We start from the raw sequence: 47237 nt of genomic DNA, 5'->3' as shown, positions 1-47237 counted from the left end.
CGAATTTCGGGGTGGATTATCTCGAAAAACATTCACTCTTCAGCGCTGCATAAGGATGCATAAAAAAGGATGCCTTGCCTAGTCCGCCGAGATTGCGCTCGTTCAGACGCTCCCTCTCGGCATTCCAGCATTCGCTCTCGGCGTTCAGACGCTCCCTCTCAGCGTTCCAGCATTCACTCTCGACGTTCAAACGCTCCCTCTCGGCGTTCTAGCATTCGCTCTCGACGTTCAGGGGCTCTCTTTCACTCCGCTCGAGTTCCGCCCTCCACCCTAACCCTCACCAGCCTTTAGCTCCTCAGCCTAAAAAAGCACCTGTCCCCAAGGAACAAGCGCTACTCTTAATCGACCGTTACCCATTTAACCCTCGCGACTGCCGAACAACCTCCCGCAACTTCTCATCGCTGAGTTGACTTTTCCCTTCTAGACCACTGCCTTTAGACAAGTACATCAAAAATTCAATATTTCCCTCTCCCCCCGTAATGGGAGAGAAGTCGAGTCCGTGGACGTCAAAACCTATGCTTTGTGCAAAGGCACTAATGTCCGTAACGACTTGAAAATGAACCTTTTCATCGCGAACGATGCCCTTTTTTCCGACCTGCTCACGCCCTGCTTCAAACTGGGGCTTGATCAGAGCAACGACCTCCCCGTCTTCTGCGAGGATTTCCCGGAGCGCAGGCAGGATCAGCCGAAGCGAGATAAACGAAACGTCGATCGTCGCAAAACTCGGGGAGCCCTTATGAAAATCAGCAGAGGTAGAATGGCGGAAATTGGTGCGCTCCATGACCGTTACTCGCTCGTCCTGGCGAATTTTCCAAGCAAGCTGGTTGTAGCCTACGTCTACGGCATAGACATGGGCCGCCCCATTTTGCAGGGCGCAGTCGGTAAAACCACCCGTGGAGGCGCCGATGTCGAGCACCGTCTTGCCCTCGACGGAAAGCGGAAAGACGGCTAATGCTTTTTCAAGCTTCAGGCCACCACGGCTAACGTATTTTAACATGCTTCCCTTGACACGTAGTGGCGCGTCGATTGCCAGCTTAAGACCTGGTTTATCCACTCGCTCGCTGTCTGTATACACCAGACCTGCCATAATGGTCCGCTTCGCTTGTTCTCGCGTCTCAATCAAGCCACGTTCCACAAGCAGCACATCTACGCGCTCTTTTTTCGACATTCTTGTTACGCCCTTTGCTTTTTCATTGGTATCATGCTTTGCAACGTATCCGCAATGCGTTCAGAGGTGAGACCAATTTCTTGATGGAGTTCTTTGACGGAACCATGCTCAATGAAACAATCCGGGATGCCAAGGCGCTTCACTTCCACGCCATGATAGCCCGCATCATGGAAGAATTCAAGAATGGCGCTTCCGAACCCGCCTTGAAGCGCTGCTTCTTCAATGGTTAGAACCGGGATCTGACTCTGGGCAATTTCATGAAGTAGCTTTTCATCCAACGGTTTTACGGAGTTCGCGTTCACGAGACGCACCGAGTTTCCTTTCTTCTGCAATTCGTTCACGGCCGCTTCGGCGACGGGCAGCATTGTTCCAAACGTCAGCACACACGCCTCCGAGCCTTCCTGAATCGTCTCCCATTTGCCAATCGGCAGCTGCTGAAGCTCTTTGTCCATTGACACACCGAGACCGTTCCCCCGTGGGTACCGGACGGCGATCGGCCCGTGCTCTACCGCCAATGCTGTGTAGAGCATATGCTGCAGTTCATTTTCGTCCTTAGGATTGAGGATGATCATATTGGGGAGCGCACGCAGGAACGCAATATCAAACACGCCCTGATGCGTCTCTCCGTCTGCACCGACGAGTCCCGCACGATCAATCGCAATCAACACATTCAGATTCTGGCGTGAGATGTCATGGATCACTTGATCGTAGCCCCGCTGTAAGAATGTGGAGTAAACCGCGTAGACCGGCTTCATTCCTTGCGTCGCCATCCCAGCAGCCATGGTCGCCGCATGCTGCTCGGCAATGCCGACATCAATCATGCGATCAGGAAACTCTTCCGCAAAGAGATCCAGTTTCGACCCGCCCGGCATCGCAGGAGTAATCGCGACCACCCGCTCATCCTTGCGAGCGATTTTTTTCAACGTATTCGCAAAAACAACGGGATAGGCCGGGGGTTGTCCAGCTTTTTTGACTACTTCTCCAGTTTCAATTTTATAAGGTCCAATGCCGTGCCAAGCGCCCTTTGCATCTTCCTCCGCTGGCTTGTACCCCTTGCCTTTCTTTGTGACAACATGCACGAGTACAGGACCTGAAGTTTTCTTAGCATACCGCAAATTATCCCGAAGATCGTCTAAATCGTGGCCATCTACAGGACCAAGGTACGTAAAGCCCATTTCTTCAAAGAAGACACCAGAGACAAGGAGGTACTTCATGCTATCTTTCAGTCTCTCCGCTGTGTCAGCGAGCTTTCCACCAAACGCAGGGATTTTGCGAACAAGCTGTTCGAGATCCTCTTTCGCTCGATTGTACTTGCCGGCTGTACGCAGGCGACCCAGCATACTATGCAAGGCACCGACATTTGGCGCAATCGACATTTCGTTATCGTTTAAGATCACGGTCAAGTCGCGCTGCTCGTCGCCAATGTGGTTCATAGCTTCAAGCGCCATTCCCCCAGTTAACGCCCCGTCACCAATAATGGCAACAACACTGTTGTCTTCTCCCTTTAAGTCACGGGCGGTCGCCATCCCCATCGCGGCTGACAAAGACGTTGAGCTGTGCCCCGTCTCCCAGACATCGTGCTCGCTTTCGTTGCGCTTAGGGAACCCGCACAATCCCTTGTACTGACGAATAGTGTCAAACTGGGTTGCACGCCCAGTGAGAATCTTGTGGACATAAGACTGATGACCGACATCCCAAATGAACTTGTCTTTTGGACTATCATAGAGTTGGTGCAGCATCAGCGTTAACTCGACCACTCCTAAGTTTGGTCCGATATGCCCGCCACTTACCGATAACTTCTCAATTAAAAAACGTCTAATATCAGCAGCGAGCTCCTTGAGCTGCTTTTTCGAGTAATGTCGCAAGAACTCGGGGCTCTGAATTTCTTCAAGGTTCATTGTCGAACCCTCCATTTTTAGATTCAAATTCGCTATACGCTCTCCTCACGTATAACTTGTCTCGATTTCATTAGACCAAGTATAGCAAAAAGTGTAGGGCAAAGAACAGCGATATCTTAGAAAAGTGGTCATGACTGCTCAAATAAGGGGGAATATGTAAATAATGAGATGTAAAAAGAAAGCGCAGGCGGATTGCCTAGAAGCACGGATTTTGGAAGACTTGCCACAGAAATCCCGGTCTTGGATTTCATTGTCAGGGCAAAAAATCTCAAAGCCCCTACCCCGCCGCAGCTAGACAATACGAAATGCGCAGGCGGGTTGCTTAGAAGCACGGATTTTGGAGGGCCTGCACTCGAAATCCCGGTCTTGGATTTCAGGGCAGGACCGAAAAATCCCGAGCTTCTACCCGCCGCAGCTAGACAAAAAGCCGTCCCAATGCCGAACGGCTCCTCTCTTAGCAATATTTCATTTAACGATCACGAAAAGTCACGTAATCCAAAAGCGACGCTAACAGCGTTTCTTCTAGTCCCAGCTCACGCAAATACGCTTTCGCTTCCTGATAATGGGTCTCAAGCATTTCTTTCGCTCCTCCAAGGCCCAAAAGGCTTGGATAGGTGCTTTTGTTGTTGGTTAAATCGCTGCCTACTGGCTTGCCAATCACCGAAGCATCGCCTTCGACATCTAAAATGTCGTCTTTAATTTGAAAAAGGAGACCGAGCTCCTGACCAAATAAGCGCAGCCGCTCCTGATCGACTTCCGAGACCCCCCCAATCAATGCACCCGCAAGAATGGCGAAGGAGAGCAGATCTCCGGTTTTGCGATGATGAATACTGGCAAGCTCATGAGCAGTAACCTGACGATTCTCCGCCTCCATATCGGCCATTTGTCCACCAACCATGCCCTCTGCCCCGGCGGCCTTGGAGAGCCCTTGAATGAGCTTTAGCTTGGTCTCTGCGCTAACGTCCTCATCTGCTACATCGGCAATGACGCCAAAGCTACGCGTTAACAGTGCGTCGCCAGCGAGGATGGCCGTTGCCTCACCAAACACCTTATGATTGGTTGGCTTGCCTCGTCGAAGATCATCATTGTCCATGGCTGGCAGATCGTCATGAACCAGTGAGTATGTATGGACCATCTCGATCGCACAAGCCACATCAACACCAGTGTCAAGCGGAAGGTTGTAGGCATCGAGTACAGCGAGCACCAATACAGGTCGAACTCGCTTTCCCCCTGCTTCAAGTGAATAGATCATCGACTTCTTTAGCTGATCTTCTGTTGCCATGGAGGCGATGTGCAGGGGCAGCTTGCGCTCAACCATTGTCCTTGCTTCATTCAAAAATTCTTGAAAAGACGCGCTCACTCCTGTTCCTCCTTGCTAAGATCGGTTTCGACAAGCTCACCGTCCTCGTGCATGATTTGATCGAGTTGATGTTCCACTTTCTCGAGCTTCTCATGACACGTCTTTGAAAGTTCCATTCCTTTTTGAAACATCGCAATCGCTTCCTCTAGCGGAACGTCCCCTTGCTCAAGTTTTTCAACAACGTTTTCAAGCTCCTCCATGGACTCCTCAAACGTCTGACTTGGCTTTGTTTCATTCACGTGTATTCCTCCTTTTCGGCTTGGCTTTTCCTCACGGAGTGCACCTGACAATCTATGCTTCCGTCGCTAACGTTAATCGTGAGCGAATCTCCTTGCTGCACTTGAGCGACCGATTTCAGCAGCTCCTCTTCCTTGTAGGCAAGCGAATATCCACGCTCCATGACATTTAGCGGACTAAGCAAATTTAAGCTGTGCAGCAAGGCAGAGAAATGCTGTTTCTTCTCTTTCACTCGCTCCGATGCTGCGCGTGTAAGGAGCGCCTCCTGCTGAGTAAGCTTTTCCCTTAACTGCGCGAGACGCGTGCTCGGGTGCTGCCGAGTGATGGCTTTGTTTACCTCTTTGTACCTTCTTCGTTTATCGATTAAGTGCCGCGTCGCACTCCCTTTTAATCTGTCGAACAGTCCGTCCAGTTGCTGCTCCTTTTGGCGCACAAGCTGCTCTGGGTAGCGAAACGCATAGGAGCGCTGCAGACGCTCCAGAACCTTTCGTTCCCCAACGACCCGCTCCACCGTCGCTCGCTGCATTCTCCGCCTTAAGTTACCCACTTGATCAATGAGTTCTCTGTAATCCGGCACAGCAAGCTCCGCCGCAGCCGTTGGCGTTGGTGCTCGCACGTCGGCGACAAAGTCGCTTATTGTAAAGTCCGTTTCGTGACCGACGGCTGAAATAACAGGAATGCGTGAATCTGCGATCGCCCGAGCGACGATTTCTTCATTAAACGCCCATAACTCCTCAATTGAACCGCCACCACGGCCGAGAATCAGTACATCAAACACGCCGGCTAGACTTGCCCTCTCGATCGCCTGGGTGACGGAAACAGGGGCTCCGTCTCCTTGAACAAGTGCAGGGAGGAGCGTAACTCTCGCCTGTGGAAAACGCCGTTTTAATGTAGTGCGGATGTCTCTAATCGCCGCACCTGTGGGTGAAGTAATGATGGCAATATGCTGCGGGAGACTTGGAATTCTCCGTTTTCTCTCGACAGCAAACAAGCCTTCTTCTTCCAGCTGACTTTTCAGCTTCTCGAAAGCGACATGCAAACTGCCAATGCCGTCTGGCTGCATTTCCTTTGCGTAAAACTGGTACTGGCCGTAGGGCTCATAAACATTGACTTCCCCGCGCAGGAGCACGTTCATACCATTTTCCGGTTTAAAGCGTAAAAATCGATTATGACCAGCAAACATCACCGCTTGAATGCGCGAATTCTCATCCTTTACGGAAAAGTACATATGGCCACGAGAATGTCGCTTGAAGTTGGAGAGCTCGCCACGAATCCAAACGTCCGGCAACACGAAGTCATCCTCCATCAGCTGTTTAACATAGCGCGTCACCTCAGTGACGGTCCACATTTCCGTCATGCCTACCTCCTATGAGCGTTTCCGTGCAGAATGGATGGTGTTGTCAAGTAGCATAGTAATCGTCATCGGCCCGACGCCACCCGGCACAGGAGTAATAAGGGAGGCCTTCTCTTTCGCTGATTCAAACTCAACATCTCCACGCAGCTTGCCTTCGACGCGATTCATGCCAACGTCAATCACTACTGCTCCTTCTTTAATGTCCTCGCCTCCCACAACCCCATAGCGCCCAACGGCAACAACGAGAATGTCCGCTTGACGTGTCATCTCGCGTAAATTGGGGGTGCGCGAGTGGCAGTACGTCACCGTCGCATGCTCATTGAGGAGAAGTTGGCCAACCGGCTTGCCGACAATGTTGCTTCGACCGATGATGACGGCGTGTTTTCCGGCAATATCAACGCCTGACTCCTTGAGCATGACAAGAATGCCGTGCGGGGTGCAAGGAAGAAAGCCCTCTTCCCCAATCATCATTTTCCCAACATTCGTCGGGTGAAAGCAGTCGACATCTTTGCTTGGAGCAATCGCTTCAATCACCGATTGCTCAGAAATGTGCGAAGGCAACGGCAGCTGCACGAGAATGCCATCAATGGATTCATCGCGATTCAACTCTTCAATCCTGGAAAGCAGTTCATTTTCCGGTGTTGTCTCTGGAAGCTCGATGAGCTCTGAGTGAATCCCTGTGTTCTCACACGCTTTTTGCTTATTTCGCACATAGGTTTGGCTGGCAGGGTCCTCCCCCACCAAAATGACTGCTAGACCGGGAGTAACACCTTTCTCTTTCAGTGCTTGAACCGAGGCCTTCATGTCTTCACGCTTTTCGCTTGCTAGCTGTTTTCCACTTAGTACTTGTGCTGACATCCCGCATTACTCCTTTTCTGTCTCGTCTGTCTTTTGCTTCATTGCTGTATCAAATGAATTGGACAACACTCCGTTCATGAATCTGCCGGCGTCTTCGCCACCAAAGGCTTTGGCAAGCTCAATAGCCTCATTCAAGGTGACATTCATCGGAATATCATCAATATAAAGCATCTCATACAGGGCCATCCGTGCAATCGACCGGTCCACATAGCCTAAACGGTCAAGCGTGTAGCCTTTTAAGTTTTGCGCTAGTACGTGATCAACCGCTTCTTGCTTTTCTTGCGTTCCGTAGATGAGTTCCTCAAAAAAAGGGGAGGCCTCTTCTTCCGCGGACACTGTGTTTTCAATCGCTTGCTCCGCTTCCAGGCCTATTAAATTCATTTGGTAGAGCGCCTGCACTGCTCGTAACCGTGCTACCCTTCGGTTCATAGTCGACTCCTTTAATCGTTCTAGCTTATTGATTCATCTTACCCAGTATAGCGCATATTCTACTTTCGTAAAAGCAATGAAAAAAACCGGCATTCGCCGGTTTCAACACCCCTTCTTCTATGCTTCATACGGAGACTCTGTAGGAGGTTCTTGTGTTTCAAAAAAGACGCCGACTACGTGCACATTGATCGCCTTAAGCTCGATCGCCGTCATTGTCTCAAGTGCTTGTTGAATGTTGTGCTGGATTAAGTTCGCTACTTCTGGCACCGCCGCCCCGTAAAGGATACTGATGGAAACATCGACAACAATGCCGTCTTCCCGCAGTTCAACCTTGACTCCTTTGCCATGATTCTTTTTCCCAAGGCGCTCAGCCACGTCTGCTGCGAAGTTTCCACGTAAGGAAGCAACGCCCTCGACTTCCTGAGCAGCGATTCCGGCAATGACCTCAATGACTTCAGGGGAAATTTCCACTTTCCCAAGTCCGCTTTTTTGTTCTTCTAGTTCTAAAAGCTGATGCTCATCCATGCTTTCATCTCCTTTGCTTGCAATTATTTTTCCACGGGCATGACGTCATAGGTTTCAATAAACTTCGTATTAAAATCACCGGAGACAAACACTTCATGGTCAAGCAAGTTCAAGTGAAACGGGATGGTTGTATCAACGCCTTCAATTTCAAATTCCTCGAGCGCTCGCTTCATTCGTGCAATTGCTTCTTCCCTAGTTGCCCCATGCGTAATCACTTTTGCTACCATTGAATCATAAAATGGCGAAATCGTATAGCCTGGATAAACCGCCGAATCAATTCGTACACCAAACCCGCCAGGAGCTAAGTAATCGGTGATTTTCCCTGGAGATGGCATGAAGTTCTTTTCCGGATTCTCAGCATTGATACGGCATTCAATCGCCCAGCCGCTGAAGGTAATGTCTTCTTGGCGAAAAGACAGGCGCTCCCCGTTTGCCACGCGGATTTGCTCCTTGACTAAATCAATGCCCGTCACCATTTCCGTCACCGGGTGCTCCACTTGAATACGCGTGTTCATTTCCATGAAATAAAAGGCTCCGGTTTGGTGGTCGTAAATAAATTCAACAGTTCCCGCTCCTGAATAATTCACTGCTTTTGCTGCCGCTACGGCTGCTTCTCCCATTTCACAGCGTTTCTTTGCTGTAATTGCTGGGGACGGCGTCTCCTCAACGAGCTTCTGAAGCCTGCGTTGGATCGAGCAATCACGCTCGCCAAGATGAACGACGTTGCCATGATTGTCCGCCATCACTTGAATTTCCACATGCCTGAAGTCCTCAATGTATTTTTCAAGGTAGACACCTGGATTCCCAAAAGCCGTCTCCGCTTCTTGCTGCGTCACCTGAATGCCTGACTCCAGCTCTTTAGCATTGCGGGCGACACGAATGCCTTTCCCGCCACCGCCAGCGGTTGCTTTGATAATGACTGGATAGGCGATTTGCTCAGCAACTGCTAGCCCATGCTCGACTGAATCAATAATGCCATCCGACCCAGGGACAATCGGTACGCCTGCTTGGTCCATCGTCTCCCGCGCTACGTCCTTCGCTCCCATACGAGAGATCGCCGTCGGACTTGGACCAATAAAGGTAATGTTACATGCGGCACAGATCTCCGCGAAATCAGCATTTTCCGCCAGGAAGCCGTACCCTGGGTGAATCGCATCCGTTTCTGTCAGTGTAGCGACGCTCATGAGGTTGGTGAAATTTAAATAGCTCTTTGCCGATGGCGTTGGTCCAATGCAAAAGGCTTCATCCGCAAGTTGTACATGGAGTGCATCCATATCTGCCTCTGAATACACTGCCACCGTTTCTATGTCAAGCTCCTTACAGGCGCGAATGATACGCACGGCAATTTCGCCTCGGTTTGCGATCAGTATACGTTTCATCATCAATAACCCAGCTCCCACACTTCTTTACAATTTAACGACCATTAGAGGCTGTCCGTATTCTACAAGCTCGCCGTTTTGCGCCACGATCTCAACAATTTCTCCTTGCACATCTGCAACAATTGGATTCATTAGCTTCATCGCTTCAACAATACAAACAACCGTTTCTTCTTCAACCTTCGCCCCTTCAGAGACATAGGGATCAGTGTCTGGGGAAGGGGCCGCATAAAACGTCCCTACCATTGGCGAGGTTACCGTGTACAAGTTGCTCGAATCCGCTGGCTCTTCAACAAGTACCTCTTCCTGCGCGGCAGGGGCTGCCGGCGCTTCTTTCTGTACCTGTGGCTGAACAGTTGAGTTAGACTCCTGAACGACCGACACGGGGGTCTGACTTTGTATCTGATGCTTTCGTAACGTAATTTTTGTTTTGTCTTCCTCGTATTCTAGTTCATCAACGGAAGATTGATCCAGTGCCTCAATGAGACTCTTAATTTCTTCGACGTTCAACACTCTCGACCGCTCCTTTTCGCTTCATTTCCTCGCAGTGGTCCTACCGCCTTGAGGAAACGCACCCATCTTGATATTTATTTCGCTATCGGTTCAAGATATCCTTTAATATGTAGAAAAACCACGTGGGCACCTCACTCCTACAAACAAGACGCCACGCTTTGGTCGTTATTCTTGATTTTCTTCTACATCCGTTTTCTGCTCCTCTTCTTTTAGAAGGGCTTCTTTCTTATATTGACGGAACACAGGGAACTCTGAAAGATTATCCGGAACCTTGCCGTTCTCAAGCAGAATGATCTTCACGATGTCCTTATTGCGGGCCATATGATACGTCTCGCCGTATTCATTTTCCTGAGTATAGCGCTTTAAGTTCTTATAATCGTCTTCTTGAATGGAGACGGTCACTTGATCCCCATCCACGTCTTCAACGGCCTCTTCAAACCCTACTTCAAACTCTACAATTTGAATATTGTCGTTCTTAATGTTGCGCGTTTGTTCAAGGACGGCCTTCGCGCCTTCTGTTAAATCGGACCATTCCATACGTATCTCTCCTCAACTTCAGTGTACATTGCTGTATTATATCATGAGGAGAAAGGGAATGCATTCTCTTTTAAAACAAGGCCCTATGTAAGAGGGACAGCTTTGCTTTCGGAAGTAACTCCGAAAAGCGCAGGCGAGTCGCTCAGAAGCGAAAAGCCCTGAGTTCCTGTCACTAAAAATGGCTCAAAAGAAATTCTTTTGAGCCATTTTTCCTCTTATTTAACGGTGGATTCGATTTGCACCGACACATCCGATTGTGATCCAAGTCGATCCTCTGCCATTGCCATGATCTGGGCCGCTTGAGATTTTGTTAGTTCATCTGCTTGCACTAAAATTTGTACCTGATCCTCATGCGTCATGACAAGTGCGTCCTGATAGCCTTCCGCTTTAATTAATGACTCAAGCACTTCCTCGTCATGGCTCACGGCCAAAATCTCCATGGATTTGTCGTGCGCTTCTACTTGCTCTTCCGCTGTTGCGTCTTCAGAGGCCGCTGCGCGCGTAAATTCTTCGGCTCTCTTTGAACGCGTTTCCTCTAGCTGCATTCTAGCTTCAGTGAAACTAACACTACCGGAAATCTCAGAGAGAGCTCCCTCTTCATCGCCCTCTACTTCCCCTTCTTCATTTACCTCTAGGGACGTCTCCAACTCATCTTCACCTACAGCTGATTCTTCGTTCGCTTCCTCTGACTCATCAAAAGCAACACTATCGCCAGGATTTGTATCAGGTGTGAAATAGTAGACACTTAGCACAATCATTAAGCTTAGCATTGTGAGTAACCAAACGGTTTGTTTTTTTAGGACCATTTTTTATTCCTCCCCAGATTTCTTTGGCATCACAGACACACGGTGTGGGGGAACGTCAAGCACCCGGCTTACCGATTCAACGACCCACGCTTTCACCTGCGCGTTCTCCACCCCATTTGCGACAACAAGCACGCCTGAAATGCTTGGTTTCTCTGTTGCAATCACAAGAGGCTCTTCCTTGTCACCGTTTCGAACGATGACCACATCCTCTTCTTCCGTGACATCTTCAACCTCTCTTGACCCGCCTTCTCTATCTGTCTCCTTGGTATCTTGACGGCTTCTAGACACATTTTTCTCATAGACGCTACGCTCGGTGTCGGCTAAGTTGACCATAATGGAGACATCTTCAACGCCAATGATTTCCTCCAGGCTATCCCTGAGTTGGTTTTCATAGCGCATTTCATAGTCAGCCATCGAATTGTCCTCCACCTTCCTGCCAAATACTGGTGTGTCCTCTTCGTCTTCCACCGCTTCGTCCTCGTAGTCGGAGACCACCGGCTCGGCTACTTCCTCTGGTGAGGACCCAAAAAGCTGGCTGATGACCATAAGCAAAACCCCGATACAGCCTAGGATGAGTACATACTTGGGTGAAAAGGGCTTTTTCTTTTGCTTCGGCTGTTTCGGAAGCCATTTCTTTAGCCAGTCTTCATTAGTTTCTTGGTCATTCATCCACCCGTTCTCCCCCTTCCCATGAAAGCGTAATGGTTGTCTCTGGAATGTCCCATGCCTCTGCAAGAAGTTGAATTACCTCTGCTTCTTCCTCTCCAAGCTCCGCCTCGACCTGTTCCTCCTCATTCGAAGACGCTGCATCAATCTCGATGGAAACAGGTTGAATAGTCTCCGCTACTTGCTCCTGCGTTGCTTCTGTCACCCCAACCTCACCGACGACGGCATGAATGGTTACTTCTCCTTCTCCCTGGCCTTGCCATTCATTTACGTCGAGGTGACGGATTTCCATCTTAAACTGAACTTCGAGTTCCTCGGCAACCAGATCTTCCAAATCGACAGCCACTTGTTTAGAGATATATGCATCTTGTCCCGATTCTATTTCTCTTTTTTGCTCATTTATTTCATTTGTTACCTGCTTTTCTTCTGTGCGCGTGTCCGGGATCAATGAATTCAGCCATTCATCAGCATCGCTGGTTAAAATAGAGATTACCGGCTGAAGCATCATGACCAGCAACATTAAACTCACGACCATCTTCACATAGCCCTTTAAAACGGAGCTTGGAAGAAGCATTTCAAGAACAATGGCTAGAAGAATGAGAAGGATAATGGATGTCACCCAGTCGGATAGAAATCCCATAAGTGCCCCCTTTCTATCGCATCATAAAGGCAATGTTACTAGCCGCAATCATCAATGTGATCGCCAGAAAGAACATCAGACCTACGAGCGCAAGCGCAGCAAATACATAGAGAACTGATTTCCCTATAATTTCTAGACAGTCGATAATAGGCCCCCCTCCTAGCGGTTGAAGAACAGCAGCGGAGATGTTGAAAATGAGGGCGATGGAAAGAACCTTGATGGCCGGAAACGCACAAATCGCGAGTAATAGGATCAGCCCTGTCATCCCTACTGTATTTTTCAGTATAAGAGAAGCACTCATCACCGTATCTGTCGCATCAGTGAACATCCGCCCGATCACCGGAACAAAATTTCCGGCGATAAATTTCGCTGTGCGAATCGTCAGCCCGTCACTTGCCGCCGCCGTCGCCCCTTGAACAGAGACCACGCCAAGAAAAACAGTCATGAAGACCCCGAGAAGACCAACCGCCGCTTTTCGGAAGAGAGCGGAGAGCCGCGTGACCTTGTAGTTGTCGCTCAGCGTACTCACGATGCCGAGCACCGCTGAAAAAAACAGGAGTGGCAGTACAAGATTATTTATCAACAGCCCACTCGTATGCACAAGGAAGATGATCACTGGATGAAATAAAGCGGAAGAGGTGAGCCCTCCAAGGGAGGCCATCATCGCCAGCAGAAGCGGCAGAAGCGCGATAAGGAAATGCACCATCGATTCAATTGCCTCGCGCGCATACGTAATCGCCACATGAAACCCATTCATCGCCACCATCGCCAGTACAAGGAGCGTCACCGCATACGCCGTTTTGCTGACCGTCTGCTGCTCAAATGCGTTTTGAAACGACTGGAGCACCTGGGCAAAGATGGTGAGCAAAAGCAGCATGCCAAGCAGTCGTCCATTGACAAGCACCTCATGCAGCAAATACTTAAGGAGGCCAATGCCCCAGTCCTTGATGTGAAATTGCTTGTCTCCTTTAAGAAAGTCAGTTAAGCTTCCTTTTTGGCTTTCCGGCAGAAACCCCCCATATTCTTCTGACACCCGCTCCCAGTACTGTTGAACTTCATCAAGTTTCAGCGCCTCTAGCTGCGTATCCAGCAATTCTTCTTGATTAAATGTGTCTTCGGCATCAGCTTCTGATTCAGCTTGTACGGACTCAAATGAGACAAAGCAGAAACTGAGTAGTATAACGACTGCAACCATCATCCGTTTCCACATATCGCTTGTCCTCTCCCCGCCTTCAAGTTGGAAGCAGCGCCAAAATCATTTCAATCACCGCTTTTAAAATGGGAATCGCCAATACCAGAATAAAAATTTTCCCTGCTAATTCAATCTTGCTGGCAATCGCAGCTTGTCCGGCATCTCTAGAAATCTGTGCTCCAAACTCAGCAATATAGGCAATTCCGATGATCTTCAAAATCGTTTGCAAATACATCATGTGAATGTTCGCATTTGTTGCCAGTTCCTCAATCAAATCAATGACCATCACAATCTCATCAAGCAAGAAGAGAAAGATCATTGAACCAACAAACATTGTTAGTAGAAAGGCGAACATTGGCTTATGCTCTTTCACAATCAAGGCTAGGAAAGTTGCGATTAACCCTAGCCCAACAACCTGCACAATCTCAATCACAACCCCCTCCTTTGAAGTGAAATTACATTCAACGGGGGTGTTTTCACCCGTTTAAAGCAACGCCTGTGCTAGCTACTTCCTGCCCTTGTCCTTATAGTGGACGCCCCCCCCTATTTTCTAAGCCGTATTACAAGCTCGTGCGTCGTACCCCAAGGCTTGTGCGCCGTATTTCAGTTTAACGCGCTCAAGAAAAGCGCAGACAAGCGGGCACAGGCGAGAAATTCTAAAGCCCAGCAAGAAAAGTCCGACCTGTAGCGTCTCGAGTCCGTTTGCTTCCACGGCTAGACAAATCTATCATTTCGAAACTTCCCAGACAAAGCGAAGGGGGGTACATGTTGATCTGAACTCCCCCGGTTGTGGACCACTATGCCTGGAACAGGAAGACGCTTCGTATTTTTTGGAACAAGTCGTCGACAATCGTTGCCACCATGTAGAGCACGACGACAAAACCAATCAACGTCACCCAATGCGCCCAATCTTCTTTTCCCATTTGTTTTAAAACGGTGTGTATCATTGCCACAACAATACCGATGCCAGCAATTTGAAATATGGTATTTACGTCATACGCCATGGGTTACCTCCTCCCTACCCGAAACGTGGATTCTATTGATGAACGACTTATTGACGCCACATTGCGGCCTTGTAAACCATGCAAGGATTCTTCTACGCATCTCGGAAGACCCATACATCCAGCCTTTTGACGCCAACACCGGCCCCCAAACTCCCCAGTCCAAGCCCCCACTAAATCAACAAAATTACAATCAATAGCCCCGCCAACACACCGAGCGTCTTTGCCATTTGCTCGTAACGCTTTTGCAGCTCTTTGGCTTCATCTTCCTCACGTTCCAGATGCGTTTGCGTGAGCAAAAGCTGCTTTTGCTGCTGATGTCGATCGGTAGTTCCGAGCGTTGCCCCAAACTGACTGAGCACTTCACGCTCACTTTCGCCGAGGGCTGTGTCGGACCAAGTTCCTTGAATGCTAAGCGCCCAGGCATCGTGAGCTGATAGCTCCTTGGCTCGCAGATTTTCAGCGAAACGGGAAAACAACCCGGAGATGGGGGGCGAGAGCTGTGAGGCAATATGGTCGCTTGCCTTTGCCAGCGGGGTATGCCCGTAGAGCATTTCCGCTTCGAGGGATTGCAGCGCAACCTTTAACTGTCTGAGCTGACGTGGGCGCTCCGCAAGCCTTCGTGCCCGCTCAAAGCCGATCCACGTTGCGCAGAGAACGATAAGAACGGCACCGAGCCACTTCATTTCCCCATGGCTACTTTCAATTGGCGCGGCAACCGAATGCGGGAGATGCTCCCAGGATGTGGAAGGCGACCAAGCTCTACTACTCGCCCAAAGGCACCAGCAGCAAAAAGTTCCTTCAATGCAGGACGCTGCGCGACTTCTTCAAATGAATGACCGTGTGCGGTGGCGATCACATTCACACCAGCATGAAGCGCTTCGATGATGGCGCGCGTGTCTTCCGCTCGTCCAATTTCATCGACGACAAGGACCTCTGGTGACATCGAACGAATCATCATCATCATGCCCTCTGCTTTTGGACAGCCATCAAGAACATCGACACGGCTTCCAAGTTCGTGCTGGGGAACACCTGCGATGCTTGCCGCAATCTCTGAACGTTCATCGACAATGCCAACTTTAATCGCCTCAATCTGTCTATTTGGGACTCCCTGACTCATTAATCTCGTCAAATCACGAAGCACCGTCGTCTTCCCTGTCTGCGGGGCGCCAACAAAAAGCGTGCTGAGCCACCGTCGCTCTTTCGGTTCATACAAATCACCAATCAAACGAGCCGCTGCGCCAATTTTTTGACGCGCAATCCGAATATTGAAGGAGCTGATCGGTCGAAGCGTCTGTACATCGCCCCGCTCTAGCAAGACTTTCCCTGCTAGTCCGACGCGGTGGCCCCCTCGAATGGTAATAAACCCTTTTCTTAGCTCTTCCTCAAACGCATAAAGGGAGTATTCACTTAGCTGATTCAGTAAAAAGTGAGCATCGCTTTCCTGTACAATGTAGCTCTCTCCCCTTTGTTCCGGGTAGTACGGCTTTCCTCCAGCAATGACTTCTAGAGGGCGGCTAATTCGAATGCGGATCTCTTCCACATAGCGAACGATTTCGTCTGGTAGCGCCTGTAAGCATTCTTTGATTGTTGGTGGCAACACCGTTAAAATCTCTGCTTGCATAAGCGTCCCTCCTATTTGCGGATTCCTAGTAAAATGAGTGTGACCCCTGCACCAATGAGTAGAAATTTGGATAAGGACAGCTTATCGGACATGCCGACCAGTCCTATGCTTATTGATAAAAGCAAAACCGTTGGCCCAATGATGGCCAGCATGGCGTTAATCGCAACAGCTTTTTCAACACTGTTCATTCGCAGCATGAGAAAGGCCGCGCTAAGCTCAATGAAGCCTGAAAGCAGCCTCAGACCAACCATCACAAGCAACGTCCACTTAATTGCTAGAAATGCACTCAGATTCATCACCTCGGCAAGCTTAAGCTTATCTTTGTACACTTTATGACGCGCTGGACGAGTTCAGAACCATGTTGCTCCACACAGTTCGCGAGTAGCGCTCTTACCTTTGGAACCTAATAAAAGAAATCCCGGGTTTGACTAACGCTTGCAGGGAACCAAGACAAAAAGCGCTCCCCACTCAGGAAGCACTTGCTACATACAGCCATCACTCTTTGTCGAACCGGCTTTTCCCTCTTCCCCTTTTGGGCATAAGTGTGATTAAATAACACTGTGGGACCATCGTTCATTAGATGGGTAAAGAGCCTTCAAGACTAAAGTATTTCATCTTACAAAAAAGAAGGTTCATACATGCGACTCATTGCGTTTACAGCTGTCTTTGTCAGCTACTTGCTGACCATGTTATTCGAACACCCGGTGTTTCTATACGCCTCTGGAGCGACCTCGGTTCTAGCCATTGGCGTGGCTGCTTTTTATACGCGTGGTCTCTATGCGATCACCGGCACCATTTTTTTCAGTATTGGCTTGCTTTTTTTCCTTTTTAATGATGCCCCGTGGCACGAATTTCTTCTGCAGTTCCAGGAAACCATCGGTGTGATCGCCCTGTTCTTTGTCCTTCCTTTCTTGCACTCAATCATTCATATCGGACGTTATGACCAAACGCTCAGCTCGGTTTTTCAGCAAGGGGTCAAAGACACGAACCAGCTTTATGTTCGCAGTTTCTTTGTCACCCATTTTCTCGGAATGTTTCTAAACATCGGGACAATTACATTGATTGCTCAGTCGCTGCGCTCTTCGATGAATCAGCTAACGGTCAAGATTGCCAATGCGTTTTATACAAGTAATATTCTCAGGGCCTACGCGCTTTGCTTAACTTGGAGTCCAATGGAAGTGATGGTAAGCTATTCGATTGATGTTACGGGGATTTCGTACATAAGCATTTTGCCATTTTTGCTTATCATTGTGGCCATCTTAGTTGTGCTTGACATGCTCTTATCCAGAAAACGTTTCTCCGGCCTTCCGATTTCACAGGACGCTGGAATGCGGACGCCTGCCTTGGATGTCATTGCTAAAAAAATGCGTGAGCTGATTGGGCTTCTGCTCGTTTTTATCGCGCTTGTCACCGTAACGGAATACATTGTACAAAAAGGGTTCCTGTTTTCGATTGTGATTCTTATCATTCCGTTGGCCTTTTTCTGGGCGCTCCTCAACCGTCGACTCAAACGGTTTACATCGTTTATTCAGCCGTACTGGAAGATGCGTACAAAGGGCCTCTCAAACTATGTATTCATGTTTTTAAGCGCCTCATTGTTTGTGAATATGATTGGCGAAACCAGAGCTGTTGCTTCGTTTCAGAGCATTTTGGGCGATGCGGCGAGCGCAAATACGCCCATTTTATTATATGTCATGATTGCCGGATTCTTCGTTTTCGCCGCATTGATCGGTTTTCACCCGCTTGTGACGATTACGCTCGTTACTTCCTTGCTTGCGCCGTTTGTGGATACTCTTGCTTCTGTTCCGCTTGCGCTTGTCTTGATCGTTTCCAGTCTAGCTTCGATCATGTTCAGCCCGTTCAATATTTCCGTCGCTTTGCTTTCAGATTATTTACAACAAAACCCTTACCGCGTAGGAAGCCGCAATTTCTTTTTTGCCCTAATTTATATAGCCGTTGGTCTCACAGTGGCAACAGTTGTTAACATGTTTGTCTCTTCCTAGAACAAGATATTTGTTATACTTAAAGGAATTCAAAGGAAAGTGTGTATGCAGATGAGAAGAAAAGATCCGTTAATTGAGAGAAACATCGTGTTAATAGGGTTCATGGGTGTCGGCAAAACGTCCATTGGCCGTGAACTGGCGAAGCGGATGTACCGTGACTTTATCGACGTGGATCACGTGATTGAAGAAAAGGTGGGCTGTCCCCCTACCGAAATTTTTGCCAAGTACGGCGAGCCGTTCTTTCGAGAACAGGAGCGAAACGTCGTTCGCGAGACATGCGGGGAAAAAATGAAAATTATCGCTCTTGGTGGGGGGGCGTTTATGCAAGAGGAAATTCGCGAGCAGTGCTTATCCGATTGTATTGTCATTTTCCTCGACATCACCTTTGATTCTTGGAAAGACCGAGTGAACCTATTGATCGACAGCCGCCCCGTCCTTCAAGGGAAGACGCTTGAGGAGATGGAAGCCCTATATGAGAAAAGGCGTAGCGCCTATGAGTCGTACCATTCTAAGTTCGACACCGACCATTTGCAGATCGAGGAGATTGCTTTGTATTTAAAGGAGTCGCTTCACCTGGCATGGGAATTGGATACGCCGCTTTCACTTGATTAGTGGGAAGTGGGCATTGCTACGGCAACCTTTTGAAAAGATTATTTTCCATACATTTAAAAAGAGATGCTCCGATTGGCTGGACGACCAATCAGAGCATCCCTTTTCCGTGTACAGAGACCCGTCAGGAACTTACCCCTAACGTTGCATACACTCTTTCTCACTCATTCCTCTTCTGTAAAAAACCATTAAACTGAGAAATCTTTGCTGCAGCCGCGATCAACGGAGTTTTTGACCTTTCTAACTGCTCTTTTGTAAAACGAGGACTCGGACCCGATATAGAAAGAGACGCGAAAACCTGACCATTGCCGTTATAAATAGGCGCTGCTACTGCAGACAATCCAGCTTCTCTTTCTCCTATGCTAGTGGCAAAGCCTTGATCCTGAATACGCGCAAATTGCTCTTGCACCCCTTTAAAAGGCTCCACTTCCGAGGCACGGGTTTTTAAAAGTTTTTCCCATACGTCCATTCGATTTGAGAGCATAACTTTTCCACTTGCGCCTAGCCACAACGGCATTTTCTCCCCTAATCTTACCAGATGTCTTAGTTCATGAACGCTTTCACTTTGCATAATGCATACACGCCAGACATCCTCTAGCATGTATAGGTTAACGGTTTCACTCACTTCATCTCTGAGTTCATCCATAATAGGACGCGCGACTTCTGTTAATTTCAACGACTTCCCCGCAACAAAGCCAAGATAATGAAGCTTATGCCCGAGTCGATATTTCATCGTATCCGGATTTTTCGCCACACAATTATTTAATTCTAATGTACCGAGCAGTCTTGTTGTTGTTGATTTCGCTAACCCAATTTTACTTGCAATTTCAGTTAGTGTAAGCTCCGACTCATGAATGGAAAAGCAGTTTAGAATATCAATAGCTCTTTGTACAGTTCGGATGGAATCCATGTTCTCGTTCACCCACTCTTTAACAATTCCTTTAAAGCGCTTTTAAAATGGTTGCTGTGACCCTCATTTGACGCCCACTCTTTATAAAGTACCATTCTCAGACACTCCCATCAACTCTTTTAAAAAAGGAACTGTTTTAATAAGGTGAATGAGCACTTTCCATGCCCACGGACATACGTTTTAGATAATCTTTCGACGTTTGGAGGCAACGGCGAGCGAATTCTTCATATCCTAATTCTTGAGCTAGCTTCGTGTTAGGGAGCTCTAAAGAATAAGGGATTTGAGGAATTCTTTTTACGATATTCGCTACATCTATCCCCCCTTCTTCTCCGAGGAACCAGCGTTCTTCCCTAAGAATACGTGTCATCTCTTCCTGAGAAGTAGGAATTTCTTCGGGTGCGCTACAAAGATGGAGATATCGGAACCATTCACGAGGGACCTCGTCAAGATCTTCCAATTTATCTTTTGATCGATGAAAATGATGGACGTCAATCATCAGCCCAGCGTTTTCTTGCTTTGCCGTATGAAGTACATCAAGAGCACCATCAAGATTGTATACACTCGCAATCGGAACAAACTCTAACTCGACGGTCAATCCGAATGGTTTTGCTAGCTCACAAATCTCGGCAAAACGCTCAATCGCATAACTACGCTTATCCGTCCAAACACTACTTAAAATATGTTTTCCCCCAAGCTCAGCAGCGACTTCCATCGCTGGCAGATAACCCTTTGGATCGACGCCATCATACACACGTGCTAATTCAATATCAAGAAGTTCAAGTCCAGTATCCCGCATGGCGTTCTTCGTCTCACGCATCATCTTTTTGTTTTTGGCTAGCTCATAATTCGGCTCCCCAGGCAAACCCATATAAATCGGCCGGAAACTAACGTAGTCATACCCCGCTCGAGAAGCAAGATAGGTCATCTCTGGCGGTGCACATTCAAGAACCGTCAGATGAGCAAGTGAGAATTTATTTGTCATTTAAAAACCTCCTTATAAGTTCCTTAAGAAAGAGCAGTCTCATTCTTATTAGATCGATTTAATAAATCTTTATGCATATTGTACCTAAATTAGAATGAAACCGCAATCATAAATTCCGTTAATTTATTTTTAATTCCATTGTATGAAATCAAAGGTCCTATAATTCCTAAATAAACGAGACTACCCTGAGTGACAACCTCAGATTTGTTGACTAGATCGCTCTAAATAAAAAATGCCGTCTTTAGACGGCATTTTATGTATCGAATTCAAGTAAGCGGACCTGCAAATCGTTATGCTTACGTATACTCCTGAACGTTGCGAACTACGTCAATCGGCACTTGCCCTGACGCAGAGGCTTTCTGTCCAATGGCGAATGTCATCACTGAACCAAATTGATCACCAATTAAACGGGAACTTGCTCCCAGCCTTCCCATTGACATAGTGATCATTGGAATGGGCAACTGCTGACTTTCCTTATGAGTCACATCAAGCAATCTTAAAACATCGCCTGGCTCCTTAGCCATGACCGCAAGCTTCGCTATATGGGCACCACACTCATGCGCGTCATGGAGCACCTTCGTCATTTCTTCATTTGTTGGTGTATTTGTAAAGTAGTGCCTTGAAACGACAACTTTACAGCCAAATTGATCGGCCTTTTCTCGGATCTCTTTCACAGCTTCTTTTCCTTTTGAGAGCTCGACGTCCATTAAATCAACGAGTTGAGATTGAATGAGCGTTTGACACAGTTGCTGCTCCTCTTCAAACGTTACCTTTCTTGACTCTCCTCCTTCTTCCTCTGAGCGAATCGTGAATAGCAAAGGAATGTTTCCTACTGCTGAGCGAAGTTGCTTTGCTATTTCCATCACTTTATCTGTTTCGCTAAGATCTTGAAAGAAATCCGCTCTCCATTCCAGAACATCAGGCTCCTTTGAAACAATCGCCTTAGCTTCTTTGAGTAATTCTTCCGCTGTCTCACCAACTAGGATCGAGCAGATTTTTGCGTGCTCTTCTCGATGAAAGCGAACACCGCGAATTGTAACTTCATGTTCATTCAACATAAGCCCTCCTTATTTCAATGTATGTAACTTATATCCATTAAATAGAACTTCAAAGTAGTTTACATGATTAGTAGTCATTGTGCAACTAGTGAATCAAATTGGGGTTAAAACTTTCAGTGACTTCTCTTAGTTATTTTGTTATACTCCAATCATTGAATTTCATTAATTGCATTATAGTTACGTGTAATGGAACAATTTTAAAGCGCTTGCCGGTGAATATCCCAGGGCACCTGCTCCTGCTTCTGTCGCTACATCCTTTGATGGCTATCCACTCTCGCAAAAAGGGGAAGCTGGGCTTGTCATGACTCTCACAACGATTTTCTCTGTCATTGGCGGCCTTTTATTGGAGCCCCTCGTCTCCCAATTTGCCCCTCGATACTATTTTTTACTCGCCGCCTTAGGCTTGCTCCTTGTTGCCAACTTAAGCAAGGTTAGCTTTATCCTAGTGTTTGCGTTTTCGTTTACTCTTTTTAGTCAGACACCGGTTTATGAGACGTTTAAGACAAAAGTGTTTAGATCGAAATAATATTTGATTTGCTTGTTAGATTGGGAAGCAGAGCTGAAACAAATCAACAAAAACCCCAATGAAGTTCTCAATTCGGGTTCTTTTACGCCCTTTCAGGAACATAGCCGTCTATAGATGCAGGTTCGTCCCACAAAAAATCAACGGCCCCTCTCAAATGAGGAAAAAGGCCGTTGCAGAGCTTTTTATCCGAGCTTAGATTGCGAAACTGGTTTTTGATGAAGGGCAGAGTTCGGACCTGCCTGAAGCATATAGCTCCCTCCATCATGACCGATCCGATCGCGTACGTTTTTGGCTACTTCTATCAATCTTTCTAAATTCGCACCTGTATCAACGCCCATTTCATGAAACGCGTGCACAAGATCCTCAGAGGCAATATTGCCTGAAGCTCCAGGAGCGTAAGGGCACCCCCCTAGCCCGGCAATGGAGCTGTCAAAGTCAAGAACTCCTTCTTGAAGGGCAGCTACCGCATTGGCAAGTGCCATCCCCCTCGTGTTGTGAAGATGCAGAGAAAAACGCATCTCCGGAAATTCCTGGTTTAAATAACGTAACATTTGCGAAACTTGCACAGGATTGGCCATGCCCGTTGTATCCGCCAGCGAAACTTCATGTACGTCCATTTCCTGATAACGTGTAAGAATCGCCGCAATTCGTTCTAACGGCACCTTCCCTTCATAGGGACAACCAAAGGCGACAGAGACGGATCCCCCTACACTAACGCCATGCTTCGCCGCTAGGTCTGCGATCGGCCAAAGTTTTTGCTGCGCGTCTCTAGCGGTAGCATTCGCATTTGACAGGCTATGGGAATCAGTCGCCGAAAGCATTAATTTCAATTTCTTGATGCCAACATTGATGGCGCGCTCAGCGCCTCGTACATTGGGAACAAGGGCTCGCAGCTTCAGATTTAAATCCCCAGCCTGAGACACCACTTCATCTGCGTCCTTCAACTGCGGAATCGCTTTTGGATGGACAAAGGAGGTAATTTCCATTGATTTCAAACCAGTACTTGCCAATTCGCGAATAATCTCCAGTTTCGTTTCGGTTGGGATCCAGGTCTCTTCTGCTTGAAACCCATCCCTTGGAGCTACTTCCCAAATTTCTACTTGTTTCGGTAACGAATCCGTCGGCATATTAGATGACACCTTTCGTTCGGAGATCTTCAATCGATTCCTTGGTCAACCCAAGTTGTTCACTCAGAATCTCTTCATTGTGTTCACCGAGGTCTGGCGCTCGGTGCCTGATTCCTCCAGGTGTTTTCGAAAATTTAGGGACGACGCCTGGTACTTTAATTTTTCCAAGACGAGGATGTTCAACGTCGACGATGTTTTCTCTCGCTTTAAATTGCGGATGCGTAAAAATATCTTCAATCGTTAAAATTGGACTCACCGGAACACCCGCTCCATCCAATTTCTCCAGTAATTCTTCTTGCTCGTATTCGAAAATAAAGGCTTTCACGATCTCTTGTACTTCACCGTCATGCTTCAAGCGCTCCGAATTCGTGTAATAGCGAGCGTCCTCTAGCATGTCTTTGCGGTCCATGGCCTCGGCTAAACGATTGAAGGTTGCATCTGTACTTGTTACAAGGACCACAAATTTCCCGTCTTTTGTTTGATAGGTTCCTGCTGGACTTGAATGTCCTGTGAGCTGTGGGCTCCGCTCTCGCACTTTGCCTAACTGGTCGTACTCTGCGACTAGAAATTCCAGCATCCGAAAGAGCGATTCATACAAGCCCATCTCAACGACTTGACCTTCTCCACCCTTCGCGTCGCGCTGATACAGCGCACTCATTGTCGCGAAGGCTACATAGATACCTGTAATATAGTCCAGCAGTGAATAAGAAGGACTTACTGGCGGACGGTCTGGGTAGCCTTGAATGGACGTATGCCCACTAAAAGCTGTACCAGGTGTACCAAATCCCGCTTTTTCCCGATAAGGGCCCGTTTGTCCATAACCTGAAACTCTGACCATCACAATGTCAGGATTGACACTTTTCAAATCTTCATAACTCAATCCCCAGCGCTCCAGTGTGCCTGGTCGGAAGTTTTCAATGAGCACATCGCTCTTGGCAATCAATTTCAGGAAAATGTCTTTCCCTTCTTCCTTGCGAATATCCAACGTAAGCGACCTTTTATTTCTCGCTAACCCTGGCCAGCGCAGTGGCTCCTCCCCCTTGTAAGGACCGACCGTTCGAAGCGTATCGCCTTTTCCCGGGATTTCAATTTTGGTGACATCGGCGCCAAGGTCAGCAAGTAGCGTGGCCCCAAAAGGTGCGGCGATCATCGTTGATGCATCCAGAATTTTGACTCCTGTGATCGGACCGGCATTCTGCGTTGTCATTTCCTTTCTCCTCCCTTTTCATCATGTCTCTTGAGCCCCAAAGCCAAACGCTCAATGAGTTATAAATTTACTAAATAATCGTTAAATTAAATTGAACCAAGTTTCATAAAAGCAGAGGAAGAGACAGCGCCTTTCCCTCTTGTTGTCTCTTACTGAACACTCGCATGATGAACCTTTTTATTCGGTGAATAAATGTCCATGATATTCCAGTGTCCAGCTGTAGGGACTGGGTTGTTGATCATCGGTACGTCGAGAACAAATGGCTTTCCTGACTGAATCGCTTCTTCGAGAGCAGGTTTGAATTGATCGGCACTTGTTAGTTTGATTCCTTCGACTCCATATGCCTTAGCAATCTCTGCGAAGTTTGGCGAATAGCTTTCTCCGTCTTTCTTAAAAACAGTTCCAAACGTGGTATCATAGTGAGCCTTCTGAAGCCCCGCGATCGTGCCAAAGGCAGAGTTATTCATGACCACCCAGACCACCGGGATATTTTCCTCCACTGCTGTTGCGAGAAGAGCAGGATTCTGGCCAAACCCTCCGTCGCCAACGAGTGAAACGACGATGCGATCTGGATGAGCGACTTTTGCACCAAGGGCAGCGGGAGCACCAAAGCCCATTGTGCAAAAACCTCCAGGCGTCAAAATCGTTCCTGGCTCATAGACGGGGAATTGCTGTCCAACGCCATTTTTATTCCAGCCTACGTCTGTTGTAATGAAGGCATCGCGTGGCAGGGTTGCACGCACTTCTTCAAGAATCCGTTGTGGCTGCATAGGAAACGCGTCATCATAAATGTAATGTTCATTTTCTTTTCGAAATTCGTCTTTCTCTTTCCGTGACTGTTCCACAAACGCCTCATCTAAACGTCCCTCTGGGAGCAATTCTTTCGCTACACGAGTTAAAACCGTGAGCGCTTGCTTCACATCGGCAACGACGCCGAGTTCCGCCGGATAATTGCGCCCAATCTCAGCGCTATCGATGTCAACATGAATCAGCTTCGTTTCTGGGATGTTAAATGTGTATTCATTCTCCCAAGAGCTTGAGTCTGCTTCTGTAAATCGTGTGCCCATTGCTACAATAAGATCGGCATTGCGGCACTTGTCATTGATGAATTTTGTTCCCCAGAAACCGGTCATGCCTAGCGTCAGTGGATCATCGTCCGAGACCGCACCTTTGCCCATTAAGGAGTACGCTACTGGAATTTTCACTTGATTGACAAACGCTCGTAGTTCCTCAGCCGCGTTGGCAAGCATGATCCCGCCGCCTACATACAGCACTGGGTCCTTTGCGTCGATAAGCTTCTGGACAATTTCTTTTGCGGTCTCGTCATCAATTGAAGGCTTGTGCAATGCTTTGGTATGCTGTTTTTGTCTGGCAAACCGATCAGGGTCTACTTCTTTTGAAAATATATCCATTGGCACAGAGACAAGCACAGGACCTGGACGACCGCTTTCAGCAAGTTGAAACGCTTTCTCCATAATCTCAGGCAGCAAGTCTTCACGATCGACGCGCCATGCTCTTTTTACAAATGGACGGTACACTTCATACTGCGCGGCATCTGCATGCAAGTTAATCTCCTGGTGAGGATGCTTGCCGTAAAAGTGACTTGGGATATCTCCGGCAATGACGACCATCGGAATCGAATCAAGGGCTGCGTTCGCTACTCCTGTTGCCGCATTCGTTAAGCCGGGACCCACATGACTAAGCATGACGGCCGTTTGTTTTTTCGCCCGCGCGTACCCATCGGCTGCATGAGACGCGACTTGCTCGTGGCGAACATTGACAAATTTAATGGAACTGTCTTCAAGCGCTGATAAAAAAGCAATATTCGTGTGACCGCAAAGGCCAAATACATGCTCCACGCCTCGATCTTCTAAAAACGTTACAAGTTGATGGGACACTAGTTGTTGACTCATACGTGAACGTCCTCCCTAAAATCAAGAATAATCTTCCCGTACTCCCCAGTTAAAGCTTCGTCGTAAGCGAGTTGATACTCTTTGAATGGCACTATTTTTGAAATCACATCGTTAATATTAAACGACGGATTCGCTAGATATTGCGCCGCTTTTTCAAAGTCGGTCGGAAATTGGTAAATGATTGACCCATGAATCGATATCTCATTGCGAACAATTTTCATGATGGGGAAATTGGCTTCTGCGGTCATGCCAACAAGGACAATGTTCCCACCTGGCTTCACAATTTCCACTGATTGTTCGACCGATGATTTCACTCCAGCTGCCTCTATCACCACATCGAACTGTGAATGACCTACTTCATGCGGAAGCGCCACCTGAATGCCCGGGTCAATCGTTTTCACTTTCTCTAGCTTGTTCATATTGATATCTATGGCGCATAGGTTTGCGCCTAAATGATGGGCAAGTGTTACAGCAAGCAGACCTTCCGTTCCACAGCCAATCACCGCCACTGACGTTCCTTTTTCGATGTTCACCTTTCTCAACGCATGAACAATGACAGCAAAAGGCTCTACTAAGACCGCTCTCTCACTCGGAAGCGAAGCAGGAATGGGCAGAACGTAGCGAGAAGAAATGACAAATTCCTGCGCAAACCCTCCGTCTATGTTGATTCCTAAAGAGGCCTTATGTGGACAAACATTCGTCTTCCCCTTTTTGCACCACTCACATTCAGCGCAAAAGGAATTGGGCATAACGACTACGCGGCTTCCTATAGGGGTTGTTACATCTGCTCCTTTGTCAATCACTTCCCCTAAAAGTTCATGGCCAGGAATAACAGGATAGCTTGCATGCGTGAGTTTTCCGCGATAAACGCTTAAGTCTGACCCACATATCCCCCCGTAAAGCAGGCGTATTTTTACATCAGTATCCGTAAGTCTAGCTGTTGAAAGCTGTTCCGTAAGCTCTAGCTCCCCAGGATTTTTTAATATCAGGCCGAGCATTTATTCACCACCTTATATGAGTTATACCTTTCGTTTATTTAGGGAGTTTCAGAACAATCATTTTGGTTTCTGTCATTTCCTCAATCGCAAACCTCGGACCTTCCCGCCCAATTCCACTGTTTTTAATGCCTCCATACGGCCAATGATCCAAACGGAAATTAGACGTTCCATTCATCACCACGCCCCCTACCTCTACTTCCTCCGCTACTTTATAAATAAGATCAAACTGATTGGTAAACACACCTGCCTGCAGTCCGAAGTCGGATCGATTGGTCTCTGCAATCGCTTCATCAATGGATTGGTAAGAAAGGACACTGACGATTGGCCCAAATACTTCCTGACACACAACGTTTTCCGTTTTAGGCGGATTCCGCAAGACTGTAGGCTTCACGCAAACCCCCTCCTGAATGCCACCTGTGACAAGTTCGCCACCAGCGCTTACAGCTGAATCGATCCAATCTTTAATGCGAGCGGCTGCCTCTTCATCGACAAGCGTGCCAACATCAGTAGACTCGCTTAACGGGTTTCCTGCCTTTAATTGCTCGACTTCTTTTTTCAACTGTGTTGTAAAGGCATCGACAATGGAGGCGTGGACGTAAATGCGTTGAACAGAGATACAGCTTTGCCCAGAGTTGCTGAAGCCCGTCTTTGCACATTGCTTAGCGGCATCTGCAATATCCGCATCTTCATGTACAATTGTCGATGAATTCCCACCAAGCTCAAGCAATACTTTTTTCATGCCTGCTTGCTTCGTAATATCTCTTGCTGCAACCACCCCGCCCGTGAATGAGATCACATTGACTCTCTCATCGGCGACGATCTGTCTGCCTGTTTCTACCCCTCCAAGAACCATGCTGATGCCATGCTCTGGGTACCCGGCTTCAAGAAGTAATTCAAGGAACGCCGTGGCAATCAGTGTTGTTTGCGGTGCTGGCTTTAAGATCACCGTGTTGCCGGCCGCAAACGCAGGGCCAACTTTATGACAAACGAGGTTAAGCGGTGCGTTAAAAGGGGTGATAGCGGCAATGACACCTGCTGGAACCCGGTACGTATGAGCTAAGGTACGTACGCCACGTTCCGAAGCGTCACCTGGAATTGTTTCGCCGTGTAAGCGTTTGGCTTCTTCGGCAGACAGTTCCAACGTTTCAACCGAGCGAGCCACCTCATCTTTCGTGTTTTTAAGCGCCTTTCCTAGCTCTTTGGAAATCAGCTGCGCAAACTCATGCTTTCTTTCCTCTAATAGGAACGCGGCCCGCTGCAAAATTCTCGCTCGTTCATAAGCAGGCATGCTTTTCACTCGCTTACGTGCTTCATAAACGCCGTTAAGCGCCTCTTCAACATCACTCGTTGTAGCGGCATATTGCTTTCCGATCACTTCTTTTGAGTAAGGATTGAAAATGTCGGTGCTTTCCCTTTCCTCTTGAATCCATTTCCCATTTATATAAGGATATGCGGTTTTCAAACGAACACCTTCTTTCTGTTGTATCGATCTAATTAATTTTTATGATTGACTTTGCCTTTAATTAAGATTGTACCTTATGTTTACTGAAAACGCAATCATTAATTCCATTATTTTTTCGTTAGTTCCATACAACGAAATAAAATAAAGGCGATTCATCACAGAACCGCCTCCCCCCATCAAGTTAAATAATCCACCACTGCCTGTAAGGCAAGATCCGCATCGTGTCCCACCACACGAATTAAAACCTCATCCCCATTTCCCAGATGAATCGTGATAAGCCCCAGCAAACTTTTTAAATTAATCTCATGCAGAACGCCCCTGTACATCTTTTTCAGATAAATTTCCGAATCATACGCCTGCATCTTGTCACTTAGCTCGACGATTGTCTGCTCCTCATCAATATGGATGACTATCTCTTGGTTAATTTCCATTCTTCGACCTCCGTCTGTACTGTACTTAGTCTAGAAAAAATAAAGAAAGTTGAGGAAGAAACGTGATGACTAGCAAAGTAACCAGTGTTGCCACAAAAAACGGAATAACGGACTTGGCTAAGGATTCGATGGATAACCCGGAGATGCCCGATGCTACGAAGAGGTTCACTCCTAAAGGGGGTGTGATAAACCCAATCGCAAGGTTTACAACCATAATAATCCCAAAGTGAACCGGGTTGTATCCAAGTTCCACAGCAATTGGCAGCAATAATGGCGTTAAAATGATAATAGCGGCCAGTGTATCCATAAAGCAGCCAATGATTAAAAGAAGGACAGTGATCAGTAAAATAATGATGATTGGGTTCTCCGATAAAGCCAGCATCCCTTCTGCCACTCTGCTTGGTATTTGCTCAATCGTCATAATTCTGCCGAACACCGTAGCTGTTCCAATAATAATTAAAACCGTTGCCGTTGTCAGAGCTGAGTCGGCCATCACCTTAGGGAGATCCTTAAGCTTTAGTTCCTTGTACAACAACAGCCCGGCGACCAATCCATACACGACGGCTACTGCGGCCGCTTCGGTCGGAGTGAATACGCCGCCGTAAATCCCCCCAAGAATAATCACTGGGATTAACAACGCCCATTTTGCTTCCCAGCTTGCTTTAAAGAAGCTTCTGAACGTAAATTTCACTCCTGTTCCACGGTATCCCTTTTTCCTTGAATAAATATACGCGTAGAGCATGAGACCGATGGCTACTAAAACCCCTGGGACAATCCCTGCAATAAACAAATCTCCTACAGAAGCGCCGCCTGTGATCCCGTAGATAACCATTGGGATACTGGGGGGAATAATCACTCCTAGAGAACCTGCTGCCGCGACGAGTGCTGTCGCAAACTTTTTATCATAGCCCATCTTCACCATTGCAGGGATCATAATTCCCCCAATGGCAGCAACCGTTGCAGGCCCTGAGCCGGAGATTGCAGCAAAAAACATGCACGTGATAATCGTCGCCATCGCAAAGCCTCCGGTCCTATTGCCGACCAGCTTATTGGCTACATCAAAAAGACGATCCGTCACTCCTCCTCTTCCCATAATTTCACCTGCTAAAATAAAAAACGGCACAGCCATGATCGGAAAGGAATCTACAGCTGTAATAAGGTTTTGTGTAATGTACTCTACGGGCAGAGCTCCTGAATAGATAAGGGCAATCAGTGATGCCACTCCTAAAGCTATGCCAATCGGAACGCTAATAAGCAACAATGTCGCAAAGCTGCCAAATAAAACGGCTGCCGTCATGCTCTTTCCCCCTCTTTCTGGAGGCTGCCTTCCAGTTCATCGCTTGCGCCGTAATTATCGACCATCCGGTCATCGACAACCTCTTCTTTACTGACATTTTTTCCTGAAAGGTATTGGACTTGCTTGATGATTTGCTGAATAAGGCGAATCGAAGCGGCTCCCATCCCGATCGGTGTAGCCAGGTAGACAAGCCCCATTGGTAGATTCATCGCCGGAGAAGTCTGACCCCATTCCAGGATGTAAAACGCAATAGTCGTGCCATTAAGAACAACGAAGAGCGCAAACGCTAAAAAAATGACATTCGACAATGTATTGAGGGCGACTTTTGCTTTATCTTTAAACAATAGAAGCATCACATCGACTTTAATATGTCTCTGCTTTTTTACACCGTAGCTGATGCCCATGTACACAAGCCATATAAAGCAATAACGGGCCAATTCCTCCGACCATTCCAGCGAAGACCCCATCACAAACCGCATGAACACTTGTAATGCAATCGAACCCACCATGATACTAGAAAAGAACACAAGAAAACATTCTTCAAAGTGTCGATCCAACCACTGAATGCCTGCTTTCATGGTGTCACCTTCCCTTCATTCGTTTCGTTATGCTCTTCTGAAGCTTCCAGAATTTCGTTTACCAATTCGTCACCGTTCGCTTTCGTATAGTTATCAATAACTGCTCTCGTAGCGTCTATAAATTCTTGCCGCTCTTCTTCAGACAGTTCGGTAACGGTCATTCCCTCTGCTTCTATAAACCCATAACCTTCTTCACTTTCCTGCCGATTTAATTCACGCTGATGGTCTCTCGCTTCGTCGGCTGCGGCAGTCATAATCTCCTGTTCTTCGGCCGTAAGCGAATCCCAGAAAGGCTTACTGATCATGAAAACGCTCGCGTTGTAAATATGATCTGTTCGCGTGATATACTGCTGTACTTCATAGAACCTATCGTTCGTTACATTTCCAACCGGATTTTCCTGACCATTGACTGTCCCTTGTTCCAATGACACATAGAGCTCTGTATAATTAATGGGCGTAGGGTTAGCCCCTAACGCACGCCAAAGATCCATATGAAGAGAATTTTCGAGCGTTCTAACATCAAGCCCACTCACATCCTCGACACTGTTCACTTCTCTGGCGTTATTCGTAAGCTGTCTGAACCCATTCTCCCAGTAATTGAGCCCAATCACATTCTGATCTGGCAAATCCATCAGTAAATCATCACCAATAGATCCGTCCAAAACTTCGTAAGCGCTTTCCTCATCCTCAAATAAAAAAGGCAAATCAAAGACTTCAAAACGCTCTGCAAATTGTGCTACGGGGCCCGTAGATATGGTCGTGCCCTGAATCGTATTAAGCTGCAAGCCTTCAAAGACTTCCCTGTCCCCGCCTAACTGGCCGCTCGCAAACACCTCGACTTGAACATCGCCTTCTGTTTCTCTCTCCACGATTTCCTCAAACTTATACAGCCCCTGTGTCAATGAACGCTCCTCCGATGTTGCCACAGCAAGACGCATCACTTTCTCGTCATCTTCCGAAGCTTCACTCGACATGCTTGAGCAACCGGAAACAGCCAGAACAGAACTAGTCAATAGTAGACCTATCGCTTTTTTTCTCATAATGAACCTCCTTCGTATACAAATACATCCTTCACTTAGAGTAGCGCTTACAGCAAAGTTCCATTGAATGGAATTAAGTTTCAATTACTAACATCTCAATTCTACTTGATTTAATCGATCTAATCAATTCCTTTTTATAAAAAAACTAAAAACTTTCGAAAGTCAATGTTGCTATTCCCCTTCAAGGTTTTAAAAGTAAGATGTAGATTCCTTGCATCTTCAATCGATTTAGTATTATGATTTACTCGCAAGCGTTTACAAGAGGTGAGAAACCGTGTCAAAAAAAACTGGGCGGGTGACATTGCTAGATGTTGCTAATCATGCTGGTGTTTCAAGAGCGACTGCTTCGCTCGCTGTACGAAACAGCAAAAGCATATCGAAAAAAACAAAGGAGCGCGTTCAAGCGTCCATAGAAGAACTAGGCTACGTCTATGACCGTGTAGCCGCAGGATTGCGATTAAAGAAAGCGACAACGGTTGGCCTCATTATGACGGACATTGGCAACCCCTTTACGGCTGAACTTTTATCCGGCGTCTATCGAAGTCTGGACAAAGAAGGATACACCGTCTTACTCGGGTCAACCTTTGACGAGGGGGAGAAGCAAAATAAGTTACTCTCTACGATGATGGAGTATCGCGTCGGAGGCATCATCCTCATCCCTGCCGCTGAAGGGGACGAGACGGCCACGCTCGCTCAATTAAAGCAGTTCCAGGTGCCCGTGGTCACAACGGTAAAAAAGCCCACTTCGATGTATTTTGATTACGTGGGGATTGATTATGAGGCTGGCGCACAACTTGCCGTCAATCATTTAATTGAAGAAGGACACAGGCACATTGCTTTCTTGGGAGGTTCTGAGAATGCTACTGCCTGGCAAGATCGCATAAGTGGTTACAAAAAAGCGCTTATGCAGGCAGAAGTTGATGTTCTTCCTTCCCTTGTGATTCCCAGCACAGCCACTCGTGAAGGGGGCGCAAAGTCTTGCGAGGATCTCGTCGCCTTACAAGATTTCTCCGATTGTACAGCGATCTTTTGTTTTAATGATATTGTCGCTTTCGGTGTTATGGCAAAACTGAATCAGTTAGGCATTAAACCTGGGAAAGATCTTGCCATTATCGGCTTTGATAATACGCCGGAAAGCGGAACATTCAATCCTTCCCTCTCCTCTGTAACTTCACATGCCTCAGAAATCGGGGAGCAAGCTGGGTTTCTTCTGCACAGCCGAATGCAGGGCATCGAGACCGCCCCAAAGAGCGTGATCTATCAACCAGAACTCATTGTTCGTGATTCCTCCACTCTTCAAAATAAAAACCCCTGAGAACGTTGGTTCTCGGGGTTTTTCTAGGGCGTGCACTCATCCCCTCGATACATACGAAGCATTGCGGGTATCAATAATCAGCTTATCTCCCTGGTTCACAAAGAACGGCACTTGCACGGTCAGGCCTGTTTCAACGGTTGCAGGCTTCGTACCACCTGAAGCTGTATCTCCTTTGATGCCTGGCTCTGTTTCTGTGACTTCAAGTGTGACCGTGTTTGGTACTTCGACACCGAGTGTTTCCCCTTCGTACGTAATAATCTGAACTTCCATGTTCTCTTTCAAGAACTTCAGCTCATATTCGATTTGCGACGCCTGCAGCTCAAGCTGATCGAACGTTTCATTGTCCATGAACGTATGCGTATCTCCACTCGCATAAAGATACTGCATGCGGCGATTTTCAATGTGGGCTTTGCTCACTTTCTCCCCGGCACGGAACGTTTTCTCTTGAATCGCCCCCGTCCGTAGGTTACGAAGCTTTGATCGTACAAACGCCGCGCCCTTTCCCGGCTTCACATGTTGAAAGTCCATGACTTGCCAAATGCCGTTGTCCACCTCAATCGTTAAGCCCGTTTTAAAATCGTTGACAGATATCATCATTCATCCTCCATTTTTGCGCTCATTTCCACTACTTACTATACCATAGCTCCCACGCGATGTCTTATTCATTTTCCGACGTGTAGGAGCTCCTTCGTTGAATGAGTAAGAGAACGAATGCCTTCTTCCGTAATCACAATGTCGTCTTCAATTCGCGTCCCGCCGACACCAGGTATGTAAATTCCGGGTTCTACTGTTACGACCATCCCCGGTTCCAAAACAACCTCCGACTTCACAGAAAGCCCCGGCCCCTCGTGAACTTCCATCCCGAGACCGTGTCCAGTGGAGTGGCCAAAATAGTTGCCATAGCCTTTCTCACGGATATAATCCCTTGTCAAGGCATCGGCTTCTTTCCCGGTCATTCCTGGTTTGATCCCGTTCATCCCAAGCTCCTGAGCGACGCGAACGGTTTCATAGATCGTATGCAGGTCCCCTGAAATCTCTCCCACGGCAAGCGTACGCGTAATGTCAGAGCAGTACCCGTTGTAGTAAGCCCCGAAGTCGAGCGTGACGAGCTCCCCGGATTCAATCTTTTTCTCTGAGGCTGTGCCATGTGGGAGCGCTGAGCGGTAGCCTGAGGCAACGATAATATCGAACGAAGAGCTGGCTGCCCCCTGTTTGCGCATAAAAAATTCGAGCTCGTTCGCCACATCCAGCTCGGCGATGCCTGGTCGAATCACCGATTGAATGTGAGCAAATGCGTTATCCGCAATGTCAGCCGCTTTCTGCATGACCGAAAGCTCCTCTTTTGTTTTTACAAGGCGAAGAGATTCCACCATTTGAGTTACCGGCACAAAGTCCATCCCCGGCAGTAAGCCTTTATACTGGTCGTAGTCGGCATATGTAAGCTGCGCTTTTTCAAATCCAAGTTTGGATACATCCAGGTTCTTTGCCTGTTTGGCTACTTCGTCTGCAAGCGTTCCTTCTTGCTTCACAATTATGAATTCCTTCACTTCAGAAGCGGCTTGTTCTGTGTAGCGAAAATCAGTGATAAAAATCGCTTCCATCTCCGTGATGAGCAGCGCCCCTGACGAGCCCGTGAATCCACTCAAATACTGGCGGTTAACCCCACTTGCGACCAGGAGACTGTCAATGCCCTGCTCGCTGAATCGTTTTCGTAGTGCTGTTAATTTGCTCACTCTCCATCTCCCCTTTCATAAAACGAACGGATAGGGAAATTGTAGCATAGTTTTGGTATTGCTGCTTCTCGCGCTACATTTAATACTTCTGTTCCGCATATTCATAAGAAATGGAGTAGCCGATAAATAGCCCATAAAGCACGTAGAGGCACAGAGACGTCACCAACGTATGCCAGTCATAGCTTTGAACAGGTTTAAGCTGTGGCACAAACGGGTTAATAATATAAAAGACAATGATCCACAACAAGATGCCAACCCCTACCCCTACCCACATGCTATTGATTTTCTGGAAGCAGAATTTGTATAAGAAGGCAACCGCTATGGAAAGAATGGCGAGGACAAGAACCCCTAACACTTGGCCGAGATGTCCCGTTTTCCACTCCCCAAGTGCCCACGGCATTAGGACGAATGCTGGACCGATTTTTGTAAAGCTGAAATAATACGAGAAGTAGCCAATCAACGACCAGAACAATCCACCAAAAAAGCCGATTAAGGCCACTTTTATTGGAAAATTCATTTGCTTCTGCTGTTTAATGTCTCGATTTGAATACTTTTGATCCGCCATTTTGCACCTCCTCATGCTAGTGTGTCCGCGCCCTTGGTGTTTTTATGCTCGCTTAAGAGGTTTTCGTTAACTGATATAGAATATAAATAGTACATCGACTCTAGATATACAGCGGGCCAGCTCCAGCAAAACTTGCTTGAAGAATCGATAAAACTTATACTGCTACTAACGTATCTACACGCGAGTTCGCACACGCCAATGTTCCGTCGCGTGTTCCACTATCGAAATGGCGATCGCTTCGTTTGAAAGGCTTCTTCGACTTGAAATACACGACGCAAAAGACGAGCTAAAGATTGCTTTAAAAATTTCTTGGAGGTGTCTTTGCATGCCAAACTTTATGAGGTGGGCGGTTCCGACCGTGATTGTTTTAGCGATCATCGGCATTGCTGGAAACCCAGCGTTATTCTTTCAGAGACTGTTGTTCCTTGTGTTTATCGGGGCCTTGATCTTTTTTGCTTACCGCTTTTACGTTTCCAAGAAATACGGCGCCCCCTTTCTTCCTAAGAGAAGCGGGCCTTCTAGAGAACAACTTCGCCGAGCGAAACATACAAGTACGACCAAAAGAGGCGTGAAGCAAAAGTCTGGTGCCTTGAGTGGTCCTAGCAAACAAGCCATTCGCAACAGTAGAGGACTAAAAAAAGCCCCAAAACGTCGCTCTGGACCGCAGCTGACGGTCATTGAAGGGAGCAAAAGTAAACAGAAGTCAAAGAACAAGAAGCGGGCTTAGCCCGAAAGCGGAGGCGGGTTGGTCAGGAGCGAGAATTTTTGGAGACCCGATAAAAGAAACCCCGGTCTTGGATTTCGTTATCGGGGCGAAAAATCTCGACGCTTCTACCCGCCGAAGCTAGACAAGAAAAGCGGAGGCGCCCTGCTCACGAGCGACAAGTTCTGGAAGAACGGCAGTATCAAGCCCGCCTTTTGGCTTGATCTGTCGGTCTGAAGAAACCTCGAGCGAGTGGGCGCCGAAGCTAGACAATACCGAAAAGCAAAGGCGGGTCGCCCAGAAGCGAGGATTTTGGAAGGCCTGACCTAGAAATCCCGATCTTGGGTTTCAGGGCAGGACTGAAAAATCCCGAGCTTCTACCCGCCGGAGCTAGACATGAAAAGCGGAGGCGCCCTGCTCACGAGCGACAAGTTCTGGAAGAACGGCAGTATCAAGTCCGCCTTTTTGGCTTGATCTGGCGGTCTGAAGAAACCTCGAGCGAGTGGGCGCCGGAGCTAGACAAAAAGACTCTTCAATGCCCTCACGCGATGAGTCTTTGTCCAGGCGGTAATTTCTCTGTGCCTTTTCCATTTAATTTAAAGCGACCAAGTTTTCATGAATTTCTTCGTCTTTTCGCTTCCGAGAAGAATCAACTCTTCCTTCTCCTCTTCTGAGATCTCAAAATTAGTGGCTTTCACTTCTTTTATCGGGATAAAGACAATATTTTTTGCGTGCTCTTCGCTGATGTAGCGCTTATCGTGGGCACTGGTCATGGTACCAAACACGGCTTTGTACATATCGATCGCATTTTTCATTTCGCTTTTTGGACGTACCTCATCCTGAGGGGAAAGTTGAAAACCAATCACCGGCCTAGGCCAGCCGCCACGCCTTCCATCCTTGAACAGCCACATTGGAAAATTGCTCAGCAACGCCCCGTCGACGATATAAGAGGGATGACGGCTCATCGCTTTATTGTAGAGCTTCACCGGTTCATAAAAGAAAGGAATGCCACAGCTCATGCGGATCGCACGAGCGACTGAAAAGTTTCTTGCGGCAATGCCGTAGCTTTTTAAATCATCGGGAAGAACAACCATCTTGCCTTGTGTCAGATCCGAGACCACCACACGCAATGAGCCTTCAGGCAAATCGCCAAACGTCCTCACCCCTTTCGCCGCTAATCGCTCCTTCAACCATTCTTCAAGGGCATCCCCCTTGTAAAGCCCTTGTCTAAAATAAAGATTAATCCATTTGGTCACAGGAAAAGGCAGTGCCGAGAAACGCTCATCCTTCATCTGCTCCACATTTAACTCATCGAGCAGCTCGCGAAGCTCTTTGCCTGTATAACCAGCCATCAAAAAGGCGGCGATGATTGAACCCGCGCTCGTGCCGGCAATTCGCTGGAACTTCAGGCCTTTCGATTCTGCCACTTCGATGGCACCAACAAACGCAAAAGCCTTTACGCCGCCCCCAGCAAATACTGCATCGACGTTCACCATCTTTCTCACCCCCTCTTAAAAACTATGTGGAGGGAGAGAAAATCGCAACTTGTTTCCTTAGGTTTCTATAACGATTTTTCAGTCTTCGCTTGAGAGAGCAACGCTCATGCGCCGTTCCTTCGTAGCAGACGACTTTCCGAACAGGGCACGGACGACAGCTACCTTTGGTGAACTTTAGGGAGATACTGTAAGAAACCTCCAAACAATGTCTGAATTCATGTTGCAGGATCGTCAATCTTTCGTTATGATGTTCAAATGTGCCAAACAGGAGTGGATGAACGGAGAATATTTACCGAGAAAAATCATAGTTTTAAACAGAAAGGATGTCGATACCCATTTCCATTTCTCTTATTTTATCTATTATTGTTTATTTGCTTATTATGCTTTTCATCGGCTGGTATGGCTACAAGAAAACGGCAACCCATTCCGACTACATGCTTGGTGGTCGTGAACTTTCTCCGACCGTTGCGGCTTTAAGTGCCGGCGCTTCCGATATGAGTGGTTGGTTAATGCTTGCCTTGCCAGGTGAGATGTATGGCTCCGGGTTGAGTGCAGGGTGGCTGGCACTTGGACTCACTCTAGGGGCTTACTTAAACTGGCTTTTCTTGGCCCCGCGTCTTCGTACGTACACGGAGACGGCCAAGAATTCGATCACCATCCCAACCTTTCTAGAAAACCGGTTCTACGATCGCACAAAACTCCTTCGCTTTTTCTCTAGTATCATCATTCTCGTATTCTTTACACTCTATGTCTCAGCGGGAATGGTGTCAGGGGGTGTGGTCTTTCAAAGTGTCCTCGGCATGGACTATACAACCGGACTTTGGGTCATCGCTGGTGTGACCATCGCCTACACATTGTTTGGCGGCTTCTTAGCCGTAAGCTGGACGGATGTCGTTCAAGGAACGATCATGATGGTCGCACTCATCTTTGTGCCCATTATTGCGTTTACTGACGTTGGGGGCGCAACCAATGCGTTTGATCAAATTAGGGATATTGATCCACTCCTACTCGATGTTTTCCGAGGCACCACCGTCATTGGCATTATCGGAATGCTTGCCTGGGGACTAGGCTACTTTGGTCAGCCGCATATTATTGTCCGCTTTATGGCGATTAAGTCTGCGAAAGAGACAAAATCGGCACGCCGGATTGGAATTGGTTGGATGATACTCTCGATTATCGGGGCCATGTTAACAGGTCTTGTTGGGCGCGCCTATTTTTCAAGTCAAGGAGTTGCGCTGGATGATCCGGAAACCGTTTTTGTGGAACTAGGGAATATTCTCTTTCATCCTTTCATTACCGGCTTTATTTTCTCAGCGATATTGGCAGCTGTGATGAGCACCATTTCCTCTCAGCTTCTCGTCACGTCGAGCTCGTTAACAGAGGATATCTACAAGACCGTTTTGAAACGCGCACCTTCAGAAAAAGAACTTGTTTTTATCGGACGATTGGCGGTGCTCATTATTGCGATTATTGCGCTCTTGGGCGCTTGGAATCAAAACGACACGATTCTTGAGCTTGTCAGTTACGCGTGGGCCGGCTTTGGTGCTGCCTTTGGACCAGTCATCCTCATAAGCGTTTACTGGAAGGGCATCACAAAATGGGGCGCCCTCGCAGGCATGATTGTCGGCGCATCCGTGGTCATCGTTTGGTCGAACACCAACTTGTACGCAGTTTTTGGTATGCCTGAACGGATCTATGAGCTAGTACCGGGCTTTTTGTTGAGTGTGATTGCGATCGTTGTTGTTAGCTTGCTGACAAAGAAGGATCCGAATGTCGAAGAAGGATTTCGGGCCTTTGAGAAGAAATTGGAGTCTGAGTCTTAATTAGAGAGGCGTTGTTGGTTATAGGGCTGTCCCTGAGTCATTACTTTTTGACTTAAAGGGGCAGCCCTATCTTTGAGAGAGTGCCCTCGAACTACTGTTATCTTTTTCCTTTCATAGATGCGAACGAGAAGCCTATTAGGGGTGACCTCTGATGAAAAAGTATGTAAGATAGAGGAAGGTTGAATGCGCTTCCACTCGTTGCGCTAACCATTTATGCTAAGGGGGATCGCTGTGAAAATATCGATTCAAACGAAAATCATTGCGCTTGTAGCAGGGCTGATTTCTTTCGTCACTCTTCTACTCGCTACGATCTTTGCCTACCTTGAATCACAGGATATTTACGATAACCTTGGAAACCTTGCTCTTAGCACGGCTGTTCATATCGCTGGCTCCCCCACAATTGTGAATGCTTTCCAATCAGAGGATCCTACGTCTATTTTACAACCTTATGCAGAAAGGGTACGCAAAGATACCGGTGCTGAGTTCGTTGTGATTGGCGACGCCGAGGGCGTTCGTTATGCCCACCCAGATACTTGGAAAATTGGAGAATCAATGGTCGGGGGCGATAACGATCAGGCGCTCGTTGAGGGGGAAGCGTATATTTCCGAGGCGAAGGGTTCGCGTGGGGAATCGCTGCGCGGGAAAACGGCCATTCGTGACGAAGAGGGAAATATTATTGGGATTGTGTCCGTTGGTTTTCTAATTCAAGATATTCGTTCAGAGATTATGCAACGCTTTTTCATGCTTGCTTCCATGACGGCAGGCGTCATTGGGCTTGGTATCGTTGGAAGTATTCTGCTTTCCAAGAGCATTCGTAAAGATATGTACGGGCTGGAACCCCATGAAATTGCGTCCCTTTTTCAGCTGCGTCAATCGACGCTTAAAGCGATTCGCGAAGGCATAATTGCTGTCGATGCCAAAGGGAAGGTGACGATGCTCAATGATTCCGCCCGTGAAATGCTCGGAATTGACGATTTCCGAGAAGGAACCCCTATCAAGGAGATTGTCACTGACACATTGGTTCCACGGGTGCTAAAACACGGGCAGCCTGAATATGATCAAGAATTCCAAATGCGCGGACGTATCTATATCGTCAACCGGCAACCGATCTTGCAACAGAACGAAATTGTCGGCGTTGTTTGTAGCTTCCGTGACAAAACAGACCTCATTGAAATGGCGAATACACTGTCTGATATTAAAAAGTACTCGGACGATCTTCGCTCCCAAAACCATGAATATACGAATAAACTTTATGCCATCTCCGGCTATTTGTATATGAACCGTATCAAAGAAGCGATGGCGCTCATTTCCGAAGAAACGAATCGCCAAAAGGATGAGGACGTTGCCCTTACAAAAAATATAAAAGATATGACCGTTCAGGCCATTCTGATGGGCAAGTTCGGCAAAGCTTCTGAGCTTAAAGTCCATTTTCAAATCGATCCAGGCAGCCAACTTGACGTGTTGCCCAACCATATGGGACAAACTCAGTTAATTTCCATTCTCGGCAACGTCCTCGATAATGCATTAGAAGCTTCTTCCTACACGCCGCATCCGAGCGTCACGTTCTTCGTCACCGACTTGGGAGATGACATTGTCTTTGAAGTGAGTGATAACGGGCCTGGGCTGCCTGCAGATTTGAGCACACTCAAACAAAAAGGCTTTACGACGAAGTCTGGCAAAGGGAAGCGAGGGTATGGGTTAGCGATCATCGATGAGCTTCTTACGCCTCTGGAAGGAATGATGGAATGTCATAGCCTTTCCGACGGTGGGGCATTGTTTGTGATTTACTTACCAAAATCCTTAGACTCTAAATGAGGTGATTAGCCAATGATTAACGTTTGTGTTACTGAGGATGATTTCCGAATTGCAGGCCTCCATGAAGATGTGGTCAATCGCATCGAACCTTTTTTCTGTGTGGGAAAAGCTTCCTCAGCAAAAGACACAATAGAGCTGTTAGAGAAAAAAGACGTCCACTTGATCCTTTTAGATATTTATATGCCTGATGATTTTGGCACGAATTTATTCAGTTACATTCGCGAACACCACCCATCTACTGACATTATCATGATCTCCGCCTCCACGAATGAAGCGCATATCAAACAATCGCTGAGGTATGGGGTCTTTGATTATATTCTCAAAACCGACTCTTTCCAGCGTCTGGAACAAACATTGCGCGATTATGCTTCCTACCATGAACAACTGTCACAAACGACCTCCTTTACGCAAACGGCGATCGATCGTTTGACAAGAGCTCAGGCCCCACCTGTCCAAACAGAGGACAAGCCACCGGCAGCGAATCAGTCCCTCCTTCCGAAAGGGATTGATGAACTCTCGCTGAAAATGGTCATGACTATTTTGAGCGCACACGACGGGTTAACGACCAGCGAATTGGGAGATCAGCTTGGCGCTTCACGTTCGACGGCTCGCCGTTATTTAGAATACCTGATCTCCACAAAACAAGCCGTAGCAAGACCGATCTACGGGATCGTCGGTCGGCCGGAACGCAAGTATTTTATAGCAGACTAGAACTCTCTACGTATATAGGGGGTTCTTTTTGTCCCTACTTCCCTCCGTGAACAATATGAACAAAAAAGACTCTTATAGAATTTAATAGAAAGTATAGGGAAAACGGTTACAAAGAGGGTCCTTCTCGCTTATGATCAACTCATTATACAAAAGGGGGAAATGATCCATGAAATCACTACGCTTTACATTGCTTGGGCTATTCTTACTATCCATTGTAAGCGCTTGCGGAAATGAAGCCGAGGAGACAACAGCAGACAACGACGGGGACGGGGAAACCGAAGCCTGGGAGCCAGAAGGGAATCTTGAGATTGTCGCACCAGCAGGGGCAGGTGGTGGCTGGGACACGACGGCCCGGATGGCTGCCCAAGTATTTGGAGAGACCGGCATTATTGATGAAGGCATTGGCGTCATTAACCGCGAAGGCGGAGGTGGTGCCGTGGGGTGGTCTTATATTGCAGGGCAAGCCGAAGACCCGCACTACATGTTTGTCGCTTCCCCTCCTCTGCTGTTAATTCCGTTAAACGGTCAGTCCGAGTACGGTTATGAAGACTTTACGCCACTTGCTAATATGATTGCCGATTTTGGGGCCTTTGCTGTTCGCGATGATGCCCCATGGGAAAGCTTAGATGAACTCTTTGAAGACCTGAAAGAAAACCCAGGAGAGATTTCAGTTGTTGGGGAATCCGCCCCGGGAAGCATGGACCACGTTCAATTCGTGAATATCGCCAAAGCAGCTGGCGTCGATCCGAGGTCGATCCAATATGTATCGGCTCAAGATGGGAGTGCGATGACGAATTTGCTAAATGGCAGCGTGCAAGTGTACTCCACAGGGGTAACGGAAACGATTGAACAAGTGCGCGCTGGCGAGGTTCGAGTGCTTGGGATTACGGCAGAAGAACGTTTGGAAGGCGAAGTCGTCGAGGACTTCCCTACAGCAATCGAACAGGGAATTGATGAAACCTTTATTAACTGGCGCGGTTTCTTCGGGCCGCCCGGGATGACAGACGAACAAGTTGCTTATTACGAAGAAAAATTCAAAGAATTACACGAGTCGGATGAGTGGGGTGAAATGCGCGAGAACTACTCCTGGGAACCTTACTTCATGAGTGGCGAAGAATACAGTGATTTTCTCGCGGAACAAAATGCAGAAATGCAAGCATTGCTTGAGGAACTGGATCTTTACGGAGAATAAGCGTAGAAGTCGTGTTCTTACCTGAACACGACTTCTCTTAATACGGGGAAGGGAGAACGACTATGCTTCAGCCTATCCATCGCAAGGTAAGCCTTGTTCTTATAGCGCTTGCAGGCTTTTACCTCTACTTGGCTTTTCAATTGCCAAGTTTCATGAACACCGTCATCGATGCGGACACGATTCCTAAAATTACGGGAGCTTTGCTCATGATTCTGTCGGTCATTTACTTCTTTATGCCTGTTCAGGAAAGCGAGGAAGAACGGGAGAAACGAACGGAGGCCAAACACGATTGGCCCCTTATTCTTGGCGTGCTCGTGATGACCTTCCTGTATATTTTTTTACTGGAAATTCTCGGTTTCCTTTTGACATCGATTGCTTTTATTTTCCTATGCACATGGGTGCTTGGTTACAAGAAATTACTCAGAAACGCGATCGTTTCAATTTCTGTACCACTATCACTTTACATCCTCTTCACGCAGCTTCTAAGCATTCGACTGCCAACAGGAATTTTGCCTTTTTAGAAAGGAGGTTGCTTGAACAATGATTGATTTTAACGGAATATTAAGCGGCTTGCAAATGGCCCTCAGTCTTGATGGGATTTTATTTGTATTCATTGGCGTTTTTATTGGAACATTGATCGGTATGATGCCTGGGCTCGGGCCAATCAGCGCGATCGCGATTATGATCCCTTTGACCTATAACATGGACCCTACCATCGCGCTTGTGATGATGGCTGGCGTCTACTATGGAGCGATTTTTGGTGGCTCTTCCTCTTCCATCCTCTTAAACGCTCCAGGTGTGGCTGGAGCCGTCGCTACTTCCTTTGATGGCTACCCGATGGCCAAGCGCGGAGAAGCAGGAAAAGCACTCGCGATTGCTGCGATCGCGAGCTTCTTCGGGGGAACCGTTAGTGTCGTTTTGCTAATGGTCTTTGCCCCTGTTCTATCGAGTGTCGCCATCGTCTTTGGTCCACCTGAATACTTTGCCTTGATGATCCTCGGGTTAACGGCGATCGCAAGCTTATCACGGGGCTCGACAATGAAAGCATTAATGTCAGCACTGCTTGGCATAATGACCGTCACGATTGGGATTGATGCGCAAACAGGAACGACTCGCTTCACATTTGGCAATGCTAATCTGTTAGAAGGGATTGATTTCCTTGTCATCGCCCTCGGGTTGTTTGCCCTTGCGGAAGTGTGTGCACTTATTATTAATCGAAATAAAACCGATTTTGATAATAAAACCATTGGTAGTTTAAAACTTAAGAAAAAAGACATTAAAGAAATGTCCGGACCGATGAGTCGACAATCTGTGTTAGGTTTCATTCTTGGGGTTTTACCGGGGGCAGGAGCTACGATTGCCTCTTTCATCGGCTATACAACAGAAAGAAAATTGGCGAAAAATCCAGAAGAGTTCGGCAAAGGTTCGATCAAGGGCTTAACTGCCCCCGAAGCCGCCAACAATGCAGCGACAAGTGGATCCTTTGTGCCGCTATTAAGTTTAGGAATTCCAGGGTCAGGAACAACCGCCGTCATGCTCGGTGCCTTACTTGTGCTCAATGTGCAACCCGGACCGCTGCTCATGACTGAAAATCCAACCCTCTTTTGGGGTGTGATTATGAGCATGTATGTTGGCAATATTTTTCTTTTGGTTTTGAATTTGCCCCTCATCCCCTACATTGCGAAAATCTTGGCGATTCCGCGTGCGATGCTGATCTCACTGGTGATCGTTTTTTGCATCATTGGTGTGTACTCGATTAGCTTTAATGTGTTCGATCTGTATCTCTTATTAGCGTTCGGGGTGATCGGGTACTTAATGAGAATGTTCGCTTTTCCTGCGGCCCCTTTCATCCTCGCATTCATTCTTGGGGGAATGATGGAGCAGTCCTTCAGGCAAGCGATGACGATTTCAGGCAACGATGTTAGCATTCTCTTTACAAAACCGATCGCGCTCTCCCTGTTAGTGGTAGCTGTTCTATCTTTCTTTATTCCGTTGCTGCAAAGCGCTCGCAAACGTAGAAAGGAAAATACAGAAAACCACTTTAAAGCTTGACGTGTTCATAAAACAACTCAGCGTGCGGCAATGCATGCTGAGTTGGTTTGACCTTTTTCACTTAATAACTCATCCGAAGTGCTTTATGTGCGTTTTTCACATCATTTTTCAGTAGCTTTTCAAGGTCATACGCCGGATAATCATCGTTCTCGCACATGTAATAAAAAATCATCGCATGCAACTCAATTGCGCCATGAAGCTGTTTGCTTAACACTTCCCGTAACTGAGGCGTAGCTGTTTCCGTAATCGCAATCGCATAGTTGCGCATCGCCGATTTAGCCGCAGCGAGTAAATCACTTGCCCAAAAGGCCGCATCTAAATCATGAGAGGCGTGTTCCCCTCTGGGAGCATGTGAGAAAAAGGGCAGCAACTCTTGGAGATTTTTCTCAAGCATCTGAATGGTTTCCAGATAAATGGTCTGTAATGTCCGATCAGGCACCTTGTGTACCGAGGCTTTACACTTCATTAAAACAGTGGCTTGGGAGGCCGTTAATTCGTGCAGTTCCAACGTCTCGTGCCAGGCAAGGTGTTGACGAGGCATAACAGGTTGATGGTACATCTAATCTCTCCATTCAATTACAAACCACTATATGCACAGCAGGAGAATTGGGTACTTGTACCGATTGATTATGAAAAAACATTTCGTTCTCAACCAAGATGCGTAGGCGCCCTGCTTACGAGCGACAAGTTCTGGAAGAACGGCAGTATCAGGCCGCTTTTTGGCTTGATCTGGCGGTCTGAAGAAACCTCGAGCGAGTGGGCAGCCGGAGCTAGACAATCCGAAAAGCGCAGGCGGGTCGCACCAGAAGCGAGAATTTTGGAGACCCGATAAAAGAAATCCAAATTCGGGATTTCTTTTATCGGGGCGACGCCGGAGCTAGACACAAAAAATAGCACGTCCACCGGGACGCACTACTCCTTTTCATCCATTTCGTTTTTTTGCTGAACCTCGCGCAGTGCTTTTACACGCTCGCTGTTTTCTTGAAAGTATTGAACGAGATCGCCAATACGATCAATCGCATCCCAGCTAATATGATGTTCGATTCCCTCTACATCTTGATAAATATGGTCGTCAGCGACACCAATGAGCTTCATGAAGTCTTCAAGCAGTTCGTGGCGATACACCAGACGCTTCCCGATTTTGTTTCCTTTTGCTGTAAGCACAAGGCCACGATACCGTTCATACACAAGGTACTCGCTTTTATCTAGCTTTTGCACCATTTTTGTGACGGATGAGGGATGTACCTCCAGTCCATCGGCGATATCCGAGACGCGGGCGTAGCCTTTCTCTTCAATCAACATATATATGCGTTCCAAATAATCTTCCATGCTTGGTGTCGGCATAGACTCCCTCCCCTTGAACAAAACAGTACAACAGACGCGCATCATACGGACTTGCCGCGTCCGCGAAGTCGTCCTCCCTAGTTTACTATAAAACAAGTAGGAAGGACACCGCAAATATGACTTGCGTTAACCCCTTGAACATGAAGGTTTTTTTAGAGATGAA

Annotated in this window: 49 protein-coding genes and 1 pseudogene; 12 read left to right on the top strand and 38 right to left on the bottom strand. The window is 47.4% G+C overall.

The annotated features are described in order from the left end of the window. Window positions 1–349: 349 nt before the first annotated feature. The 20 genes from AVZ68_RS04380 to AVZ68_RS04285 form a co-directional block, all read right to left on the bottom strand. On the bottom strand, window positions 350–1168 hold the full coding sequence (locus AVZ68_RS04380; RefSeq protein ID WP_059103310.1) for a TlyA family RNA methyltransferase: 819 nt from the start codon (window positions 1166–1168) through the stop codon (window positions 350–352). A gap of 5 nt (window positions 1169–1173) precedes the next feature. Continuing rightward, entirely contained in the window at window positions 1174–3066 is a 1893-nt protein-coding gene (gene dxs, locus AVZ68_RS04375; RefSeq protein ID WP_059103309.1) for a 1-deoxy-D-xylulose-5-phosphate synthase, read from the bottom strand. A 469-nt stretch (window positions 3067–3535) separates the two neighbouring features. Beyond that, on the bottom strand, window positions 3536–4426 hold the full coding sequence (locus AVZ68_RS04370; RefSeq protein WP_367576326.1) for a polyprenyl synthetase family protein: 891 nt from the start codon (window positions 4424–4426) through the stop codon (window positions 3536–3538). After that, complete coding sequence (locus tag AVZ68_RS04365; protein WP_059103308.1) at window positions 4423–4665, bottom strand: exodeoxyribonuclease VII small subunit; 243 nt, start codon at window positions 4663–4665, stop codon at window positions 4423–4425. Before AVZ68_RS04365 ends, AVZ68_RS04370 begins: the two co-directional genes overlap by 4 nt. Then, window positions 4662–6020 (bottom strand): exodeoxyribonuclease VII large subunit, encoded by a 1359-nt coding sequence (gene xseA / locus AVZ68_RS04360; protein WP_059103307.1) that lies wholly within the window; start codon window positions 6018–6020, stop codon window positions 4662–4664. The genes AVZ68_RS04365 and xseA overlap by 4 nt, the downstream gene beginning before the upstream one ends. A 9-nt stretch (window positions 6021–6029) precedes the next feature. After that, window positions 6030–6875 (bottom strand): bifunctional methylenetetrahydrofolate dehydrogenase/methenyltetrahydrofolate cyclohydrolase FolD, encoded by an 846-nt coding sequence (gene folD / locus AVZ68_RS04355; RefSeq protein WP_059103306.1) that lies wholly within the window; start codon window positions 6873–6875, stop codon window positions 6030–6032. Between the two features lie 6 nt (window positions 6876–6881). Further along, complete coding sequence (nusB, locus tag AVZ68_RS04350; RefSeq protein WP_059103305.1) at window positions 6882–7304, bottom strand: transcription antitermination factor NusB; 423 nt, start codon at window positions 7302–7304, stop codon at window positions 6882–6884. Between the two features lie 117 nt (window positions 7305–7421). After that, the gene (locus AVZ68_RS04345; protein WP_059103304.1) at window positions 7422–7829 is read right to left on the bottom strand and encodes an Asp23/Gls24 family envelope stress response protein; all 408 of its coding nucleotides are present in this window, start codon (window positions 7827–7829) and stop codon (window positions 7422–7424) included. Between the two features lie 23 nt (window positions 7830–7852). Then, complete coding sequence (accC, locus tag AVZ68_RS04340) at window positions 7853–9211, bottom strand: acetyl-CoA carboxylase biotin carboxylase subunit (protein ID WP_059103303.1); 1359 nt, start codon at window positions 9209–9211, stop codon at window positions 7853–7855. Window positions 9212–9235: 24 nt separating this feature from the next. Continuing rightward, window positions 9236–9718, bottom strand: coding sequence for an acetyl-CoA carboxylase biotin carboxyl carrier protein (gene accB / locus AVZ68_RS04335; protein WP_059103302.1), 483 nt, complete (start codon window positions 9716–9718; stop codon window positions 9236–9238). A gap of 165 nt (window positions 9719–9883) precedes the next feature. After that, window positions 9884–10255 (bottom strand): hypothetical protein, encoded by a 372-nt coding sequence (locus tag AVZ68_RS04330; RefSeq protein ID WP_059103301.1) that lies wholly within the window; start codon window positions 10253–10255, stop codon window positions 9884–9886. 215 nt (window positions 10256–10470) lie between these two features. Next, window positions 10471–11061 carry a SpoIIIAH-like family protein gene (locus tag AVZ68_RS04325; protein ID WP_059103300.1) on the bottom strand — a complete coding sequence of 197 codons (591 nt, stop codon included), beginning with the start codon at window positions 11059–11061 and terminating at the stop codon, window positions 10471–10473. Window positions 11062–11064: 3 nt separating this feature from the next. After that, on the bottom strand, window positions 11065–11730 hold the full coding sequence (gene spoIIIAG, locus AVZ68_RS04320; protein ID WP_059103299.1) for a stage III sporulation protein AG: 666 nt from the start codon (window positions 11728–11730) through the stop codon (window positions 11065–11067). Next, window positions 11723–12367, bottom strand: a complete 645-nt coding sequence (gene spoIIIAF, locus AVZ68_RS04315) for a stage III sporulation protein AF (RefSeq protein ID WP_059103298.1) — start codon at window positions 12365–12367, stop codon at window positions 11723–11725. Before spoIIIAF ends, spoIIIAG begins: the two co-directional genes overlap by 8 nt. Before the next feature lie 13 nt (window positions 12368–12380). Further along, entirely contained in the window at window positions 12381–13577 is a 1197-nt protein-coding gene (spoIIIAE, locus tag AVZ68_RS04310; RefSeq protein WP_059103297.1) for a stage III sporulation protein AE, read from the bottom strand. A gap of 22 nt (window positions 13578–13599) precedes the next feature. Further along, window positions 13600–13989 (bottom strand): stage III sporulation protein AD, encoded by a 390-nt coding sequence (gene spoIIIAD, locus AVZ68_RS04305; protein WP_059103318.1) that lies wholly within the window; start codon window positions 13987–13989, stop codon window positions 13600–13602. Window positions 13990–14356: 367 nt separating this feature from the next. Continuing rightward, entirely contained in the window at window positions 14357–14563 is a 207-nt protein-coding gene (gene spoIIIAC, locus AVZ68_RS04300; RefSeq protein ID WP_059103296.1) for a stage III sporulation protein AC, read from the bottom strand. A gap of 170 nt (window positions 14564–14733) precedes the next feature. Continuing rightward, the gene (gene spoIIIAB / locus AVZ68_RS04295; RefSeq protein ID WP_059103295.1) at window positions 14734–15246 is read right to left on the bottom strand and encodes a stage III sporulation protein SpoIIIAB; all 513 of its coding nucleotides are present in this window, start codon (window positions 15244–15246) and stop codon (window positions 14734–14736) included. Continuing rightward, on the bottom strand, window positions 15243–16184 hold the full coding sequence (gene spoIIIAA, locus AVZ68_RS04290) for a stage III sporulation protein AA (protein WP_059103294.1): 942 nt from the start codon (window positions 16182–16184) through the stop codon (window positions 15243–15245). Before spoIIIAA ends, spoIIIAB begins: the two co-directional genes overlap by 4 nt. Before the next feature lie 11 nt (window positions 16185–16195). Beyond that, complete coding sequence (locus AVZ68_RS04285) at window positions 16196–16480, bottom strand: YqhV family protein (RefSeq protein ID WP_059103317.1); 285 nt, start codon at window positions 16478–16480, stop codon at window positions 16196–16198. Between the two features lie 342 nt (window positions 16481–16822). Between AVZ68_RS04285 and AVZ68_RS04280 the strand changes: the two genes are divergently transcribed. Both AVZ68_RS04280 and AVZ68_RS04275 read left to right on the top strand, forming a co-directional pair. After that, window positions 16823–18187, top strand: a complete 1365-nt coding sequence (locus AVZ68_RS04280) for a hypothetical protein (RefSeq protein WP_059103293.1) — start codon at window positions 16823–16825, stop codon at window positions 18185–18187. 45 nt (window positions 18188–18232) lie between these two features. After that, window positions 18233–18799: a shikimate kinase gene (locus AVZ68_RS04275; protein ID WP_059103292.1), complete on the top strand. Its 567-nt coding sequence runs from the start codon at window positions 18233–18235 to the stop codon at window positions 18797–18799. 157 nt (window positions 18800–18956) lie between these two features. Here AVZ68_RS04275 and AVZ68_RS04270 read toward each other — a convergent pair whose 3' ends face one another. The 3 genes from AVZ68_RS04270 to aroD all read right to left on the bottom strand — a co-directional run bounded on the left by AVZ68_RS04270 (window position 18957) and on the right by aroD (window position 21743). Further along, the gene (locus AVZ68_RS04270) at window positions 18957–19706 is read right to left on the bottom strand and encodes an IclR family transcriptional regulator (protein ID WP_059103291.1); all 750 of its coding nucleotides are present in this window, start codon (window positions 19704–19706) and stop codon (window positions 18957–18959) included. Window positions 19707–19842: 136 nt separating this feature from the next. After that, window positions 19843–20688 carry a sugar phosphate isomerase/epimerase family protein gene (locus AVZ68_RS04265; protein ID WP_059103290.1) on the bottom strand — a complete coding sequence of 282 codons (846 nt, stop codon included), beginning with the start codon at window positions 20686–20688 and terminating at the stop codon, window positions 19843–19845. A 296-nt stretch (window positions 20689–20984) separates the two neighbouring features. Next, window positions 20985–21743 (bottom strand): type I 3-dehydroquinate dehydratase, encoded by a 759-nt coding sequence (gene aroD, locus AVZ68_RS04260; RefSeq protein ID WP_180316667.1) that lies wholly within the window; start codon window positions 21741–21743, stop codon window positions 20985–20987. Between the two features lie 241 nt (window positions 21744–21984). On the opposite strand from aroD, the pseudogene AVZ68_RS04255 reads away from it, so the two are divergent. Further along, window positions 21985–22272, top strand: a pseudogene (locus AVZ68_RS04255) (tripartite tricarboxylate transporter permease); the annotation flags it as partial. Between the two features lie 182 nt (window positions 22273–22454). Here the strand turns inward: AVZ68_RS04255 and AVZ68_RS04250 are convergent. From AVZ68_RS04250 to AVZ68_RS04210, 9 genes are all read right to left on the bottom strand, one after another. Further along, the gene (locus AVZ68_RS04250; protein ID WP_059103287.1) at window positions 22455–23399 is read right to left on the bottom strand and encodes a hydroxymethylglutaryl-CoA lyase; all 945 of its coding nucleotides are present in this window, start codon (window positions 23397–23399) and stop codon (window positions 22455–22457) included. A 1-nt stretch (window position 23400) separates the two neighbouring features. Next, window positions 23401–24606 carry a CaiB/BaiF CoA transferase family protein gene (locus AVZ68_RS04245; RefSeq protein WP_059103286.1) on the bottom strand — a complete coding sequence of 402 codons (1206 nt, stop codon included), beginning with the start codon at window positions 24604–24606 and terminating at the stop codon, window positions 23401–23403. Window positions 24607–24755: 149 nt separating this feature from the next. Beyond that, the gene (locus AVZ68_RS04240; RefSeq protein WP_059103285.1) at window positions 24756–26519 is read right to left on the bottom strand and encodes a thiamine pyrophosphate-binding protein; all 1764 of its coding nucleotides are present in this window, start codon (window positions 26517–26519) and stop codon (window positions 24756–24758) included. Next, the gene (locus tag AVZ68_RS04235; RefSeq protein WP_059103284.1) at window positions 26516–27517 is read right to left on the bottom strand and encodes a zinc-dependent alcohol dehydrogenase; all 1002 of its coding nucleotides are present in this window, start codon (window positions 27515–27517) and stop codon (window positions 26516–26518) included. Before AVZ68_RS04235 ends, AVZ68_RS04240 begins: the two co-directional genes overlap by 4 nt. Before the next feature lie 34 nt (window positions 27518–27551). Beyond that, window positions 27552–28979: an aldehyde dehydrogenase family protein gene (locus AVZ68_RS04230; RefSeq protein WP_059103283.1), complete on the bottom strand. Its 1428-nt coding sequence runs from the start codon at window positions 28977–28979 to the stop codon at window positions 27552–27554. Between the two features lie 176 nt (window positions 28980–29155). Further along, entirely contained in the window at window positions 29156–29410 is a 255-nt protein-coding gene (locus tag AVZ68_RS04225; RefSeq protein ID WP_059103282.1) for an HPr family phosphocarrier protein, read from the bottom strand. A 25-nt stretch (window positions 29411–29435) separates the two neighbouring features. Then, window positions 29436–30707 (bottom strand): TRAP transporter large permease, encoded by a 1272-nt coding sequence (locus AVZ68_RS04220; RefSeq protein WP_059103281.1) that lies wholly within the window; start codon window positions 30705–30707, stop codon window positions 29436–29438. After that, window positions 30704–31285, bottom strand: coding sequence for a TRAP transporter small permease (locus AVZ68_RS04215; RefSeq protein ID WP_059103280.1), 582 nt, complete (start codon window positions 31283–31285; stop codon window positions 30704–30706). Before AVZ68_RS04215 ends, AVZ68_RS04220 begins: the two co-directional genes overlap by 4 nt. Further along, complete coding sequence (locus AVZ68_RS04210) at window positions 31282–32325, bottom strand: DctP family TRAP transporter solute-binding subunit (RefSeq protein ID WP_059103279.1); 1044 nt, start codon at window positions 32323–32325, stop codon at window positions 31282–31284. Before AVZ68_RS04210 ends, AVZ68_RS04215 begins: the two co-directional genes overlap by 4 nt. Window positions 32326–32599: 274 nt before the next feature. Between AVZ68_RS04210 and AVZ68_RS04205 the strand changes: the two genes are divergently transcribed. Then, window positions 32600–33640, top strand: coding sequence for a LacI family DNA-binding transcriptional regulator (locus AVZ68_RS04205; protein WP_059103278.1), 1041 nt, complete (start codon window positions 32600–32602; stop codon window positions 33638–33640). Between the two features lie 36 nt (window positions 33641–33676). Here the strand turns inward: AVZ68_RS04205 and efp are convergent, their stop codons facing one another. From efp to AVZ68_RS04190, 3 genes are all read right to left on the bottom strand, one after another. Continuing rightward, window positions 33677–34234 carry an elongation factor P gene (gene efp / locus AVZ68_RS04200; RefSeq protein WP_059103277.1) on the bottom strand — a complete coding sequence of 186 codons (558 nt, stop codon included), beginning with the start codon at window positions 34232–34234 and terminating at the stop codon, window positions 33677–33679. A gap of 68 nt (window positions 34235–34302) precedes the next feature. Beyond that, a complete protein-coding gene (locus AVZ68_RS04195; RefSeq protein WP_059103276.1) occupies window positions 34303–35373 on the bottom strand; it encodes a M24 family metallopeptidase in 1071 nt (356 codons plus the stop codon). 79 nt (window positions 35374–35452) lie between these two features. After that, window positions 35453–35938 carry a YqhR family membrane protein gene (locus AVZ68_RS04190; protein WP_059103275.1) on the bottom strand — a complete coding sequence of 162 codons (486 nt, stop codon included), beginning with the start codon at window positions 35936–35938 and terminating at the stop codon, window positions 35453–35455. 325 nt (window positions 35939–36263) lie between these two features. Here AVZ68_RS04190 and AVZ68_RS04185 point away from each other — a divergent pair, with 325 nt between their 5' ends. Beyond that, window positions 36264–36665, top strand: a complete 402-nt coding sequence (locus AVZ68_RS04185; protein ID WP_059103274.1) for a hypothetical protein — start codon at window positions 36264–36266, stop codon at window positions 36663–36665. 572 nt (window positions 36666–37237) lie between these two features. On the opposite strand, the gene AVZ68_RS04175 is transcribed toward AVZ68_RS04185, so the two are convergent. Continuing rightward, window positions 37238–38134 (bottom strand): patatin-like phospholipase family protein, encoded by an 897-nt coding sequence (locus AVZ68_RS04175; protein WP_059103316.1) that lies wholly within the window; start codon window positions 38132–38134, stop codon window positions 37238–37240. A gap of 326 nt (window positions 38135–38460) precedes the next feature. Here AVZ68_RS04175 and putP point away from each other — a divergent pair, with 326 nt between their 5' ends. The 6 genes from putP to AVZ68_RS04145 all read left to right on the top strand — a co-directional run bounded on the left by putP (window position 38461) and on the right by AVZ68_RS04145 (window position 45730). After that, complete coding sequence (putP, locus tag AVZ68_RS04170) at window positions 38461–39960, top strand: sodium/proline symporter PutP (protein ID WP_059103272.1); 1500 nt, start codon at window positions 38461–38463, stop codon at window positions 39958–39960. Window positions 39961–40191: 231 nt separating this feature from the next. Continuing rightward, window positions 40192–41775, top strand: coding sequence for an ATP-binding protein (locus AVZ68_RS04165; RefSeq protein ID WP_059103271.1), 1584 nt, complete (start codon window positions 40192–40194; stop codon window positions 41773–41775). 12 nt (window positions 41776–41787) lie between these two features. Then, window positions 41788–42486, top strand: coding sequence for a response regulator (locus AVZ68_RS04160; protein WP_059103270.1), 699 nt, complete (start codon window positions 41788–41790; stop codon window positions 42484–42486). A gap of 166 nt (window positions 42487–42652) precedes the next feature. After that, complete coding sequence (locus AVZ68_RS04155) at window positions 42653–43678, top strand: tripartite tricarboxylate transporter substrate binding protein (protein WP_059103269.1); 1026 nt, start codon at window positions 42653–42655, stop codon at window positions 43676–43678. Between the two features lie 62 nt (window positions 43679–43740). Next, on the top strand, window positions 43741–44199 hold the full coding sequence (locus AVZ68_RS04150; RefSeq protein WP_059103268.1) for a tripartite tricarboxylate transporter TctB family protein: 459 nt from the start codon (window positions 43741–43743) through the stop codon (window positions 44197–44199). Between the two features lie 19 nt (window positions 44200–44218). Continuing rightward, entirely contained in the window at window positions 44219–45730 is a 1512-nt protein-coding gene (locus AVZ68_RS04145; protein WP_059103267.1) for a tripartite tricarboxylate transporter permease, read from the top strand. 61 nt (window positions 45731–45791) lie between these two features. Here AVZ68_RS04145 and AVZ68_RS04140 read toward each other — a convergent pair whose 3' ends face one another. Then, window positions 45792–46289 (bottom strand): spore coat protein, encoded by a 498-nt coding sequence (locus AVZ68_RS04140; protein ID WP_245628053.1) that lies wholly within the window; start codon window positions 46287–46289, stop codon window positions 45792–45794. Here AVZ68_RS04140 and AVZ68_RS20115 point away from each other — a divergent pair. Continuing rightward, window positions 46278–46562: a hypothetical protein gene (locus AVZ68_RS20115; RefSeq protein WP_157404571.1), complete on the top strand. Its 285-nt coding sequence runs from the start codon at window positions 46278–46280 to the stop codon at window positions 46560–46562. The genes AVZ68_RS04140 and AVZ68_RS20115 overlap by 12 nt on opposite strands. 80 nt (window positions 46563–46642) lie before the next feature. On the opposite strand, the gene mntR is transcribed toward AVZ68_RS20115, so the two are convergent. Beyond that, window positions 46643–47074 carry a transcriptional regulator MntR gene (mntR, locus tag AVZ68_RS04130; protein WP_059103265.1) on the bottom strand — a complete coding sequence of 144 codons (432 nt, stop codon included), beginning with the start codon at window positions 47072–47074 and terminating at the stop codon, window positions 46643–46645. Window positions 47075–47237 lie beyond the last annotated feature (163 nt).

It is taken from the genome of Shouchella shacheensis (assembly GCF_001484965.1).
Classification (GTDB): domain Bacteria; phylum Bacillota; class Bacilli; order Bacillales; family Bacillaceae_D; genus Shouchella; species Shouchella shacheensis.
The sequence above is the reverse complement of the archived record's forward strand: the minus strand, read 5'-3'. Positions and strand labels throughout refer to the sequence as shown.

Coding starts and splice junctions, on each gene's coding strand:
- AVZ68_RS04380 (WP_059103310.1), bottom strand. CDS start 1,168: ATGTCGAAAAAAGAGCGCGTAGATGTGCTGCTTGTGGAACGTGGCTTG.
- dxs (WP_059103309.1), bottom strand. CDS start 3,066: ATGAACCTTGAAGAAATTCAGAGCCCCGAGTTCTTGCGACATTACTCG.
- xseA (WP_059103307.1), bottom strand. CDS start 6,020: ATGACGGAAATGTGGACCGTCACTGAGGTGACGCGCTATGTTAAACAG.
- folD (WP_059103306.1), bottom strand. CDS start 6,875: ATGTCAGCACAAGTACTAAGTGGAAAACAGCTAGCAAGCGAAAAGCGT.
- nusB (WP_059103305.1), bottom strand. CDS start 7,304: ATGAACCGAAGGGTAGCACGGTTACGAGCAGTGCAGGCGCTCTACCAA.
- AVZ68_RS04345 (WP_059103304.1), bottom strand. CDS start 7,829: ATGGATGAGCATCAGCTTTTAGAACTAGAAGAACAAAAAAGCGGACTT.
- accC (WP_059103303.1), bottom strand. CDS start 9,211: ATGATGAAACGTATACTGATCGCAAACCGAGGCGAAATTGCCGTGCGT.
- AVZ68_RS04330 (WP_059103301.1), bottom strand. CDS start 10,255: ATGGAATGGTCCGATTTAACAGAAGGCGCGAAGGCCGTCCTTGAACAA.
- AVZ68_RS04325 (WP_059103300.1), bottom strand. CDS start 11,061: ATGGTCCTAAAAAAACAAACCGTTTGGTTACTCACAATGCTAAGCTTA.
- spoIIIAG (WP_059103299.1), bottom strand. CDS start 11,730: ATGAATGACCAAGAAACTAATGAAGACTGGCTAAAGAAATGGCTTCCG.
- spoIIIAF (WP_059103298.1), bottom strand. CDS start 12,367: ATGGGATTTCTATCCGACTGGGTGACATCCATTATCCTTCTCATTCTT.
- spoIIIAE (WP_059103297.1), bottom strand. CDS start 13,577: ATGTGGAAACGGATGATGGTTGCAGTCGTTATACTACTCAGTTTCTGC.
- spoIIIAC (WP_059103296.1), bottom strand. CDS start 14,563: ATGGCGTATGACGTAAATACCATATTTCAAATTGCTGGCATCGGTATT.
- spoIIIAB (WP_059103295.1), bottom strand. CDS start 15,246: ATGAAGTGGCTCGGTGCCGTTCTTATCGTTCTCTGCGCAACGTGGATC.
- spoIIIAA (WP_059103294.1), bottom strand. CDS start 16,184: ATGCAAGCAGAGATTTTAACGGTGTTGCCACCAACAATCAAAGAATGC.
- AVZ68_RS04285 (WP_059103317.1), bottom strand. CDS start 16,480: ATGAATCTGAGTGCATTTCTAGCAATTAAGTGGACGTTGCTTGTGATG.
- AVZ68_RS04280 (WP_059103293.1), top strand. CDS start 16,823: ATGCGACTCATTGCGTTTACAGCTGTCTTTGTCAGCTACTTGCTGACC.
- AVZ68_RS04275 (WP_059103292.1), top strand. CDS start 18,233: ATGCAGATGAGAAGAAAAGATCCGTTAATTGAGAGAAACATCGTGTTA.
- AVZ68_RS04270 (WP_059103291.1), bottom strand. CDS start 19,706: ATGGATTCCATCCGAACTGTACAAAGAGCTATTGATATTCTAAACTGC.
- AVZ68_RS04265 (WP_059103290.1), bottom strand. CDS start 20,688: ATGACAAATAAATTCTCACTTGCTCATCTGACGGTTCTTGAATGTGCA.
- AVZ68_RS04250 (WP_059103287.1), bottom strand. CDS start 23,399: ATGCCGACGGATTCGTTACCGAAACAAGTAGAAATTTGGGAAGTAGCT.
- AVZ68_RS04245 (WP_059103286.1), bottom strand. CDS start 24,606: ATGACAACGCAGAATGCCGGTCCGATCACAGGAGTCAAAATTCTGGAT.
- AVZ68_RS04240 (WP_059103285.1), bottom strand. CDS start 26,519: ATGAGTCAACAACTAGTGTCCCATCAACTTGTAACGTTTTTAGAAGAT.
- AVZ68_RS04235 (WP_059103284.1), bottom strand. CDS start 27,517: ATGCTCGGCCTGATATTAAAAAATCCTGGGGAGCTAGAGCTTACGGAA.
- AVZ68_RS04225 (WP_059103282.1), bottom strand. CDS start 29,410: ATGGAAATTAACCAAGAGATAGTCATCCATATTGATGAGGAGCAGACA.
- AVZ68_RS04220 (WP_059103281.1), bottom strand. CDS start 30,707: ATGACGGCAGCCGTTTTATTTGGCAGCTTTGCGACATTGTTGCTTATT.
- AVZ68_RS04215 (WP_059103280.1), bottom strand. CDS start 31,285: ATGAAAGCAGGCATTCAGTGGTTGGATCGACACTTTGAAGAATGTTTT.
- AVZ68_RS04210 (WP_059103279.1), bottom strand. CDS start 32,325: ATGAGAAAAAAAGCGATAGGTCTACTATTGACTAGTTCTGTTCTGGCT.
- efp (WP_059103277.1), bottom strand. CDS start 34,234: ATGATATCTGTCAACGATTTTAAAACGGGCTTAACGATTGAGGTGGAC.
- AVZ68_RS04190 (WP_059103275.1), bottom strand. CDS start 35,938: ATGGCGGATCAAAAGTATTCAAATCGAGACATTAAACAGCAGAAGCAA.
- AVZ68_RS04185 (WP_059103274.1), top strand. CDS start 36,264: ATGCCAAACTTTATGAGGTGGGCGGTTCCGACCGTGATTGTTTTAGCG.
- putP (WP_059103272.1), top strand. CDS start 38,461: ATGTCGATACCCATTTCCATTTCTCTTATTTTATCTATTATTGTTTAT.
- AVZ68_RS04160 (WP_059103270.1), top strand. CDS start 41,788: ATGATTAACGTTTGTGTTACTGAGGATGATTTCCGAATTGCAGGCCTC.
- AVZ68_RS04155 (WP_059103269.1), top strand. CDS start 42,653: ATGAAATCACTACGCTTTACATTGCTTGGGCTATTCTTACTATCCATT.
- AVZ68_RS04150 (WP_059103268.1), top strand. CDS start 43,741: ATGCTTCAGCCTATCCATCGCAAGGTAAGCCTTGTTCTTATAGCGCTT.
- AVZ68_RS04145 (WP_059103267.1), top strand. CDS start 44,219: ATGATTGATTTTAACGGAATATTAAGCGGCTTGCAAATGGCCCTCAGT.
- AVZ68_RS04140 (WP_245628053.1), bottom strand. CDS start 46,289: ATGTACCATCAACCTGTTATGCCTCGTCAACACCTTGCCTGGCACGAG.
- mntR (WP_059103265.1), bottom strand. CDS start 47,074: ATGCCGACACCAAGCATGGAAGATTATTTGGAACGCATATATATGTTG.